General features: G+C 70.2%; 55 protein-coding genes, 2 pseudogenes and 1 riboswitch (2 of these 58 only partly in view). Of the genes and pseudogenes, 25 read left to right on the forward strand and 32 right to left on the reverse strand.

What is annotated here, in order from left to right; translation table 11 throughout:
• The 4 genes from G412_RS0108345 to G412_RS0108360 all read right to left on the reverse strand — a co-directional run.
• Positions 1-219 carry the beginning of an SAV_2336 N-terminal domain-related protein gene (locus tag G412_RS0108345; RefSeq protein ID WP_028811696.1) on the reverse strand. The gene continues 2,961 nt to the left of window position 1, outside the view, so 219 of the gene's 3,180 nt are visible here — the first part of the coding sequence; its start codon is at positions 217-219; its stop codon lies off the left edge, out of view.
• 7 nt (positions 220-226) lie between these two features.
• The gene (locus tag G412_RS0108350) at positions 227-1,258 is read right to left on the reverse strand and encodes an AAA family ATPase (RefSeq protein ID WP_028811697.1); all 1,032 of its coding nucleotides are present in this window, start codon (positions 1,256-1,258) and stop codon (positions 227-229) included.
• A gap of 136 nt (positions 1,259-1,394) precedes the next feature.
• A complete protein-coding gene (locus tag G412_RS0108355) occupies positions 1,395-3,488 on the reverse strand; it encodes a VMAP-C domain-containing protein (protein WP_028811698.1) in 2,094 nt (697 codons plus the stop codon).
• Positions 3,475-3,897 carry a CU044_2847 family protein gene (locus G412_RS0108360; RefSeq protein WP_028811699.1) on the reverse strand — a complete coding sequence of 141 codons (423 nt, stop codon included), beginning with the start codon at positions 3,895-3,897 and terminating at the stop codon, positions 3,475-3,477. The genes G412_RS0108355 and G412_RS0108360 overlap by 14 nt, the downstream gene beginning before the upstream one ends.
• Positions 3,898-4,049: 152 nt before the next feature.
• Here G412_RS0108360 and G412_RS0108365 point away from each other — a divergent pair, with 152 nt between their 5' ends.
• Positions 4,050-4,232: a DUF6104 family protein gene (locus G412_RS0108365; RefSeq protein ID WP_005312030.1), complete on the forward strand. Its 183-nt coding sequence runs from the start codon at positions 4,050-4,052 to the stop codon at positions 4,230-4,232.
• A 142-nt stretch (positions 4,233-4,374) separates the two neighbouring features.
• Here the strand turns inward: G412_RS0108365 and G412_RS0108370 are convergent, their stop codons facing one another.
• On the reverse strand, positions 4,375-5,244 hold the full coding sequence (locus G412_RS0108370) for a hypothetical protein (protein ID WP_028811700.1): 870 nt from the start codon (positions 5,242-5,244) through the stop codon (positions 4,375-4,377).
• 153 nt (positions 5,245-5,397) lie between these two features.
• On the opposite strand from G412_RS0108370, the gene G412_RS33655 reads away from it, so the two are divergent.
• Positions 5,398-6,321, forward strand: coding sequence for a DUF4097 family beta strand repeat-containing protein (locus G412_RS33655; protein ID WP_078606877.1), 924 nt, complete (start codon positions 5,398-5,400; stop codon positions 6,319-6,321).
• A gap of 1 nt (position 6,322) precedes the next feature.
• Entirely contained in the window at positions 6,323-7,342 is a 1,020-nt protein-coding gene (locus tag G412_RS0108380) for a PadR family transcriptional regulator (protein WP_028811701.1), read from the forward strand.
• Between the two features lie 43 nt (positions 7,343-7,385).
• On the opposite strand, the pseudogene G412_RS33660 reads toward G412_RS0108380, so the two are convergent.
• The 4 genes and pseudogenes from G412_RS33660 to G412_RS0108400 all read right to left on the reverse strand — a co-directional run.
• Positions 7,386-7,580, reverse strand: a pseudogene (locus G412_RS33660) (VapC toxin family PIN domain ribonuclease); the annotation flags it as partial.
• A gap of 30 nt (positions 7,581-7,610) precedes the next feature.
• Entirely contained in the window at positions 7,611-9,011 is a 1,401-nt protein-coding gene (locus tag G412_RS0108390; protein WP_051338208.1) for a cellulase family glycosylhydrolase, read from the reverse strand.
• Between the two features lie 60 nt (positions 9,012-9,071).
• A complete protein-coding gene (locus tag G412_RS0108395; RefSeq protein ID WP_028811703.1) occupies positions 9,072-10,037 on the reverse strand; it encodes a zinc-binding dehydrogenase in 966 nt (321 codons plus the stop codon).
• A 237-nt stretch (positions 10,038-10,274) separates the two neighbouring features.
• The gene (locus G412_RS0108400; RefSeq protein WP_028811704.1) at positions 10,275-11,498 is read right to left on the reverse strand and encodes an NAD(P)-dependent malic enzyme; all 1,224 of its coding nucleotides are present in this window, start codon (positions 11,496-11,498) and stop codon (positions 10,275-10,277) included.
• 524 nt (positions 11,499-12,022) lie between these two features.
• On the opposite strand from G412_RS0108400, the gene G412_RS0108405 reads away from it, so the two are divergent.
• Genes G412_RS0108405 through G412_RS0108415 form a run of 3 tightly spaced genes read left to right on the forward strand, consistent with a single transcriptional unit; the run spans position 12,023 to position 14,717 of the window.
• Positions 12,023-12,985 (forward strand): ABC transporter substrate-binding protein, encoded by a 963-nt coding sequence (locus G412_RS0108405; RefSeq protein ID WP_028811705.1) that lies wholly within the window; start codon positions 12,023-12,025, stop codon positions 12,983-12,985.
• Between the two features lie 29 nt (positions 12,986-13,014).
• Positions 13,015-13,959, forward strand: a complete 945-nt coding sequence (locus tag G412_RS0108410; RefSeq protein WP_028811706.1) for an amino acid ABC transporter permease — start codon at positions 13,015-13,017, stop codon at positions 13,957-13,959.
• Positions 13,956-14,717 (forward strand): amino acid ABC transporter ATP-binding protein, encoded by a 762-nt coding sequence (locus G412_RS0108415; RefSeq protein ID WP_028811707.1) that lies wholly within the window; start codon positions 13,956-13,958, stop codon positions 14,715-14,717. The genes G412_RS0108410 and G412_RS0108415 overlap by 4 nt, the downstream gene beginning before the upstream one ends.
• Positions 14,718-14,800: 83 nt before the next feature.
• Here the strand turns inward: G412_RS0108415 and G412_RS0108420 are convergent, their stop codons facing one another.
• Positions 14,801-15,577, reverse strand: coding sequence for a class I SAM-dependent methyltransferase (locus G412_RS0108420; RefSeq protein ID WP_028811708.1), 777 nt, complete (start codon positions 15,575-15,577; stop codon positions 14,801-14,803).
• A 96-nt stretch (positions 15,578-15,673) separates the two neighbouring features.
• Here G412_RS0108420 and G412_RS0108425 point away from each other — a divergent pair, with 96 nt between their 5' ends.
• Positions 15,674-16,303 (forward strand): CGNR zinc finger domain-containing protein, encoded by a 630-nt coding sequence (locus tag G412_RS0108425; RefSeq protein WP_028811709.1) that lies wholly within the window; start codon positions 15,674-15,676, stop codon positions 16,301-16,303.
• Here the strand turns inward: G412_RS0108425 and sodX are convergent.
• A complete protein-coding gene (sodX, locus tag G412_RS37805) occupies positions 16,207-16,632 on the reverse strand; it encodes a nickel-type superoxide dismutase maturation protease (RefSeq protein ID WP_078606858.1) in 426 nt (141 codons plus the stop codon). The genes G412_RS0108425 and sodX overlap by 97 nt on opposite strands.
• A 143-nt stretch (positions 16,633-16,775) precedes the next feature.
• Here sodX and sodN point away from each other — a divergent pair, with 143 nt between their 5' ends.
• The 3 genes from sodN to G412_RS0108445 all read left to right on the forward strand — a co-directional run bounded on the left by sodN (position 16,776) and on the right by G412_RS0108445 (position 18,772).
• The gene (gene sodN, locus G412_RS0108435) at positions 16,776-17,171 is read left to right on the forward strand and encodes a superoxide dismutase, Ni (RefSeq protein ID WP_028811711.1); all 396 of its coding nucleotides are present in this window, start codon (positions 16,776-16,778) and stop codon (positions 17,169-17,171) included.
• A 155-nt stretch (positions 17,172-17,326) separates the two neighbouring features.
• A complete protein-coding gene (locus tag G412_RS0108440; protein WP_028811712.1) occupies positions 17,327-17,968 on the forward strand; it encodes a class I SAM-dependent methyltransferase in 642 nt (213 codons plus the stop codon).
• A gap of 138 nt (positions 17,969-18,106) precedes the next feature.
• Complete coding sequence (locus tag G412_RS0108445; protein WP_028811713.1) at positions 18,107-18,772, forward strand: GmrSD restriction endonuclease domain-containing protein; 666 nt, start codon at positions 18,107-18,109, stop codon at positions 18,770-18,772.
• An 11-nt stretch (positions 18,773-18,783) separates the two neighbouring features.
• Here the strand turns inward: G412_RS0108445 and G412_RS0108450 are convergent, their stop codons facing one another.
• Both G412_RS0108450 and G412_RS33665 read right to left on the reverse strand, forming a co-directional pair.
• Positions 18,784-19,683, reverse strand: coding sequence for an NAD(P)H-binding protein (locus G412_RS0108450; protein ID WP_028811714.1), 900 nt, complete (start codon positions 19,681-19,683; stop codon positions 18,784-18,786).
• Positions 19,684-19,751: 68 nt separating this feature from the next.
• Positions 19,752-20,657, reverse strand: a complete 906-nt coding sequence (locus G412_RS33665) for a DMT family transporter (protein WP_051338209.1) — start codon at positions 20,655-20,657, stop codon at positions 19,752-19,754.
• Between the two features lie 78 nt (positions 20,658-20,735).
• Here G412_RS33665 and G412_RS33670 point away from each other — a divergent pair, with 78 nt between their 5' ends.
• Positions 20,736-21,458 carry a TetR/AcrR family transcriptional regulator gene (locus G412_RS33670; RefSeq protein ID WP_244282885.1) on the forward strand — a complete coding sequence of 241 codons (723 nt, stop codon included), beginning with the start codon at positions 20,736-20,738 and terminating at the stop codon, positions 21,456-21,458.
• A gap of 15 nt (positions 21,459-21,473) precedes the next feature.
• Here the strand turns inward: G412_RS33670 and G412_RS37810 are convergent.
• From G412_RS37810 to G412_RS0108490, 5 genes and pseudogenes are all read right to left on the reverse strand, one after another.
• Positions 21,474-21,666 (reverse strand): annotated as a pseudogene (locus tag G412_RS37810) (LysR family transcriptional regulator); the annotation flags it as partial.
• Positions 21,667-21,670: 4 nt separating this feature from the next.
• Positions 21,671-22,402: a DUF6304 family protein gene (locus tag G412_RS33675; RefSeq protein ID WP_051338210.1), complete on the reverse strand. Its 732-nt coding sequence runs from the start codon at positions 22,400-22,402 to the stop codon at positions 21,671-21,673.
• 158 nt (positions 22,403-22,560) lie between these two features.
• The gene (locus tag G412_RS0108480) at positions 22,561-23,151 is read right to left on the reverse strand and encodes a GNAT family N-acetyltransferase (protein ID WP_028811715.1); all 591 of its coding nucleotides are present in this window, start codon (positions 23,149-23,151) and stop codon (positions 22,561-22,563) included.
• A gap of 124 nt (positions 23,152-23,275) precedes the next feature.
• Positions 23,276-24,325, reverse strand: coding sequence for a family 2 encapsulin nanocompartment cargo protein polyprenyl transferase (locus tag G412_RS0108485; protein WP_028811716.1), 1,050 nt, complete (start codon positions 24,323-24,325; stop codon positions 23,276-23,278).
• Between the two features lie 72 nt (positions 24,326-24,397).
• Complete coding sequence (locus tag G412_RS0108490) at positions 24,398-25,810, reverse strand: family 2B encapsulin nanocompartment shell protein (RefSeq protein ID WP_028811717.1); 1,413 nt, start codon at positions 25,808-25,810, stop codon at positions 24,398-24,400.
• A 251-nt stretch (positions 25,811-26,061) separates the two neighbouring features.
• Between G412_RS0108490 and G412_RS0108495 the strand changes: the two genes are divergently transcribed.
• Positions 26,062-26,652 carry an N-acetylmuramoyl-L-alanine amidase gene (locus G412_RS0108495; protein WP_028811718.1) on the forward strand — a complete coding sequence of 197 codons (591 nt, stop codon included), beginning with the start codon at positions 26,062-26,064 and terminating at the stop codon, positions 26,650-26,652.
• 66 nt (positions 26,653-26,718) lie between these two features.
• Complete coding sequence (locus G412_RS0108500; RefSeq protein WP_028811719.1) at positions 26,719-27,750, forward strand: 1-aminocyclopropane-1-carboxylate deaminase/D-cysteine desulfhydrase; 1,032 nt, start codon at positions 26,719-26,721, stop codon at positions 27,748-27,750.
• Here the strand turns inward: G412_RS0108500 and G412_RS0108505 are convergent.
• Positions 27,729-29,327: a Na+/H+ antiporter gene (locus tag G412_RS0108505; RefSeq protein WP_028811720.1), complete on the reverse strand. Its 1,599-nt coding sequence runs from the start codon at positions 29,325-29,327 to the stop codon at positions 27,729-27,731. The genes G412_RS0108500 and G412_RS0108505 overlap by 22 nt on opposite strands.
• Positions 29,328-29,374: 47 nt before the next feature.
• On the opposite strand from G412_RS0108505, the gene G412_RS0108510 reads away from it, so the two are divergent.
• The 3 genes from G412_RS0108510 (at position 29,375) to G412_RS0108520 (ending at position 31,366) form a co-directional block, all read left to right on the forward strand.
• On the forward strand, positions 29,375-29,635 hold the full coding sequence (locus G412_RS0108510; RefSeq protein ID WP_028811721.1) for a UBP-type zinc finger domain-containing protein: 261 nt from the start codon (positions 29,375-29,377) through the stop codon (positions 29,633-29,635).
• Positions 29,636-29,870: 235 nt separating this feature from the next.
• Positions 29,871-30,284 (forward strand): ATP-binding protein, encoded by a 414-nt coding sequence (locus tag G412_RS0108515; protein WP_028811722.1) that lies wholly within the window; start codon positions 29,871-29,873, stop codon positions 30,282-30,284.
• Positions 30,173-31,366, forward strand: coding sequence for an RNA polymerase sigma factor SigF (locus G412_RS0108520; RefSeq protein ID WP_425274456.1), 1,194 nt, complete (start codon positions 30,173-30,175; stop codon positions 31,364-31,366). Before G412_RS0108515 ends, G412_RS0108520 begins: the two co-directional genes overlap by 112 nt.
• Positions 31,367-31,444: 78 nt before the next feature.
• On the opposite strand, the gene G412_RS0108525 is transcribed toward G412_RS0108520, so the two are convergent.
• A complete protein-coding gene (locus tag G412_RS0108525) occupies positions 31,445-31,876 on the reverse strand; it encodes a hypothetical protein (protein WP_028811724.1) in 432 nt (143 codons plus the stop codon).
• Between the two features lie 73 nt (positions 31,877-31,949).
• Here G412_RS0108525 and G412_RS0108530 point away from each other — a divergent pair, with 73 nt between their 5' ends.
• Both G412_RS0108530 and G412_RS0108535 read left to right on the forward strand, forming a co-directional pair.
• Positions 31,950-32,918 carry a diacylglycerol/lipid kinase family protein gene (locus G412_RS0108530; RefSeq protein ID WP_028811725.1) on the forward strand — a complete coding sequence of 323 codons (969 nt, stop codon included), beginning with the start codon at positions 31,950-31,952 and terminating at the stop codon, positions 32,916-32,918.
• Between the two features lie 317 nt (positions 32,919-33,235).
• The gene (locus G412_RS0108535; protein ID WP_004937597.1) at positions 33,236-33,493 is read left to right on the forward strand and encodes a WhiB family transcriptional regulator; all 258 of its coding nucleotides are present in this window, start codon (positions 33,236-33,238) and stop codon (positions 33,491-33,493) included.
• Positions 33,494-33,690: 197 nt separating this feature from the next.
• Here G412_RS0108535 and G412_RS0108540 read toward each other — a convergent pair whose 3' ends face one another.
• Positions 33,691-35,157, reverse strand: coding sequence for a sensor histidine kinase (locus G412_RS0108540; protein ID WP_028811726.1), 1,467 nt, complete (start codon positions 35,155-35,157; stop codon positions 33,691-33,693).
• Positions 35,158-35,681: 524 nt separating this feature from the next.
• Here G412_RS0108540 and nagB point away from each other — a divergent pair.
• Positions 35,682-36,467 (forward strand): glucosamine-6-phosphate deaminase, encoded by a 786-nt coding sequence (nagB, locus tag G412_RS0108545; protein WP_028811727.1) that lies wholly within the window; start codon positions 35,682-35,684, stop codon positions 36,465-36,467.
• 69 nt (positions 36,468-36,536) lie between these two features.
• On the opposite strand, the gene G412_RS0108550 is transcribed toward nagB, so the two are convergent.
• The 4 genes from G412_RS0108550 to G412_RS0108565 form a co-directional block, all read right to left on the reverse strand.
• On the reverse strand, positions 36,537-38,075 hold the full coding sequence (locus tag G412_RS0108550; RefSeq protein WP_028811728.1) for a glycoside hydrolase family 3 protein: 1,539 nt from the start codon (positions 38,073-38,075) through the stop codon (positions 36,537-36,539).
• Between the two features lie 7 nt (positions 38,076-38,082).
• Positions 38,083-38,961, reverse strand: a complete 879-nt coding sequence (locus G412_RS0108555) for a carbohydrate ABC transporter permease (protein ID WP_028811729.1) — start codon at positions 38,959-38,961, stop codon at positions 38,083-38,085.
• Positions 38,958-39,953 (reverse strand): carbohydrate ABC transporter permease, encoded by a 996-nt coding sequence (locus tag G412_RS0108560; protein WP_028811730.1) that lies wholly within the window; start codon positions 39,951-39,953, stop codon positions 38,958-38,960. The genes G412_RS0108555 and G412_RS0108560 overlap by 4 nt, the downstream gene beginning before the upstream one ends.
• A gap of 79 nt (positions 39,954-40,032) precedes the next feature.
• Positions 40,033-41,313, reverse strand: coding sequence for an extracellular solute-binding protein (locus G412_RS0108565; protein WP_028811731.1), 1,281 nt, complete (start codon positions 41,311-41,313; stop codon positions 40,033-40,035).
• A 284-nt stretch (positions 41,314-41,597) separates the two neighbouring features.
• Here G412_RS0108565 and G412_RS0108570 point away from each other — a divergent pair, with 284 nt between their 5' ends.
• From G412_RS0108570 to G412_RS0108580, 3 genes are all read left to right on the forward strand, one after another.
• Positions 41,598-42,365, forward strand: coding sequence for a GntR family transcriptional regulator (locus G412_RS0108570; protein ID WP_028811732.1), 768 nt, complete (start codon positions 41,598-41,600; stop codon positions 42,363-42,365).
• A 253-nt stretch (positions 42,366-42,618) separates the two neighbouring features.
• Positions 42,619-44,838 (forward strand): carbon starvation CstA family protein, encoded by a 2,220-nt coding sequence (locus G412_RS0108575; RefSeq protein ID WP_078606860.1) that lies wholly within the window; start codon positions 42,619-42,621, stop codon positions 44,836-44,838.
• Entirely contained in the window at positions 44,835-45,038 is a 204-nt protein-coding gene (locus tag G412_RS0108580; RefSeq protein WP_028811734.1) for a YbdD/YjiX family protein, read from the forward strand. The genes G412_RS0108575 and G412_RS0108580 overlap by 4 nt, the downstream gene beginning before the upstream one ends.
• 54 nt (positions 45,039-45,092) lie before the next feature.
• Here G412_RS0108580 and G412_RS0108585 read toward each other — a convergent pair whose 3' ends face one another.
• Positions 45,093-45,677: a Uma2 family endonuclease gene (locus tag G412_RS0108585; RefSeq protein WP_028811735.1), complete on the reverse strand. Its 585-nt coding sequence runs from the start codon at positions 45,675-45,677 to the stop codon at positions 45,093-45,095.
• Positions 45,678-45,789: 112 nt separating this feature from the next.
• Positions 45,790-45,913: riboswitch (cobalamin riboswitch) on the forward strand.
• Between the two features lie 147 nt (positions 45,914-46,060).
• On the opposite strand from G412_RS0108585, the gene G412_RS0108590 reads away from it, so the two are divergent.
• Both G412_RS0108590 and G412_RS0108595 read left to right on the forward strand, forming a co-directional pair.
• Entirely contained in the window at positions 46,061-48,472 is a 2,412-nt protein-coding gene (locus G412_RS0108590; RefSeq protein WP_028811736.1) for a ribonucleoside-diphosphate reductase subunit alpha, read from the forward strand.
• Between the two features lie 2 nt (positions 48,473-48,474).
• Positions 48,475-49,497, forward strand: a complete 1,023-nt coding sequence (locus G412_RS0108595; protein ID WP_028811737.1) for a ribonucleotide-diphosphate reductase subunit beta — start codon at positions 48,475-48,477, stop codon at positions 49,495-49,497.
• Between the two features lie 75 nt (positions 49,498-49,572).
• On the opposite strand, the gene G412_RS39580 is transcribed toward G412_RS0108595, so the two are convergent.
• Positions 49,573-49,791: a hypothetical protein gene (locus tag G412_RS39580; RefSeq protein WP_028811738.1), complete on the reverse strand. Its 219-nt coding sequence runs from the start codon at positions 49,789-49,791 to the stop codon at positions 49,573-49,575.
• Between the two features lie 82 nt (positions 49,792-49,873).
• Here G412_RS39580 and G412_RS0108605 point away from each other — a divergent pair, with 82 nt between their 5' ends.
• Complete coding sequence (locus G412_RS0108605; RefSeq protein WP_028811739.1) at positions 49,874-50,842, forward strand: helix-turn-helix domain-containing protein; 969 nt, start codon at positions 49,874-49,876, stop codon at positions 50,840-50,842.
• Positions 50,843-50,896: 54 nt separating this feature from the next.
• Here the strand turns inward: G412_RS0108605 and def are convergent, their stop codons facing one another.
• From def to rsrA, 5 genes are all read right to left on the reverse strand, one after another.
• Positions 50,897-51,529 (reverse strand): peptide deformylase, encoded by a 633-nt coding sequence (def, locus tag G412_RS0108610; protein ID WP_028811740.1) that lies wholly within the window; start codon positions 51,527-51,529, stop codon positions 50,897-50,899.
• 96 nt (positions 51,530-51,625) lie between these two features.
• The gene (locus tag G412_RS0108615) at positions 51,626-52,612 is read right to left on the reverse strand and encodes a tetratricopeptide repeat protein (protein WP_028811741.1); all 987 of its coding nucleotides are present in this window, start codon (positions 52,610-52,612) and stop codon (positions 51,626-51,628) included.
• Positions 52,613-52,727: 115 nt separating this feature from the next.
• Positions 52,728-54,002, reverse strand: coding sequence for an HD-GYP domain-containing protein (locus tag G412_RS0108620; RefSeq protein WP_028811742.1), 1,275 nt, complete (start codon positions 54,000-54,002; stop codon positions 52,728-52,730).
• 88 nt (positions 54,003-54,090) lie between these two features.
• Positions 54,091-55,515 (reverse strand): HD-GYP domain-containing protein, encoded by a 1,425-nt coding sequence (locus tag G412_RS0108625; RefSeq protein ID WP_028811743.1) that lies wholly within the window; start codon positions 55,513-55,515, stop codon positions 54,091-54,093.
• A gap of 164 nt (positions 55,516-55,679) precedes the next feature.
• On the reverse strand, positions 55,680-55,980 hold the 3' portion of the coding sequence (gene rsrA, locus G412_RS0108630; protein WP_028811744.1) for a mycothiol system anti-sigma-R factor. 26 nt of this gene lie beyond the right edge of the window; 301 of the gene's 327 nt are visible here — the last part of the coding sequence; its start codon lies off the right edge, out of view; its stop codon occupies positions 55,680-55,682.

The raw sequence follows: 55,980 nt of genomic DNA on the forward strand, positions 1-55,980 counted from the left end.
GGAGTCCGGGCCGGGCGTCGCGGGCGGGGCCGCCCGTCCGCCTCGGCCGGTCCGGCTGTGGCCGGTGTCCTCGCCCGGCTCCGGGGGGTCGCCGGAGGCGCCCGTCGGCTTACGGCCCGGCGGAAGCCACTGAGCCAGCCAGACGGCGTCCGCGACGTCCTCGGCCGTGGGGTCGAGGCCGCCGCTCCTCAGCCTGCCGACGAGTTCCCCCAGGTCCATCCGGCACTCACCTCGGGCGGTCGAGTGGTCGCATGAGCATTTCGGCGATGCGCTCCCGCGTGACGCGCTCCGCGCTCGGGGCGTGCTGGGTGAGGTAGAGGGCGTTGAGCAACTGGTCGGCGGCGATGATCTCGCCGGGTTCGCGGCCGAGGAACCGCTCGATCAGGTCCCGCCCCTCGGTCGCCGCGTCGCTGCCGAGGTGCGCCTCGACCATGGCGGTGAGCTGCTCCTCGCCGGGCGGTTCCAGCTCGAGCTGGATGCACCGGCGCAGCAGCGCGGCGGGGAAGTCCCGCTCGCCGTTGGAGGTGAGGACGATGAACGGGAAGGTGGTGCAGCGGACCCGGCCGCCGCGTACCGCCACCTTGCGGCCGTCGTCGGTCAGGACGTCGACGACCGGCTCGCGGTCAGCGATGCGCTCCAGCTCGGGGATGGCGAACTCGCCTTCCTCCAGGGCGTTCAGCAGGTCGTTGGGCAGGTCGAGGTCGCTCTTGTCGAGTTCGTCGACGAGCAGTACGCGCGGCTGGTCGGACGGCAGCAGCGCGGTGCCGAGCGGTCCGAGGCGTACGTACGAGCCGATACTGGACGCCGCGGAGGGCGCTGCCGTCGCCGTGCCGCCCTGTGCCCGCTCCAGCTGTACGTCCTGAAGGCGGCCGATGGCGTCGTAACGGTAGAGCCCGTCCTGGAGGACGGAGCGGCTGACGATCGGCCAGCGCAGGACACGTCCGAGGCCGAGTTCGTGGGCAACGGCCTGAGCGAGGGTTGATTTCCCGGTTCCCGGATTACCCGTCACCAGCAGCGGGCGGCGCAGATACAGGGCCGCGTTGACCGCGTCGACCTCGGCGGGCCTGGGGTGGTGGTTCTCCACCAGCCGGCGCTGGACGCCGAGCCTGCGGGCGGCGCTCGGGTCGGTGGCTCCGGGGGCGGCGGGGTCGGCGTCGGAGCCGACGGCGGCGAAATCACGCCAGGGGGGCGGTCCGGGTAACCGCTGCACTCCGTCGTGCGGCAGTCCCGCGCCGCGGTAGATCCGCCAGTCTGTCACTGAGTTTCACCTCGCGGGTAGCTGGGGACGGAGCCCGGACCGGCGGTCGCACGGCTGCCGGGGATGCTGACGTTACCGTTCAGGGCCTGCCCTGCCGACACCGATTCAGGTCCGGTTCCCCTGATTTGACGACTCATCACGTACCGTTCCCGTCAATCCTGGGCGGCACCTGGAGTGGCACGCCGTCGTACGGTGGACGGTCCGGCGGATCGAAGAGTACGGCGACGGACCCGGCCCAGGCCGCTTCCGTCACCGTGTCGGGTGTCGCCTCGGGGTCCATGGAGATGATCCGCAGGGCGCGTATGTGCCGGTGCAGCCCGTCTGCGCCGTCGGCCCGCCCCAGCAGTTCCTGGGCGCGTACGTGGAACTCGCGGCAGTCGCTGTGCTCCTGGCCGCACCTGCGCCACAGCGCGAGGGGGTGCCCGGCGGCGAGCGCGGCGGCCATCGCGTCGAGCCCGTCGCCGCTGCCGACCGGCCCGCAGTACACCGGTACCGTGCCATCCTCGGCGTCGGACAGTCTCGCGTACGCCGCCCGGCGGGTCTCCCTGCGGGAGCCGGGGCCGTGCCCGGACGCGGGGACCTCCCCGCGCAGCGGTACGACGGCGAGCGGACCTCGGACGGCGGCCTTCCAGCGGCGGCGCCATTCGGGGCTGGCGGGGCGGTCGAGGCGCTTGCGGTCGCGTATGACGACGATGCGGCGCTCCCCCAGCGCCATGCTGTGCTCGTCGAAGTCGTCGCCGTCCGCGTCGTCGGGCGCAAGCCGCCAGGTGTCGAGCGGTTCGTCGAACAGCTCGCGCGGCAGGAGTGCCTCCACCGACGCGAGGTGTTCGCCGGCGTCGCCGAGGCGCAGGGCGCGGGCGAGAGGTTCGCGAAGGGTCTCGCGGAGGTGGCGGCGGGGCACGCCGCGGTCGTCGCCGCACACCGGCTCGACGCCCCGTCCGTCGAAGAGGAGTTTGACGCGCCACGGGTAGCGGTCGCCGTAGTGCACCGGGTCGACCTCGACGAGCACGTCGGCGCGGGCGTGCCCGGCCGGTCTTTCCCGCGCGGACTCGAACCCGGCGACAGGGGCGGGCACTTCGCCGAGGTCCAGGACTTCGGCGATCTCCTCGCGGATCGCGAGGTGCGCGGATTCGGCCTGCGTGGGGATCCACTCGGCGAGTCCGGTGAGGGCGGCGGCGTCGGGGCGTTCGGCGCCGCCCCTTCCCGCGAGGTGCCTGACGACCTTGGCGGCGTACAGCAGCACCGACTCGACGTCCCGGTCGCGCCCGGTCTCGTGACGGGGCAGGTCGTGCAGCAGGCCGACTCCGTCGCGCCAGGTGCGCGGGTCGTGTTCGACAGGCGACTGGTACTCGCTGTGCAGGACACGGCGCTTGACCTCGTCCACGAGGGCCATGACCTCGCCGGGCCCGGCGGGCGGGGGCAGCTCGGCGAACCGGCCGAAGAGGTGGGCGCGCGCGGCGGGCAGGAAACCCGGAGCGCCTTTGCGCAGGTCGGCCTGGGCTCTGGTCCAGCCGCCGCGGGCGGCCGAGGTGCTGCGAAAGCGCCGCAGGTGGTGGCGGTCGTGCTCGCGCAGGACGGTGTGGATGATCTCGCCGCCCCTCAGGTCGTGCAGTTCGCGCAGCGCGGTGATGGGTACGGCGGCTCCCTCGTGCTCCCCGCGCCCCTTGTTCATCCCGATGACGGCGCCGTGCTTCAGGTCGACGACGGGGCCGCCCGAGCAGCCCTCCACGGGCAGACTGCCCCGCAGCAGCAGCGCCTTGCCGTCGGTGGCGTGCGCCGTGCCGACGCCGTGCCGTATGCCGAGGTCGCCGGTCTGTCTGGACCAGCCGTGGAGGCTTACGTCGGCGGGGATCGCCGGGGGACGCTCGCTGAGCCAGACGCAGGCGGCGTCCAGCGCGTCCGGCACGTGGACCAGGGCGATGTCGGGGAACTCCCAGCGGTACGGCGGCTCTTCGGGGTCGGCGGGGCGGGGCTTGGCGAGGACCACCTCTCCCGTGGTCTGCCCGCCCTGCCAGGTGATGCCGAGCGCACGCTCACCCCTCCACACGGCGGCCTCCCCCTTTCCCACGACATGGGCGCAGGTGAGCACCCAGCCGGGGGCGATGAAGAATCCGCTGCCCCAGTAGTGGGTGCCGTGCGGGTCATACCCGTCTCCGGGCGCGGCAATGCGTACGAGCGAGGGGCGCACGATCTCGTCGAAGACGTTCACGGCGTGCTCATGCTCCGCCACGGGCCGGCGAACCGGGTCCTGCCCCCGGCCCTGCGGCGGGGTCCGTGACCGGTTGCGCCCCCGGTGCGGCGGGCGGCTCCGCCACCGGTTCCGTCCACGTCAGGCAGACGGTGACGGACGCCTTTCCACCGCCGTCGGCGAGGACCGAGATCACCTTGCCGGACTGGGCGGACAGCTCGATGCCGAAGGTCACGGCGACCTCGACGGGGGCGGAGGGGCGCAGTCCGGCGCGCAGCGACCGCACCACACCCTGTACGACATCGGTCAGTCCGCCCGCCATGGAGACGACCCGGTCGCCGATCCCGGTGTCCCGGTAACCGCTGCCCCGGTCGAGCTCCTGCGCCTCGCTGACACGGGCCCAGACGACGGTTCCGTCGTCGAGCCGAACCTGTGCGATCCCATTGGCCACAGCGTCCCCCGCTCCCCCATGCGATGAACAGTGAAGGTTAATCGCTGCAGGGTACGAGCGCGAGGGACTGGGGGATCAGTGCCTATCCTGGCTTGGAACAACCGCTGTCCGACACCCGTCCGACCCTCTGTCCCACCCCACGGAGCAACACCTTGTACTTCACCGATCGCGGCATCGAGGAGCTGGAGAAGCGGCGCGGCGAGGAGGAAGTCACCTTCGAGTGGCTCGCCGAGCAGCTACGTACGTTCGTCGACCTCAACCCGGACTTCGAGGTTCCGGTCGAGCGCCTCGCGACCTGGCTGGCCCGCCTCGACGACGAGGACGACGAGGAGTAGCACCGGCGACGGCGCACCGCGGGCGCACGGTCGCGGCGACGGGCGCGGCGCGGCGGCACGTCAGTCCCGGACGTGGGCCGGCGCCACGTCCGGCGCGGGCGCGGCTCGGCGGGCGCGGGCGCGGGCGCGGATCGGCGGCGTGTCAGGCGCGGGCGCGCAGCCGGTCGTACGCCAGTCCCAGCGCCCCCTGCGCCACCAGTACGCCGCCCGCGAACGCCCAGCCGCCACTGCGCCGGCGCAGGCCCCACAAGGCGAGCGAGACACCGGCCGCAAGCTGGGCCGCGTTCAGCAGGCGGGCCCTGGGGCCGCGCACCCAGGGCCCGACGGGGCCGTTCTCGACCACGTCGAGTTCCGCGCGTACGGCGTCGCGCCAGCCGGACCACTCGACCGACTCCGCACCCGGCTGGGCCCGCGCCGCCTCCCGCAACCGGTCGGCCGGTTCGCCGGGGGCCAGGCCTGCGGGAAGCGTGAGGCCGAGGCGGGACAGTACGGCGATCAGGCCGAGCAGCCGGGCCCTGCCGTCCGCGTCGGCATCCGGCCGGGTGAGCGCCGCAAGGGACTCCATGTCGAGTACGGGGTCGAGCCCGAGCCGCGCCGCGAACGTACGCATCGCCTCGTCCTCCCCCACCGGTGTCCCGTCCGCCAGCCACTCGTAACCGACCTGGCGCCGGAAGCCCGAGGCGAGCGTGAAGCCGGCCCGGTCGGCGTCCCACCAGAGGGCGAGAACCGGCCAGGTGACGCCGACGGCGAGCGCCGTGGCCCAGCCCGCCAGCACCCGGTCGACCGGTTCGCCGCCGTCCAGCCATGGTTTGCCCTCGGGTACGACGACGCTCCAGCGTTCCGGGGAACGGGAAGCGGCGCCCGAGCCGGCGCCGGAGCCGGAACCGGTGGCGTCGGCCGGTGCCAGCAGCAGCCGTTCGCGCAGCAGATGGGCCGCGGGCCGTACCGCCTCGGGCTCGGCGGCGCACAGCAGCAGCGCCCCCACGGACCCGGATCCGGATGTCGCGTTCATGCCCTCACGCTAGGGCACTTTGCCCCGATACGGCGTATACAAGTGGGCCGCCCGCGCCGACACTTCCCCCTTGACTTACCACTCCCGCGATATATCGTGATTATCCATAGACGCGATATGTTGCGTCAGACCGGCCAGATCGGGGAGGACAGCATGACGGAGCCGACATGGGCGGTCACCGAGCCGCGGAAACTCACCTTCGAGGACCCGGTGACGGCGCTCAACGTGCGCATCGTCAACGGAACGGTGAACGTCGTCGGCATCGAGGAGGGCCCCGCCCGCCTCGAAGTCTCCGCGATCGACGGCCCACCGCTGACGGTCACCCACCAGGACGGCACACTCACCGTCACGTACGAGGACCTGCCCTGGAAGGGCTTCCTCAAGTGGCTCGAGCGCAAGGGCCCGCGCCGCAGCGCGGTCGTGTCACTCGCCGTGCCCGCCGGATCCTCCGTCGCCCTCGGCGTGATCGGCGCGGGCGCCGTCGTCTCTGGGATCAGCGGACGTACGGACGTACGCGGCATCACCGGTGACACCACCCTCGTCGGCCTCTCCGGCGCCGTCCGCGCCGACACCGTCGCGGGCAGCGTGGAGGCCCAGGGCGTCACGGGCGACCTCAGCTTCCACTCCGTCTCCGGGGACCTGACGGTCGTGGACGGCTCGGGATCGTCCGTACGGGCCGACTCGGTCAGCGGCGCGATGGTCGTCGACGTGGACCCCGCCGGGAAGCCCACCGACATCTCCCTCACCTCGGTCTCGGGCGAGGTCGCCATCCGCCTGCCGCACCCGGCCGACGCGACGGTCGAGGCCAATACGGCGAGCGGCTCCGTCTCCAACGCCTTCGAGGACCTGCGGGTCGGCGGCCAGTGGGGGGCGAAGAGGATCACGGGCACGCTCGGGGCCGGCAACGGCCGGCTGCGCGCGACGACCGTCTCCGGCTCCATCGCACTGCTGCGCCGCCCGCCGGCCGGCGAGGACCCGTACGACGTGGACCGCAACGCCGGGGCCGCCGACACCTCGGCCTCCTCCGCCGAGGCCGACCCCGACGCCGGCGCCGACGCCGGGAAGAAGGTGCTCTGACATGCCCCCCGTCTTCGCCCACGGCCGTCTGCGCCTCTACCTCCTCAAGCTGCTCGACGAGGCTCCGCGCCACGGTTACGAAGTGATCCGCCTCCTGAAGGAGCGCTTCGAGGGCCTGTACGCCCCGTCCGCCGGCACCGTCTACCCGCGCCTCGCCAAGCTGGAGGCCGAGGGCCTGGTCACGCACGCCACCGAGGGCGGCCGCAAGGTCTACTCGATCACCGACGCGGGCCGCGCCGAACTGGCGGGCCGCGGCGGCGAACTGGCCGACCTGGAGCTGGAGATCCGCGAGTCGGTCTCCGAACTGGCCGCCGAGATCCGCGACGACGTACGCGGCGCGGCGGGCGACCTCCGCCGCGAGATGCGGGCCGCGGCGAGCGAGACCCGCCACAAGGCCGCGCCGTCGCACGCCAGGGCCGACGACTGGGAGGGGGCGTTCGGCGACAACGAGGCGTGGCAGGCGGCGAAGGAGGAACTCCGCAAGGCCAAGCAGGAGTGGAAGGAGCAGGCGCGCCGCGCGAAGGACGAGAGCCGCCGCGCCCGCGAGGACGCGCAGGAGGCGCGCCGCCAGGCCAAGGAGGCCCAGGAGAGGGCGCAGGAGAAGGCGCGCGAGCAGATGCAGCGGATCGCGCAGCAGGTACAGGAGCAGGTGCAGGACCAGTTCGCGCGGGGCGACTGGCCGAAGGGGGTACGGGAGGGCCTCGCCGAGATCACCAAACAGTTCGGCTTCTCCGGCCGCCAGCCCCAGCCGCCACAGGCGCCCGCCGAGGAACCGGCCGAGGCCGGGGCCGAGCGTACGGACGCGTCCCCGGAGCCCGAGTGGGCCCGCGAACCCCTGCCCGGCGAGCCGTCCGGCGACCCGGCACGCGACCTGGACCGCCTGCTGGACCGCTTCCGCGACGACATCCGCGACACGGCCCGCGACCACGGCGTGACGGAGGACCAACTCCGCGAGGCCCGCCGCCACCTGTCCACAGCGGCCGCCCACATCGCAGCACTCCTGCGCACCCCGAGGCCCTGACCCATGCCCGACGGCCTGCGGCACACCCGGCGTACCGGGCGTCTCAGGCCATGTCGCCGGGCAGAATCCTGAAGTGGTCGTATCTGCTGCCGAGCGGGCGCACTGTCCTGAAGTCGCGGATGTCCCGCGTCAGCACGGCATCGGTGTCGTACTCGGCGGCCAGGCAGACGTTCACGGCGTCCACGAGGTCCAGGTCGAGACTCCCGTACCGGGCACGTACGGCAAGCGCCGTGTCCAGCAGTTCCGAACATTGACACTTAGACGATCGTCAACCTTGGTTGACAGGGGTGACCGTCACGGAGATCCGCGCGCCCGGCCGGGCAAGGACCCGCCCGTCCAGCACCCACGCCGCCCCTTCCACCCGCACCCGCCAGTCACGCGCACGCGAAGGCAGCGACAGCTCGGTGACCCCGCGCCGGGAGGCGACGTACGACAGGCGGTAGGTCCGGGTCGCGGGGTCGTACGACTCGGTTCGCACCCGGCCTGCGACAGCCGGGGCGTACGGCGACGCCGTCTGCTCCTTGTTCGTACGGAACGCCCCCGCCTCGTCCACCGCGCAGTAGCCACCGCCGTAGCACCACACATAGCCCGCCCAGCCGGAGCTGTAGCGGTTCATGGACGCGAGGGCCTCCCGGTAGAAGCGCCCCATGTTGGGGAGGGAGTTGTTCAGCGGCCCCCACTCCCCCACGACCACCGGCACGCGGTGCTGCTTCGGGTACGCCGTGACGGCGGTCTCGTACGACTCGATCCAGCCGGCCGCCGGGTCGTAGTCGGCGCCCGCCTCCATGGCGGTGTTGTAGAAGTGCGGGGCGTACACGACCTTCGGGTCCTTGATCTTCCCGAGTCCGGTGGGGACACCCTCGCCCACGATCGGCGTCGGCTCCACGAACACCCAGTTGTCGCGGTCCACCGAACGGACGGCGTCCGCCAGGCGGTTGTGCATCGGGGTGATCTGGTCGCGCTCGATGCGGCGGGCCGCCGTGGGCAGGTCCTCGCCCTCCCTCAGCTCACCCATCGGCTCATTGATCAGGTCGTAGCCGAGAACGGCCGGATGGTCCCCGAACCGGCCGGCCAGGACCCGCCACATGGCGGCCTGGGCGCGCCGCAGATCCGGGTCCTCGTAGAGGTGGGTGAAGGCGCGCTGCACGGCCGGCTGGAAGTACTCCGAGAACCAGTCGTCGGGATTCGGCGTGAACGCCAGCCCGTCGGTGCGCGTCGCCCACTGCGGGATGCCCCGATGCCCGAAGGCAGGGCCGAAGACGTCCTGGTGGGCGTCGATCAGCACGTGGATGTCGTACTTGTCGGCCCAGTCCAGAACGCGCTCGATCTTGCGGAGGTACGCCGCGCTGTACTGCCCGCGCCTGGGCTCCAGGTCGTCCCAGAAGACGAGCAGCCGGGCGAAGTTGAAGCCGCGGGCGTTCAGGTCGCGGAAGTGGCGCTCGGTGATGGCGGACAGCGCCTTGTCGCCGCGGTTCGTCTTGTCCTCGACGTTCCAGCCGCGCAGCGTGAGGACGCGGCCGCGGTCGTCGGTCAGCCGGGGGACCGCGTCACCGCCGCCGGCTTCCCGCGCCCCCGCGGCCGGGGTCAGGACCCCGGCCGCCAGCGCGACCGTACACACAACAGCGGCGATTCCACGGACAGTTCGAGTTCGGACAGACACCACGGACATCCCTCCAGCAGCACGTCGTCGTCGCGTGCCGGAGAGCACATCAGCAGAACTGACGATCCATCAAGAGGTCGTCAGCACGATCTTTCCGAAGAGGTCCCCGCCCGCCATCCGCTCGAAGCCCTCGCGGGCCCGGTCCAGCGGCAGCACTTCGTCGATGACCGGGCGTACGCCCGTCGCCGCGCAGAAGGACAGCAGGTCCTCCAGCTCGTCCTTGGAACCCATCGTCGAACCGACGACCCTGAGCTCCAGGAAGAAGATCCGGTTCAGTTCGGCGGACGGCGGGTTCGGGCCGCTCGTCGCGCCCGAGATGACCAGCGTGCCGCCGGGCCGCAGCGACTTCACCGAGTGCGACCAGGTGGCGGCGCCGACCGTCTCGATCACCGCGTCCACGCGCTGCGGCAGCCGCGCACCCGGCTCGTACGCCTCCACCGCGCCCAGCTCGACGGCCCGCTTGCGCTTCGCCTCGTCGCGGCTGGTGGCGTACACCCGCAGCCCCGCCGCCTTGCCGAGCACGATCGCGGCGGTCGCGACACCGCCGCCAGCGCCCTGGACGAGGACCGCGTCACCGGGGCGCACGCCGGCGTTGGTGAAGAGCATCCGGTACGCCGTGAGCCAGGCGGTCGGCAGGCAGGCGGCCTCGGCGAACGACAGCTCCTTGGGCTTCGGCAGCACGTTCCAGGCCGGGACGGTGACCTGCTCGGCGAAGGTTCCCTGGTACTTCTCCGTGAGGATCGACCGCTTCTCGCGCGGCCCGACGCCGTGGCCGGTCTCGCCGATGACGGAGTGCACGACGACCTCGTTGCCGTCCGCGTCGATCCCGGCCGCGTCGCAACCGAGGATCATCGGCAGAGCCTCCTCACCGAGACCGACGCCGCGCAGCGACCACAGGTCGTGGTGGTTGAGGGAGGCGGCCTTGACGGTGACGGTGGTCCAGCCGGGCTTCACCTCGGGCGCGGGCCGATCGCCCAGCTCAAGGCCGTTCAGGGGCTGGTCACGGTCGATGCGGGCGGCGTAGGCAGCGAACATGACCATGACGATAGGGCGGACGAGTGCGGGAAGGAACCATGCACCGGTGTGACACGCGTCCCTCATGTGAGCGGCAGCGGAGATCTCAGCCCGTCCGGCGCTGGAGGACACGCCCGTAGGGCGTCCGGGGCCTGGGGCTTGCCCCCACGCGGCGGAGCCGCACATGTCACCAAACGCAAGGGCCGTGCCGCACCCTCGCCAGGGGTGCGGCACGGCCCGTACAGGCGAAGCCCACGCCTACCGGCGTGCGACACCCTCCGCGCGCGCCGCCGCGGCGACCGCCGCCGTGACAGCCGGGGCGACCCGCTCGTCGAACGGGGACGGGATCACGTAGTCCGCGGCCAGCGCGTCACCGACGACATCGGCCAGCGCGTTCGCCGCCGCGATCTTCATGCCCTCGGTGATACGGGAGGCCCGCACCTGGAGCGCACCCGCGAAGATCCCCGGAAAGGCCAGAACGTTGTTGATCTGGTTCGGGTAGTCGCTGCGCCCGGTCGCGACGACCGCCGCGTACTTGTGCGCGACGTCCGGGTGGACCTCGGGGTTCGGGTTGGCCATGGCGAACACGAACGCCTGCGGCGCCATCGAGGCCACCGCCGCCTCCGGCACCGTACCGCCGGAGACGCCGATGAAGACGTCGGCGCCGGCCAGCGCCGTCTCCAGCGAGCCGCTGAGCCCCGCCCGGTTCGTGATCTCGGCCAGCTCGCGCTTGACGTCCGTCAGGTCCTCGCGGTCCCGGCTGACGATGCCCTTGCGGTCGGCCACCGCCACGTCGCCGAGCCCGGCCGCCAGCAGGAACTTCGCGATGGCGACCCCGGCCGCACCCGCGCCCGAGATCACGGCGCGCAGGTCGCCGAGCGTACGGCCGGTGAGCCTGGCGGCATTGCGCAGCGCGGCCAGGGTGACCACGGCCGTGCCGTGCTGGTCGTCGTGGAAGACCGGAATGTCCAGCGCTTCCTGAAGCCGGCGCTCGATCTCGAAGCAGCGCGGCGCCGAGATGTCCTCCAGGTTCACACCACCGAAGGACGGGGCGAGCCGCACGACGGTCTCGATGATCTCGTCCGTGTCGGTCGTCGCGAGCGCGATCGGCACCGCGTCGACGCCGCCGAACTGCTTGAAGAGGATCGCCTTGCCCTCCATGACGGGGAGCGAGGCCTCGGGGCCGATGTCGCCGAGCCCGAGGACCGCCGTGCCGTCCGTCACGACGGCCACGACGTTCGATTTCCAGGTGTAGTCGTTCACGAGATCCGGCTGCTCCGCGATCGCGCTGCACACCTTGGCGACGCCCGGCGTGTACGCGAGGGACAGGTCGTCCTTGTCGCGCACCGGCACGGTCGCCTGAATGGCCATCTTGCCGCCCCGGTGCAGGGCGAAGGCCGGATCGAAGGGCTCCTCGGGAGCCCCTGTCGCACTGTTCTCCGTAGTGCTGTCGCTGCGAGGATTGACGATCTCCGCTGCCATTTGTTTTACCCCTTAAGTCTTCATCAGTTGAGGGTGGCCGCTCCTGGTTGAGGAGGGATGGGCGGGCACCGCGTCCGTTCCCTGCGCTGGGCGGTTGGCCCGCCCTGACAGAGAGGAGGTACGTACGCGCGGGCGCGCCGCACACGCGCCCTGAGCCCCGGATGAGGGGTGTAACCGTCTTTTCTACCTGATCGGCGGCATCGACGACGAGCCCGTATCACCTCGGTGACACGACTCATGCGCGGATGTGGTGACAAGTCCGTTTCGTGGCATGAATCGGTTCCAAATGGCGAGACGCGCCGGAGATTTTCCGGCCGAAATGGCAGTGCTCAACAGATGGTCCGGCCTTGATGTACCGGCCTGTTGAGATTCGGGGGTCACCCGTTACCCGATTTTGACATGACTGGAGCCCTGAATGGGCTAGTCCGAATGGCAAGATGCCGTAATCACACGAGGTCGCGATACTCGAAGTAGTGTGCCCGACCTCCCAGGCCACTCCCCTTTTCCCGCCGGAGGAACCAACCATGACCGCACGCACCACCCGTCGCACGACCGCCATCAAGTCCAGGACAGCTGCGGTCGGCGCTATCGCGGTCGCCGGTGCTCTGCTGCTCGCCGGCTGCGGCGACCAGACCGGCTCCGGCAAGAAGGACGGCCCAGCCAAGGTCACGTCTGCGCCGCTCGCCGACAAGCTGCCTCAGGCCATCCAGGACAAGGGCGTCATCAAGGTCGGTTCGGACATCGCGTACCCGCCGGTCGAGTTCAAGGACAAGACGGGCAAGACGGTCGGTATCGACCCGGACATCGCCGCAGCACTCGGCAAGCAGCTCGGCGTGACGTTCCAGTTCGAGAACGGCACCTTCGACACCCTCCTCACCGGCCTGCGCTCGAAGCGCTACGACATCGCCATGTCGGCCATGACGGACTCGAAGGCCCGCCAGGAGGGCATCGACCCCGAGACCGGCAAGAAGGTCGGCGAGGGCGTCGACTTCGTCGACTACTTCACCGCGGGCGTCTCGTTCTACACCCCTAAGGGCAAGACCCAGGGCATCAAGACCTGGTCCGACCTCTGCGGCAAGAAGGTCGTCCTCCAGCGCGGCACCGTCTCGCACGACATGGCCAAGGCCGAGTCCAAGAAGTGCGAGAAGGCCAAGAAGGGCAAGATCGCGATCGAGTCCTTCGACAACGACCAGCAGGCCCAGACCCGTCTGCGCGGCGGTGGCGGCGACGCCGGTTCCTCCGACTTCCCGGTCGCGGCGTACGCCGTGAAGACGTCCGGCGGCGGCAAGGACTTCGAGCTCGTCGGCGAGCAGGTCGAGGCCGCCCCGTACGGCATCGCCGTCGCCAAGGGCAACAAGGAGCTCGCCGAAGCGCTGCGGCTCGCCCTTGACGCGATCATCAAGAACGGCGAGTACAACAAGATCCTCTCGAAGTGGGGCGTCGAGGCCGGCGCTGTCAAGGAAGCCAAGATCAACGGCGGCTCCTGAAACCGGCCAGGCTCTGAAAGGCACTACCCGTGACTGCTGACGTCAACAAGACGGACGAACCCGACGAGGCTCCAACCCCCGCGGCTGGACCGGAGGCCATCAAGGCCATCCCGGTCCGGCACTACGGGCGGTACGTGTCCGCGGTCATCGCCGTCGCCCTGCTCGCCTCGATCATCTATGCCTTCTCCCAAGGCAAGATCAACTGGGACGCCGTCCCCGAGTACTTCTTCGACGACCGGATCATCAACGGTGTGGGCCAGACCCTGCTCCTCACCGTCCTCTCCATGGCGATCGGCGTGGTCGGCGGCATCACCCTGGCCGTGATGCGCCTGTCGAAGAACCCTGTGGTCTCTTCGATCGCGTGGGGGTACATCTGGTTCTTCCGCGGCACGCCGGTCCTGGTCCAGCTCATCGTCTGGTTCAACCTCGGCCTGGTCTTCGAGTACATCAACCTCGGGCCGATCTACAAGGACTACTGGTCCTCGTTCATGACGCCGCTGCTGACGGCGCTGCTCGGTCTCGGCCTCAACGAGGCCGCGTACATGGCGGAAATCTGCCGCGCCGGTCTCCTGTCGGTCGACGAGGGTCAGACCGAGGCCTCCCATGCCCTGGGCATGAGCCACACCAAGACCCTGCGCCGGATCGTCATCCCGCAGGCCATGCGTGTCATCGTGCCGCCCACCGGCAACGAGGTCATCAACATGCTCAAGACCACCTCGCTGGTTTCGGTGGTCCAGTTCTACGAGCTGTTCCGCCAGGCCCAGGACATCGGCCAGACCTCCGGCGCCCCCGTCGAGATGTACTTCCTGGCCGCCGCCTGGTATCTGATCCTCACCTCGGTCCTCAGCATCGGGCAGTACTACCTCGAGCGGTACTACGCCCGCGGCTCCAGCCGTAACCTGCCGCCCACCCCGCTGCAGAAGATCAAGTCCGGTGTCTTTTCGCTGCGCCGCCCGAAGGGAGTGACGGCATGACCGCCATGGTGAAGGCCGAAGGCGTCCACAAGTCCTTCGGCGCCGTCGAGGTCCTCAAGGGCATCGACCTCGAAGTCGCCCCCCGCGAGGTGTTCTGCCTGATCGGCCCCTCGGGCTCCGGCAAGTCGACATTCCTGCGCTGCATCAACCACCTCGACAAGATCAGCGCCGGGCGGCTGTCGGTCGACGGTGAGCTCGTCGGCTACCGCCAGAAGGGCGACAAGCTGTACGAGCTCAAGGACAGCGAGGTCGCCCTCAAGCGACGCGACATCGGCATGGTCTTCCAGCGCTTCAACCTCTTCCCCCACATGACGGCCATAGAAAACGTCATGGAAGCACCGGTCCAGGTGCGCGGCGAGGCCAAGGCTGTCGCCCGGGCCCGCGCCGAGCGCCTGCTCGACCGGGTCGGCCTGGCCGACAAGGCCGGGAACTATCCGTCACAGCTTTCCGGTGGCCAGCAGCAGCGCGTGGCGATCGCCCGCGCGCTGGCCATGGAGCCGAAGCTGATGCTCTTCGACGAGCCGACGTCGGCGCTCGACCCCGAGCTGGTGGGCGACGTACTCGACGTCATGCGCGGTCTCGCCGAGGACGGTATGACGATGATCGTCGTCACGCACGAGATGGGTTTCGCCCGCGAAGTCGGTGACTCCCTCGTCTTCATGGACGGCGGCGTCGTGGTCGAGTCGGGCAACCCGCGCGACGTACTGACGAACCCGCAGCACGACCGCACGAAGGCGTTCCTTTCGAAGGTGCTGTAGTGGTTGGGCGGTTACGAGAGAGGCGGTGCGGACCGGGTCCGCACCGCCTTTCTCGCTTTTCCGCCCTCTTCCGCCTTCTTCGGCTACTTCACCGCCAGCACCAGAGCGTCCGAGGGCGAGCGCCACACGGCCCGCGCCTCGCCGAACCCGCCGGCCTCGCGCAGCGTCCGCGCGTGCCACTCGACGCTGGGGGCGTCGCCGTCGGCGTGCTCACCGTAGATCTCGAAGCGCCTGGCGGTCGGCTCGGCGAGTACGGGGTCCTTGGCGGCCAGGGCCCACCAGTCGGCCCAGTCCAGCGCGCCCCCGGCCTTGGCGCGGTCCATGTGGGCGTGCCGGTGGGCGCGTTCGGCCGCGTTGATGCGCGGGGTGCCCTCGTCCTTCATGTGGTCGGCGTTCATGAAGACGCCGCCGGCGCGCACGAGGCCGCCGAGCTGCCCGTACAAGGTGATGAGGTCGTCACTGTGCAGCCAGTGCAGCGCGGTGGCGGTGAGGACGGCGTCGTACGACGCGTGGGGCAGCGCACGGGTCCAGCCCGGATCCTTCAGATCAGCGGTCACGAAAGTCACCCGCTCGTCCCCGCCGAAGTACCCCCGCGCGATGGCGAGGAGCGCCGGGTCGAGGTCGACGCCCGTACTGGTGGCTTTCGGGAACCGCTTGAGCAGCCGGTCCGTAATACTTCCCGTACCGCATGCCAGATCCAGCACCCGCGGCTCCGGGCCGACCAGTGCCTCGACCATGTCGAGCATGACCCGGAACCGCTCCTCGCGGTCGGGCATGTACCACTCCTGCTGCCGGTCCCAGCTCTCCTGCCAGCCCGCCCAGTCCGTACCCGTCGTCGACTCCATGTCCGTCTCCGCCATCAGCACTCCTCCGCTCCGTTCCGCTCCGTACCGTAATACCCTCGAAGCACGACCAGCCATTACGAAAACTCTAGACCGCCCCCGTAAGGACTACAAGTGGAACTGGCCTATTACTCGGACTACGCCGTGCGCCTGGTCAACAGCGAGGAGCCGGCCCGCAACAAGGACACCCTCACGTCGGTGGACGCGGTCAGGGCGCTGTTCGGCGGCAACGCGTCGGCGGCCCGCCGTGCCACCGACGCGGACGTCACGCGTTTCCGGTCCGTACGGACCCGCCTGCGCGCGGTCTTCGAGGCGGCCGACGGGGGCGACGAGACCCTCGCCGTCGACCTGCTGAACTCACTCCTGATGGAATTCCCGGTCAGCCCGCAGATCTCCGGCCACGGGTCGCGCAAGGAGGACGGCCGCCCGGACTGGCACATGCACCTCGCCGACCACCCGTCCAACGCGACCGCGGGGTACGCCGCCATCGCCTCGATGGGCCTGGCGTTCCACCTCACCGAGCACGGCGCGGACCGCCTCGGCCTGTGCCAGGCCGCGCCGTGCCGCAACGCCTACCTCGACACCTCGACCAACCGCTCGCGCCGCTACTGCTCCGACCGCTGCGCGACCCGCGCCAACGTCGCCGCCTACCGGGCGCGCAAGCGCCTGGAGACGGACCGGTCGGCGAGCACGGGCCGTACGGCGGAAACCAGCCAGGAGAGCACCACCGCGGCCGACCGCTGACGTCCGGCACGGATCGGCCGGTACCGCGCCCTGACCCGCCCCAGCACCAGCTCGGCCGGCACCACCCCGAAGGCCCGGCTGTCCACGACCTCGGCGTCCGGATTGTCACCGAGCACCCACCATCCGGCGTCCCGCCGGTCCACCAGCCGCTTCACGATGAGCAGATCCTGCTGCAGGGGATGCCGCAGTACGGCCACATCCCCCACGCGCAGCCGCCCCCCGTAATGCACGAGAAGCTGATCCTGGTGCAGCAGCGTCGGCACCATGGAAAGACCCGTCACCTCGGCGACCCCGAACGTCGCTGTCGGCTCCCGCCCTTGATCCACCATCCGGCCCTCCCGGTCGGTTCCTCCACCAGTCCCATACTCACCCTGGACTTTTGACCTAAGCCCATGGGGGCACCCGCGAAAACAGGTCTCTCACGGAGTAATGTCCACCCTGAGAAGACGATCACGAGGAAGGAAGCTCTTACATGCTCTCCCGCCTGTTTGCCCCCAAGGTGAAGGTCAGCGCACACTGCGACCTGCCCTGCGGCGTGTACGACCCGGCCCAGGCCCGCATCGAGGCCGAGTCGGTCAAGGCCACGCAGGAAAAGATGCAGGCCAACGACGACGCGCACTTCCAGACGCGCGCCACGGTCATCAAGGAGCAGCGCGCGGAGCTCGCCAAGCACCACGTTTCGGTGCTGTGGAGCGACTACTTCAAGCCCCCGCACTTCGAGAAGTACCCGGAGCTGCACCAGCTCGTCAACGACGCCCTCAAGGCGCTCAGCACCGCGAAGGCCTCGACGGACCCCGCGACGGGCCAGAAGGCGCTGGACTACATCGCCCAGATCGACAAGATCTTCTGGGAGACCAAGAAGGCTTGATCAGGCCTGGGCCGCCTGATCCGCGTCCGCGCGGGTCGCAGCGCCCACCTGTCCGCACCCGGTCCGCGGGCCGCCGTTCACGGCGGCCATGACGGAGCGGGTGCGGTCTTCTTTTTCCCGGACAGCGCGGCAGGGAGGCTCTAGTGTCCTGGCTTGTGACTGAGCCTTCTCCGCACCTCCGTGCGACAGCGAATGCCTACGACGCCGTCGCCGTCCGCTACGCCGCACTCCCCCGCGATGATCTTGACACTCCTACGCTGGATCGCGCGGTGCTCACGGCGTTCGCCGAACTCACGCGGACCACCGATGCCGGGCCCGTCGCCGAGCTCGGATGCGGCCCTGGACGTGTGACCGCGCACCTGCGGGACCTGGGGGTGGATGTCTTCGGCGTCGACCTGTCGCCGGTGATGATCGGTCTCGCCCGCGAGGCATACCCGGACCTGAGGTTCGAGGTCGGTTCCATGGACGCCCTTGACCTGGCCGACGGCAGGCTGCGAGGCATCGTGTCCTGGTATTCGGTCATCCACACCCCACCGCGGGACATGCCCTCGTACTTCGCCGAGTTCCGGCGGGTACTCGCGCCTGACGGCCACCTCCTGCTCGCCTTCTTCGAGTCGGAGGGTGAGCCGGTCACGGCGTTCGACCACAAAGTGGCGAGAGCCTACCGGTGGCCGATCGACGACCTCGCGGGGCTGGCCGGCGAGGCCGGATTCGCCGAAGTCGGCCGGATGCTGCGGGAGCCGCGCGAGGAGGAACGGTACCGCCGGGGTCACCTGCTGATGCGTGCGGGAAAGTGACTCAGCGAGCGGGCGTGGCGTTTCCGGGGAGCCCGGAGGCTGCGCCACCCGTGCGGGTGATCCGTGCGGGCTGCGCGGCGCGTCGAGGTGACAGGTGTCGCTAGTACTGGTCCGTCCCAACGAGATGGAGGGATCCGTATGCGCAAGCTCAGCTTCCTGGTCTCCACGCTCCTTGTCGCCACCACCGTTGTCGTAGGCGCGGCGCCGGGTGCCGGCGCCGACCCCGATGACACGGTCACTGTCACCGTGGAGAAAGCCATCGAGAACCTGCCGGTCGCCGCCGAGGAGAGTTCCGGGTACAGCGCGGGGAAGTTCAGGCACTGGACCGATCCGAACCAGGACGGCTGCGACACGCGGGCCGAGGTGCTCATCGCGGAGGCGACCACTCCGCCCACCGTCGACGGGTGGTGCACCATCACGGGCGGTGCTTGGCACTCGTACTACGACAAGAAGGACCACTCCGGCGCCGGCGCCCTCGGCGTCGACCATCTGGTGCCGGTCGCCGAGGCGTGGCGCAGCGGGGCGTCCGGATGGACCGCCGAGGAGCGGGAGCGGTTCGCGAACGACATGGACGATCCGAGGGCGCTCGTCGCCGTGACCGCCGCCGAGAAGCGCCGCAAGGGCGACAAGGATCCGGCGCGGTGGGAACCGTCCGACGACGGTGCGGACTGCCGGTACCTCGCCGAGTGGGCGGCGGTGAAGGCGCGTTGGAAGCTGGCGGTGGATCCGGGCGAGCTGGCGGCGTTGCGGAACATGGTGGCGGAATGCCCGGCGGAGGAGATCACCTACGAGCTGGCCCTCTGACGCGGACTCGGTCAGGGCGACAGGGCCTGCGGGCCGGTCAAGTGCCGGTAGCTGTCCGGGTTCTCCCTGAGGAAGTCGGCGAAGGCGGTGGCCGGGCGGCCGGTGAGGCGCGGCACCGCGTCGGAGACTTCCGCCAGCTCACCGTTCGCCATGGCCTCGTACGACGACACCCACCCCTGCACCTTCCACGGCTCGGCGTCGTACCGCTCGCGTGAGGCGTACGCCTCCTCGCGCGTCTGCGGTACGTAGCTGATCGCCCGGCCCGTGGCGCGGGTCAGCTCCTCCGCGATCTCGGCGAGCGACAGGGCCTGCGGGCCGGTCAGGTCGTAGGTGGCACCGTCGTGACCGTCGAGGTCCTCCAGCTCGGCGAGGAGTACGGCGGCTGCCGCGTCCGCGATGTCCTCGTGCGCGACGGCCGAGACGCGCCCTTCGCCGGCCGGGCCGCGGATCACACCGTCCTGGCCGGCCATGGCGGGGAACTCGGCCTGGTAGAAGCTGTCGCGCAGGAAGGTGTGGCGCACGCCGGTGGAGCGGATGTACTGCTCGGTGTGCCAGTGGTCGCGGGCGAAGGTGAAGGTCGCGTCCGGCGCCGCGCCCAGGAAGGACACGTACACGATCCGCTCGACGCCGGCCGCGACGGCCGCGTCCACGGCGGTCTTGTGCTCCCGCACCCGGCCGGGGCTCTCGTGCGCGGAGACGAGGAAGAGCGTGCCGGCGCCGTCCACCGCGGCCCGCATCGCCTCCGCGTCACCGTAGGAGGCGGGCGGCGCCTTGACCGCGCCGGGCAGGGCGGGCAGGCGGGCGGGGTCGCGGCCGAGCAGGAGCTGGGAGACGCCGGCGCCGGCGAGGCGGCGTGCGACACGTCCGCCGATCCGGCCGCTCGCTCCGGTGACGGCGATTGCTGGGGTCATGGAGAGTGTCCTTTGCTGCTGCGTCCTGCGTCGCTTTGGGACGGCGGTGGCGACCGCCTCCTACAGCGTCAATGGACCGCGGTCCGGGAGCATTCCTTCGTACGGCCATTGGCACCATCGCTGCGGACGATCAACACGGCGGCCAGGCCCACGGCCAGGCCGATGGCGGTCTGCGCGCCGAAGGGCTCCCCGAACATCAGGGCTCCCCAGACCGCGGTGACCGGCGCCATCAGGAACATGAGCGTGTTGACCGCGGTCACCCCGGAGCGCCGCAGGATGAGCCAGTACAGGCCGTACCCGCCGAAGGTCGCGAGTACGACGAGCCAGCTGATCGCCAGCCAGAACGACGGTTCGGCGGGCGGCAGCGCCGCTCCGGAGGCCGCCGCAGCGGCGGTGAAGACGACGGCGCTGGTGGCGCAATGGACGGTCATCGCGACCGAGGGCGCGACCGGCGTACGGGAGCGGCCCTCCAGGAACGTCGCCGCCACCAGGGACAGCATGCCGAGGAACGGAAGCCCGTACGCCCATGGAGCGACGCTTTCGGCGGCCCCTGCGTCGGCCAGCGTGACGATCGCGACGCCGGTCACTCCCAGGCACAGGCCGAGCCACTGCCGGGCCGAGACGTACTGGTGCAGGAGCGGCCCCGCGACCGCTCCCGCGACGAGTGGCTGGGTGCCGTCGATCAGGGCGGTGGTGCCGCTGGAAACGCCGAGCTGGATCGCGTAGTAGACGGTGAGCAGGTAGCCGCTCTGCGAGAGCGCGCCGATTGCCGCCTGGCGGAGCAGGTCGCGGAGGGTCAGCCCGCGCCACGCGCTTCTGGTGAGGGTGGCGGCGACAACGGCCAGCACGAGTGCCAGGGGCAGGAAGCGCCACATCAGGATCGTCACCGCGTCGGCGCTCCCCGCACCGAGCTTCGCTCCGATGAAACCGGAACTCCAGCAGAGTACGAACGCGGCGGACAGCAGGACGTTCATGCGGCCACCCACCTCGCCGGGTATACCGATCGGTCTACCTCCACTCCCGCAACTATACAGATCGGTATAGTGGTACGCATGAGCAGCAGCACCGGCACGAGCACCGTGGAGCCCCGCCGCATCTCCATGACCCCCGGCGCTCAGCGCGCCCTGGACGCCGCCTCGCGGCTCTTCTACGAGCACGGCATCCACGCCGTGGGGGTGGACCTCATCGCCGCCGAGGCGGGTGTCACGAAGAAGACGCTCTACGACCGCTTCGGCTCCAAGGAACAGATCGTCGTGGAGTACCTGGCCGCCCGCGACGAGCGCTGGCGCGCCTTCCTCGCCGAACGGCTGAAGACCGAACAGGGGGCGGCGGAAAGGATCCTGGCCGTGTTCGACGCCTCGCGCGCGTGGGCGGACGAGAACAGCCCCAGGGGGTGCAGCATGGTCAACGCCCACGCCGAGATCAGCGACCCCTCCCACCCGGCGTACGCGATCATCACCGGCCAGAAGAAGTGGATGCTCGCCCTCTTCACCGACCTCGCCAGGGGCATCGACCGGGGCCGGGACCGACAGCGGGGCCGACAGCAGGGCCGAGAGCGGGGCGGCGGCAGCGCCGCTCAGCTCGGGCGCACGCTGATGCTGCTCCATGAAGGGGCGCTCGTCGCGCGGGGCCTCGGCATCTTCAAGGACCCGGTCGCCCAAGCCCGCGAGGAGGCGAGCCGCCTCATCGGGGCAAGCGGGGCAGGCAGCGCAGGTGGGGCGGGCACAGCAGGCGGGGCAAACCGGGAAAGCGCGACGGGGAGCACGTCCGCGTAGGCCCGCCCCCGCACGTCACGCCACCGCGCCTCCCGCCGGCAGCGGGCTCTCGTTGCGCAGCAGCCACTGCCGGTATCCGGGCGCCCGTATCGCCGCGTCGTGGTACGCGGCCTCCAGATCGGCGTACACCGCCGCAGCCGGACCGCGGCCGGATCGCCATGTCGTCGCGCGGCCCCGACGTCGGCCGGCAGGGTGCGACAGCCTCGCCGCGTCTAGCCCGCCGCCTCCGCGGCCACCGGCTCCGGCGGCGTCGGCGTGTCCCCCCGCACCTGCGGAAACGCGCCGCGGTACCCCGTCCCCGGCCCCTGCGCCGGCCTGCGCTCGAAATCCGGGCACGCCCACGTCTCCTGTACGAAGCCGGACCGCAGATCCCACAGCTCGATCAGCCCGCGCCTGCCTTCGACGGCCCGGTACGCGTCCTTGGTCCGCCGGAAGCAAGCCAGGTTCCCGAACAGACCGCTCCCCGCGGGGTGGTAGTCGGAGAAGGCGCAAGAAATGCAGGCCCGCAGATACGCACCGGCCGGCAGCCGCCGCTGGATCACCGTCAACGCGTGCTCGAAATCGGTCTCCGCACGCTCCGATTCGTACGCCGCACCGTCGAAGTGCAGGGTCAGCGCCAGGTGCTGCCGGTCGATGCCACCCCCAGCAAGCGGCTTCCCCAGCGTGAGCAGGCAACTGAGCGTGGCCCGGTGGACCCGCCCATCGGCGTACACCGGTATCGGGATGTCCCATTCGAGTATGCAGTCGCACAGCGAACCGCCCGCCGGCGCGGACCCCGCGCCGGCGGGCTGCGGGCCGGCCACGGGTTCCAGCGCGTCAAAGCTGTCGCCTTCGAAGTCGACTCCCCTGATGCGGGTGCGCAGCCGCTGTCCGTCCGCCGCGAAGGTGACGGCGACGGCACCCTCGCGGTCGCGGTACCAGCCGGGCCATGGCTCTCCTGTCATGATCGGGACTTTAGCCCGTACGGACTTGAGCCCCCCAACAGCCCTGGGTTCAGCGGCTCTTGCTGTACATCAGGACGACGGTGCCGTTGTCAAAGGTCCGGGTCGACAGGAAAGGCCGGGCGGCGGGGTCACCGAACCGCGCCAACCGGGGGCCGCGCTCAGCGCACCGGGTCGCGCCACATGGGCCACATGGGCGGGCCGTCGGGCAGCTCGACCGTACGGCCGGTGAAGGCGAACCCGAGCCGCTCGTACAGCTTGCTGCTGCGCGCGCTGCTCGCCTCCAGATAGGCCGGTACGCCGTCCCGGTCGCAGCGGTCGAGGACCGGCTGAATCAGCGCCGTGCCGAGCCCCTCCCCCTGGCGGTCGGGCGAGACTCCGATGAGGAGCAGATACTCGTGCGCCCGGTCGTGCGGATGCACCTCGCCCATGAGCCGGCCGACGAGCTCCGCGCGTTCGTTGTCCGGGTCGGCGGTCTCCCTCATCCGTACGGGAGTGTCGTCCTCCTCCGGCACTCCGGCGGGCACCTGAAGCCAGAGGGCCGCCGCCGATCCGTCCTCCGTTACGTCGACCCGCCCCTCGCTCAGGGCCACATCGAGGAAGACGCCGAGGAACGCGCCGTGCACGCGGCCGCGGTACGCCCGGTCGGGGAAGACCCAGCAGCTCACCGGGTCGTCCATGAAGGCAGCGTCCAGCAGTCGCACGAGCGCCTCACGGTCGCTCTTCCCCGCCTGTCGTATCTCCACGCCCACGGTCCGGCCTCTTCTCTCCAGGATCGGGATGATCCGTCATCTGAACTGACGTATCCGATCCTAGAGTTGAGGGCGGCGGGCGCCCCGGTCCCCCCCGGACGCCCGCCGCCGTCCATGCCCCCGGTCAGCGTGTTCTGCGGGTGACGAACTCGGCGAGCGAGAGCAGGTCGCCCGCCGCCCCCAGGTCCGGCACCGCGCGCGCCAGATGTTGCACGGCCGTGGCCATCCGGTCCGCCGCGTGCCCCTGCGCCCAGTCCCTGCCGCCCGCCCGGTCGACCGCGTCGGCCGCGCGCCGGACAGCCGCCCCGTCCAGCGGCCCCGCATACAGGGCGGCGAGCTCGGCGGCGGCCTCGGTGCCCGAGGTCAGCGCCGCCACGACCGGGAGGGACTTCTTGTGGGCCACCAGATCGGCGCCCGCCGGTTTGCCGGTGTGGGAAGGGTCGCCCCAGATGCCGATCAGGTCGTCGATGAGCTGAAAGGCCAGGCCCGCCTCCCTGCCGAACGCATCCATGGCCGCGACCTCGTCCTCCTCCGCGCCCGCGTAGAGCGCGCCGAGAGCGCACGCGCAGCCGAGCAGAGCTCCGGTCTTCGCCTCGGCCATGGCGAGGCACTCTTCGAGCGACACGTCCAGAGGTCCGCGCCGCTCGAATTCGCAGTCGGACTGCTGGCCCGCGCACAGCTCGACGACGCAGGCGGCCAGCCGCGCCGACGCCCTGGCCGCCGCCGGGTGCGGATCCTCGGCGAGCATCCGCAGCGCGAGGGCGCACATCGCGTCCCCGGTGACGATGGCGGCCGGTACGCCGAAGACCGTCCAGGCGGTGGGCCGGTTCCGGCGCGTCGGGTCCTCGTCGATGACGTCGTCGTGGAGCAGCGTGAAATTGTGCGCGAGCTCCACGGCCGCCGCCGCCCGTACGGCCCGGCCGGGGTCCCCGCCGAGCGCCTGGGCGGCGGCGAGGACGAGGGCCGGCCTGATCGCTTTGCCCGCCTGTCCCGTGGCCGGTGTGCCGTCGGCCCGCTCCCAGCCGAAGTGGTACAGCGCGATCCGCCGTAATGACCCGGGCAGACTCTCCACGCAGGTGCGCAGTTGGGGATCGACGGTGCTGCGGGTCCGTTCCAGGAGGGCTGCCGCCTCGCGCCCCTCGGTGGCGGCAGCTTCCGCTCTGGTCGTGGTCACGGTGACTCCTCCAGCAGTGCTCGTACGGTGCCCTCCGGCCGGGGGCAAGGACCGCCTGTGCGAGAGCCGGGCTCAGTGCCACCTGCCGATCTCGACGTTCTCCAGGACACCGAGCGCGTCCGGCACCAGCACCGCCGCCGAGTAGTACGCCGTGACCAGGTACCGGATGATCGCCTGCTCGTCGATGCCCATGAAGCGCACCGACAGGCTCGGCTCGATCTCGTCCGGGATGCCGCTCTGCTGGAGTCCGACGACGCCCTGCTCGGCCTCCCCCGTACGCATGCAGATGATCGAAGTCGTGCGCGCGTCACTCACCGGGATCTTGTTGCAGGGGAAGATGGGCACACCACGCCAGGTGGGCACCCTGCTGCCGCCGATCTCGATGCTCTCCGGGTTCAGACCGCGCTTGTTGCACTCGCGGCCGAAGGCGGCGATGGCGCGGGGGTGGGCCAGGAAGAGCTTCGAGCCCCGGCGCCGCGACAGCAGCTCGTCCATGTCGTCCGGGCTGGGCACGCCGTCGTGCGGCTGGAGGCGCTGCCCGTAGTCGCAGTTGTGGAGCAGTCCGAACTCACGGTGGTTGATGAGCTCGTCCTCCTGGCGCTCGCGCAGCGCCTCCACGGTGAGCCGCAACTGCTGCTCCGTCTGGTTCATCGGCTGGTTGTAGAGATCCGCGACCCGGCTGTGGACCTTGAGGACGGTCTGCGCGACGCTCAGTTCGTACTCGCGCGGCGCCGCGTCGTAGTCGACGTACGTGTGCGGGACGACGGGCTCACCGACGTGGCCCGCGGACAGGTCGATGGGCGCCTCGCCGTACTTGTTGGTGCGCTGGCGGGGCAGTGTCCGTACGCGCGTGAGGTGATCGCGCAACGTTTCAGCACGGTCGGCCAGCGTCATGACGGACTGGCGGGACAGCGTCAGCACCGTGCACGCGGTCGCGGCGCGAACCGTGCACGACCAGGTGCCTTCCTCCTCGACGAGCGCCTGGTCACCGAAGTACGCCCCGTCGGCGAGGACACCGAGCACCGCTTCGGCGTCGTACGCGCCGTCCGCGACCTTTTCCACCCGGCCGTGGGCCAGCAGGTAGACCGTGTCCGCGGCACCTCCCGCCGCCGCGATCACGTCTCCCGCCGCGAACTCCCGCTGCTCGCACCGCTGCGCCAGCTCGGCCAGCACCTCCTCGTCACCGTACGTACGCAGCGCCGGCAGTTCCTTCAGCTCGCCCGGAATGACCTCTACGCGCTCCCCGGTCTGTACGAAGGTCACTCGCCCGTCGCCCACGGCGTAACTGAGCCGGCGGTTCACCCTGTACGTACCGCCCTGGACCTGGACCCATGGCAGCATCCGCAGCAGCCACCGCGAGGTGATCTCCTGCATCTGCGGTGCGGACTTGGTGGTGGTGGCCAAATTCCGCGCTGCGGCCGTGCCGAGACTCTGCTGCGGCTGTGTCTGCTGTTCGCGGATCTCGGAACCTGCCTCGACCGACATCTGACTCCCTCTTGATCACGAGCTGACCGGCTGCAACAAGCCTTCCAGCACGGGGAGTCATGGCGCCATTACACAAAAGTGTGTGACTGGATCACCGGACGGCGGGGCACGCCGCACGGCTGCGAGACGAAGGGACCCGTGCGGGGGATGTCCGAATCAGCTCGCACGTAGTCCGAACGTATGGCCATCGCAAGGGAGTTCGGATACAAGCAGCGTACGAGATGGTGCGCGACTCACCTAAGGAGGCGGTCATGGCCTCACCCATGTCCGCGAGCAGATTCCTCGACGTACTCAGAGACGAGGGCATCAACGTCGTCCAGGTCGGCGACTGGCGTACGCACAACCGCAACCACATGGGCCCCTGGGGGCCTGTGCACGGCGTGATGATCCACCACACCGTCACCTCCGGCACCTCCAAGACCGTCCGCATCTGTCGTGACGGCTATCCGGGACTCCCCGGTCCGCTCTGCCACGGCGTTATCGCCAGGAACGGCTCCATCCATCTGGTCGGGTACGGCCGCGCCAACCACGCGGGGCTGGGCGACGACGACGTACTGCGCGCGGTCATCGCCGAGAGGGCCCTGCCGCCCGACAACGAGTCCAACACCGACGGAAACCGGCACTTCTACGGCTTCGAGTGCGAGAACCTCGGCGACGGCGAGGACCCCTGGTCCGAGGCGCAGCTCGAAGCCATAGAGCGGGCGGCGGCCGCGGTCTGCCGGCACCACGGGTGGAACTCCCGGTCGGTGATCGGCCACCTGGAATGGCAGCCGGGCAAGATAGACCCCCGCGGATTCTCCATGAACACGATGCGCGCGCGGATCCAGGGCCGCCTCGCGTGACGCTCGTGCGATGACCGTGACGCGCGTGACGACCCGCGTGGTGACGCGCGTGGCGACAATGGGTGCGTGACCCACGAAGCGCTCGACCTCTCCCGCCTGCGGCCGCGGCTGCCGTCGCCGCTGCGGGAGGCGGAGGACGAGCGCTTCAGCCGTCGCGGCGTACGGCTGCTGCTCAAGCGTGACGATCTGATCCACCCGGACCTGCCGGGCAACAAATGGCGCAAGCTGGAGCTGAACCTGCGGGCGGCGGCGGGCCGGACGGTGCTGACATTCGGCGGCGCGTACTCGAACCACCTGCGGGCGACGGCTGCTGCCGGGCGGCTGCTGGGCTTTGCGACGATCGGTGTGGTACGGGGCGACGAGCTGGCCGGGCGGCCCCTGAACCCCTCCCTGGCCCGGTGCGCGGCGGACGGCATGCGGTTGCACTTCGTGGACCGGGCGACGTATCGGGCGAAGGCGGAGCCCAAGGTGCTGGCCGCCATCGTGGCCGAGGCGAGTGCCGCCGCCGCGCAAGGTCTTCTCCCCACCCCGCCCCTTCCCGAACCGGGGCCCCGCCCCGCACACGCCGGAGGGGCTGAGACTTGCCGCGAGTGGCAAAGCGGGGCAGGGAATCTCTACGTCGTCCCCGAGGGCGGCAGCAACGCCCTCGCCGTGCAGGGGTGTGTCGCGCTGGGGACGGAGTTGCGCGGCCTCGCCGATGTCACCGGGGTCGCCTGCGGCACCGGCGGCACCGTCGCCGGGCTCGCGGCGGGGTTGGGGCCCGCGCAGCGCGCCATCGGATTCCCGGTACTCAAGGGCGGCTTCCTCGGCGACGAGATACGCGCGCTCCAGGACGCCGCCTTCGGCGCCCCCGCCGGCGACTGGACGCTGGACGACCGCTTCCACTGCGGCGGATACGCCCGCACCACTCCCGAACTCGAAGCGTTCGCCGCCGACTTCGAAGAACGGCACGGGCTGCCCATGGAGCGGCTCTACGTCGCCAAGATGCTGCACGGACTGACCACTCTCGCCACCGAGGGAGCCTTTCCGCCGGGCACCACCGTCGCGGCCGTGATCACGGGCCGGCCGGACGCCGCTCAGCCGGGCTCCGCGCGGTAGGCCGCCGCCTCCTCCAGATCGAGCCTGCGCATCAGAGTGCGCAGCATCTCGTCGTCGATGCGCCGCCGGTCCCGCAATTCCACGAAGACCGCCCGTTCCGCGGCGATCATCTCCCCGGCGAGGCGCCTGTACGTGTCGTCCGCCGATTCGCCGGTCTCCTCGTTGACCGCGCCGAGCCGTTCCCAGACGGCGTTGCGACGCCTCTCCAGAACGGTCCGCAGCCGGTCCGCGAGCGGCTGCGGCAGTGCGTTGCGCGGATCGGCGAGCAGCTCCTCCAGCCGCGCCTCGGCGGCCGCCGATGCCTCGCTCTGCGCCTGCGCCTCGGCGAGCGTCTCGGCGTACACATCGCGTCTGGGCATCTTCAGCAGGCGGATCAGCGGCGCGAGAGTGAGCCCTTGTACGACCAGCGTGGCGATCACAGTCGTGAAGGTGAGGAAGAGGACCAGGTTCCGCGCGGGGAACGGCTCGCCGTGCTCGACGGTCAGCGGAATGGAGAACGCGATGGCGAGGGAGACGACACCCCGCATCCCGGCCCATCCGACGATCACGGGTGAGGTCCAGGTGACGCCCGGTTCACGTTCACGGATGCGCCGCGACAGGATGCGCGGCAGATACGTCGCCGGGAACACCCAGACGAAGCGCACCACCACGACCGCCACGAACACCGCGAAGGCGTACCAGGCGGCCTGAGCGCCCCCATAGGGACCGAGTGCGCCCAGGACGTACGGAAGCTGGAGCCCGATCAGCGCGAAGACGACCGATTCGAGGATGAAGGACACCATCCTCCACACGGCGTGTTCCTGGATCCGGGTCGCGAAGTCGACCTGCCAGGAGCGATGCCCCAGATAGAGGGCGACGACCACGACGGCGAGCACCCCGGAGGCGTGGACGTGCTCGGCCGCGGCGTACGCCACGAAGGGGATCAGCAGGGAGAGGGTGTTCTGGAGCAGGGGCTCCTTCAGGTGCGTACGGAGCCAGTGCAGCGGCACCATCAGCAGCAGGCCGACCCCCACCCCGCCCACCGCGGCGACGGCGAATTCCGCGATGCCGCCGACCCAGGTGGCGCCCTCACCCGCGGCGGCCGCCAGGGCGACCTTGAACGCGGTGATGGCGGTGGCGTCGTTCACCAGGGACTCGCCCTGGAGGATCGCGGTGATGCGCGGGGGCAGCCCGAGCCGGCGGGCGATGGCGGTCGCGGCGACCGCGTCGGGCGGCGCGATCACCGCACCGAGGACCAGCGCGGACGTCAGCGTGAGCCCGGGAACCACGAGATACGCGAAGTAGCCGACGGTCACTGTCGCGAACAGCACATAGCCGACGGAGAGGAAGGCCACCGGCCTGATGTTCGCCCGCAGATCGAGGTACGAGCTGTCCACGGCGGCCGTATACAGGAGCGGCGGCAACAGCAGCGGCAGCACGATGTCCGGACTGAGCGTGTAATCCGGCACGCCCGGGATGTACGTCGCCACGAGTCCCGCCGCGACCAGCAGCAACGGCGCCGGTACGGGCGTCCTGCGGGCCGCTCCCGCGACCACCGCACTCCCCGCGATCAGGATCAGCAGTGGCAATGCGTCCATCGTTTCCGGCCCGCCCTTATCCGCTTGTACGTCGTAACCTGGCCATCATGTACGAGTGCCCTCACGTTGCCGGACTGCCGCACCCCGAGCCGGACCCACTGAGCGACACCTGCCCGGAGTGCCTGGCGGTCGGCAGTCATCCCGTGCAACTGCGGCTGTGCCTGGAATGCGGGCACGTGGGGTGCTGCGACTCGTCGCCGTTCCGGCACGCGTCCGGGCACGCCAAGGAAACGGGCCATCCGGTGATGCGCAGCTTCGAGCTTGGGGACAACTGGCGCTGGTGCTACGAGGACGGTTCGATCGTCTGACGTGTGGGTACGTCAACCCGGCGCCGGTTGTTTCCAATTGGGTGCCGCAGACCCCTAGCCACTGTGCGTGCTCATGTGCTTACCATGAGTGACAGCCTGGGGTAGGGCCCCGGCGACAGGGCAGAATGGATCGCGATAGCGTCACCGGCGAACGACGTAACGACGTACCGCGCGGCTTCGGGGGGCACTGCCTCCCGGACCCCCCGAAAGAGCTTGTGCCACCTTGGAGGTGAGGGTGTCCCAGATCGCAGGCGAGCCCGGGACCCAGGACTTCGTTGAAGTCCGGCTGCCCGCTGCAGGTGCCTATCTGTCCGTGCTGCGTACGGCCACGGCCGGACTCGCGGCGCGCTTGGACTTCACCCTCGACGAGATCGAGGATCTGCGCATCGCGGTCGACGAGGCCTGCGCGATCCTGCTTCAGCAGGCCGTGCCCGGGTCCGTCCTCAGCTGTGTCTTCCGGCTCGTCGAAGACTCACTCGACGTCACGGTCTCGGCCCCCACCACGGACGGACGCGCACCGGAGCGCGACACCTTCGCCTGGACGGTGCTCTCGGCACTGGCGGGCAAGGTCGATTCCACGGTCGCGGAGGACCGTACGGTCACCATCAGCCTGTACAAACAGCGCGGCGCGGGACCCGGGCCGGCGTGAGGAACGGGGACGGGCCGGTGCGCAACGAGGAGCTCAGCCCACAGGCGCCGACGGGACGGCGCGCGGTTCCGGCCGGGGAGGCCAGGCCGACGCCCGCACCCGCGGGCTTCCCTGAGCAGCAGGCCCGGCCCCATCCGGTCGACGGACCGACGGCCGACGGGCCGGTGGCCGAGGGACCGGTGGCCGAGGGACCGGTGGCCGAGGGACCGGTGGACGGCCTGGTGGGCACGGTGGCGGCGGAGCAGGCAGATCGGGCGGGCCATATGAGCGAGCACGGACAGCACTCCACGGAGACGGAGACGGAGCGCGAGCACGGGCGCCACGATCCGCACGACCGCAGTGGAGCACGCGCGCTGTTCATCGAGCTGCGCAAGCTGCCGGACGGATCGCCGGAGAAGGCGGAGCTGCGCAACCGGCTGGTGCGCATGCACCTGCCGCTGGTCGAGCACCTGGCGCGCCGCTTCCGCAACCGCGGGGAGCCGCTCGACGACCTCACGCAGGTCGCCACGATCGGCCTGATCAAGTCCGTGGACCGGTTCGATCCGGAGCGCGGCGTCGAGTTCTCGACGTACGCGACGCCGACCGTCGTCGGTGAGATCAAGCGGCACTTCCGTGACAAGGGCTGGGCGGTCCGGGTCCCCCGCCGTCTCCAGGAGCTGCGTCTGTCCCTGACGACGGCCACCGCCGAGCTCTCCCAGCAGCACGGCCGCTCCCCGACCGTGCACGAGCTGGCCGAGCGCCTGGGCATCTCCGAGGAGGAGGTCCTGGAGGGCCTGGAGTCCGCCAACGCGTACAGCACGCTGTCGCTGGACGTGCCGGACACCGACGACGAGTCCCCGGCGGTCGCGGACACGCTGGGCTCCGAGGACGAGGCGCTGGAAGGCGTGGAGTACCGGGAGTCACTGAAGCCGCTCCTCGAAGATCTTCCACCGCGCGAGAAGCGCATTCTGCTGCTGCGTTTCTTCGGCAACATGACGCAGTCGCAGATCGCACAGGAGGTGGGCATCTCCCAGATGCACGTCTCCCGGCTGCTGGCGCGCACACTGGCCCAGCTCCGCGAAAAGCTTCTGGTCGAGGAGTAACGAGGAGTAAGAGGAGCAAGCGCTAGGCCGTACGGCATCTGCGGTGAACCGCCCCGCCCCCGCCCCGCGCCGCTGTCGCTATGCGTCGCGGGGACCGCGGATGCCCAGCGCCCGGTTCGTCTCGGGGTTGACCAGCAGGACCAGCGACGCCACAGCCACCGCCGCGAGCACGACGCCGGCGGGGATCAGCAGGGAGCCCTCGGAGCGCAGCAGCGTCCAGGCCACCGGCAGCGCCATGATCTGCGTGATGATCGCGGGCCCCCGGCTCCACGCGCGGCACTTGAGCAGCCCCCGCGCGGCCAGCAGCGGCAGCAGCGCCAGAACGATCAGCGTCAGGCCGCCCATCTCCGCCTGCTCGGGCTTGTCGGGGCTGCCGAGCAGCCCCATCACGAGCATGTACGCGCCACCGGCCACCAGGGCCAGGCCCTCCAGCGCGGCGAGGCCCGCGGCGGCGGTCAGCCGGTGGGGGCGGGGGGCGGCGGCGGGTCCGGGAGTCTGCTCATTGCTCACCCCAGCAGCGTAACCGCCCGGCCCGGCGGACCAGGTCTGGGTCACGTACGCCCTACTGGGTAGTCTGGCGCTCATGCGTGCACTCCTCGTGGTCAATCCGGCAGCTACCACCACCAGCGCACGCACCCGTGACGTCCTGATCCACGCTCTCGCCAGCGAGATGAAGCTGGAAGTGGTGACGACCGAGTACCGGGGGCACGCCCGCGATCTGGGTCGGCGGGCGGCACAGAGCAAGGACATAGAGCTGGTCGTGGCGCTCGGCGGCGACGGCACGGTCAACGAGGTCGTCAACGGTCTCCTCCACGAGGGCCCGGACCCGGAGAGGCTGCCGCGCCTCGCCGTCGTACCGGGCGGTTCCACGAACGTCTTCGCGCGCGCCCTGGGCATCCCCAATGACGCGGTCGAGGCGACCGGCGCCATCCTGGACGCGCTGAGCACGCGCAGTGAGCGCACGGTCGGTCTCGGCCTGGCAGCGGGTACCCCGGGTACGGAGGACGAATCAGTCGCGGCCCGCTGGTTCACGTTCTGCGCGGGATTCGGCTTCGACGCGGGAGTGATCGGCAGAGTCGAGCAGCAGCGGGAGCGCGGAAAGCGTTCGACGCACGCCCTCTATGTGCGCCAGGTGGTACGCCAGTTCCTGACCGAACCGCACCGCCTACAGGGTCTGATCACCCTGGAGCGCCCCGGTCACGACCCGGTCGAAGATCTTGTGCTGTCCATAATCTGCAACACCTCTCCCTGGACCTACCTGGGCAATCGTCCGATGTACGCGTCCCCCGAGGCCTCCTTCGACAAGGCCCTGGACGTGCTCGGTCTGAGTAAGTTGTCCACTCCCGCGGTCGCCCGTTACGCGACCCAGCTACTGACCTCGACGCCCGAGCGCGGGCCGCACGGTAAACATGCGGTGACATTGCACGACCTGACCGACTTCACCTTGCATTCCAAGGCCCCGCTCCCCTTCCAGATGGACGGTGACCACCTAGGACTGCGTACGAGCGTGACGTTCACAGGCGTACGCCGTGCACTGCGTGTGATTGTGTGAGCGGAAGGCGCAAAAGTCCTTTAACTCGAACGTACGGGCTGGGTTACACCCCATAGAAGTACGGCTGTGACCTACCCGACACCGAGGAATCAAAAAAAACTTTCCGGAAGGGGTTGTATCCGCTGCCGAGGTTTGCGAATCTCTACATGGCGATCGGGACGGCCCGCAACACCAGCCTCCACTGAAAGCCAGAACCCCTCCTCCACACAGGACCCACACCAGGTAACTGGCAGTCGGCCCTTCACTTGCGGGGGGATTCGTGAAAGCGTTCACATTCACAAGCAACGTGCTTGTAATACCAAGGAGAGGTAGCAGCCATGGACTGGCGTCACAACGCCGTTTGTCGTGAGGAAGACCCGGAGCTGTTCTTCCCCATCGGCAACACCGGTCCTGCGCTGCTGCAGATCGAGGAAGCCAAGGCCGTCTGCCGCCGCTGCCCCGTCATGGAGCAGTGCCTGCAGTGGGCGCTCGAGTCCGGCCAGGACTCCGGCGTCTGGGGTGGCCTCAGCGAGGACGAGCGCCGCGCGATGAAGCGCCGCGCCGCCCGCAACCGGGCGCGTAACGCGACCGCCTGAACCACCACCCCGCACGAGCCTGAGCTTGGCGGCGCGTACAGCGCGTACGCACCACCCGCCCCCGAGCCGCAGCGCGCAGTACCCCCGATGCGCTTAGCAACGTGAGCTTTGAGCCCCGGACCGTACCCTCGGTCCGGGGCTCGCCGCTTTTCCGCCCCGGACCGGGGCTGCCTGTCGGCGCGTTTTTTGTCTGCGCGTTACTTGTCGGCGCGTACGGGAACGTCGAGTACGACCCGCGTGCCGCCCTCGGGACCGGGGACCATGTCGAAGGTCCCGCCCAATTCGCCTTCCACCAGCGTCCGTACGATCTGCAGCCCGAGGTTGCCGGTCCGCTTCGGGTCGAAGCCCTCGGGCAGTCCGCGGCCGTCGTCCTGGACGGTGATCAGCAGCCGGGCGTCCTTGCGGTCGCCGCCGCGCACGGCCGCCACCTCGACCGAACCGTGCTCCGCCGGCGCGAAGGCGTGCTCCAGCGCGTTCTGCAGAACCTCGGTGAGGACCATCGCCAGGGGCGTCGCGACCTCGGCGTCGAGTATGCCGAAGCGGCCCGTACGGCGGCAGGCGACCTTGCCCGGCGAGATCTCGGCGACCATCGCGATCACCCGGTCGGCGATCTCGTCGAACTCGACCCGCTCGTCGAGGTTCTGCGAGAGCGTCTCGTGGACGATCGCGATCGAGCCGACCCGGCGCACCGCCTCGTTGAGCGCCTCCCGGCCCTGCTCCGAGTCCATCCGGCGGGACTGGAGCCGCAACAGTGCCGCCACCGTCTGGAGGTTGTTCTTCACCCGGTGGTGGATTTCCCGGATGGTCGCGTCCTTCGTGATCAACTCGCGCTCGCGGCGGCGCAGTTCCGTGACGTCACGGCACAGTACGAGCGAGCCGATCCGGGTCCCCTTGGGCTTGAGCGGGATCGCGCGCAACTGGATGACCCCGCTGTTCCCCTCGACCTCGGTCTCGCGCGGGGCGTAACCGCTGGCCAGTTTGACCAGGGCTTCGTCCACCGGGCCGCGGGACGGGGCGAGTTCGGCGGTGGCCTGGCCGAGGTGGTGTCCGACGAGGTCGGAGGCGAGGCCGAGGCGGTGGTACGCGGAGAGGGCGTTCGGCGACGCGTACTGGACGATGCCGTCCGCGTCGAGCCGGATCAGCCCGTCGCCGGCCCGCGGCGAGGCGTCCATGTCGACCTGCTGGGCCGGGAAGGGGAAGGACCCGGCGGCGATCATCTGCGCCAGGTCGGAGGCGCTCTGGAGGTACGTCAGCTCCAGGCGGCTGGGGGTGCGTACGGTCAGCAGGTTCGTGTTGCGGGCGATGACGCCCAGTACGCGGCCTTCGCGGCGTACGGGAATCGACTCGACCCGGACCGGGACCTCCTCCCGCCACTCGGGGTCGCCCTCGCGCACGATCCGGCCCTCGTCGAGGGCCGCGTCGAGGAGGGGGCGGCGGCCGCGCGGGACGAGGTGACCGACCATGTCGTCCTGGTAGGAGGTGGGGCCGGTGTTGGGCCGCATCTGCGCGACGGACACGTAACGCGTCCCGTCGAGGGTGGGGACCCACAGAACGAGGTCGGCGAAGGAGAGGTCGGAGAGCAGCTGCCACTCCGAGACCAGCAGATGGAGCCACTCGAGGTCGGTTTCACTCAGAGCGGTGTGCTGGCGGACGAGGTCGTTCATGGAGGGCACGTGTGCGAGCGTACCGCCGCTCGGGCGACCCCATGGCCGCGGCGCCTGGGAGGGACCCTCAGCCCTCCTGGCACCGCAGCCCGGAGCTTTCCCCAAGCTCTTGAGGAGCAGGGGGGCACCCCATCGACCGGGCGGGTGTGCGGTCCCGCGCGGCCGTGTGAGGCCACGGCGCAGTCAGGGTAGAGAGCGCCGGTGCCTCGATCCACCCTCCTGTGCGGGGAGGGAGGAGGCTTTACCTGTTCATTGTGGACTAGACCATCATCCCGTGTCTATGGCCGCGCCGTGCGGCCAAATTACCCGATCAGGCGATCAGGTGCTCGCGTGCGGCCAGGACGCTCGGCACGCGGCCGTCCCGTCTTGCCCGGCTGGTCCAAAAAGGTGACGGCCGGCGCGTCCCGGCCGACCATGGAAATACGGGTGCCCGTACGGCGAAGACCACCTGGCGTGCGGCGCCCCCTCTGCTAGATTGGTCTATACCACAACCGGCTCCCCACTCTCAGATCGGCAGGCTCAGCGTGGAAGTTGTCATCGTTCCGGACGCCAAAGCGGGCGGCGAGCTCATCGCGGCGGCCATCGGCCGGCTGCTGAGCCGCAAGCCCGGCGCGCTCCTCGGCGTGGCCACCGGTTCGTCCCCGCTGCCCATCTACGAGGCGCTGACAGCCAAGGTCCGCGCGGGCGAGGTCGACGCCTCGCGCGCCCGGATCTGCCAGCTCGACGAGTACGTCGGCCTGCCCGCCGGGCACCCCGAGTCGTACCGCTCCGTCGTGCTGCGCGAGGTCGTCGAGCCGCTCGGTCTGACCGAGGCGTCCTTCATGGGCCCCGACGGGTCCGCCGAGGACATCCAGGCCGCGTGCGAGGCGTACGACCGCGCTCTCGGCGAGGCCGGCGGCGTGGACCTCCAACTGCTCGGGATCGGCACCGACGGGCACATAGGCTTCAACGAGCCGTGCTCCTCGCTCGCCTCCCGCACCCGCATCAAGACGCTGACGGAGCGGACCCGCCTCGACAACGCGCGCTTCTTCGATAACGACATCGACCAGGTGCCCCACCACGTCATCACGCAGGGCATCGGCACCATCCTGGAGGCCCGCCACCTGGTGCTGCTCGCCACCGGCGAGGGCAAGGCCGACGCCGTGGCACAGACCGTCGAGGGTCCGGTGGCCGCGCTGGTTCCGGCCTCCGCGCTCCAGCTCCACCCGCACGCAACGGTCGTCGTCGACGAGGCGGCGGCGTCGAAACTGAAGCTCGCCGACTACTTCCGCGCCACGTACGCGGCCAAGCCTTCCTGGCAGGGCCTGTAGAGACCTGGCGGGGCCGGTGAAGAAAGGTGCCGGGGTCCCCCCAGTGGACCCCGGCACCTGCTTCGTGGGTCAGACACCGGCGATGACCTCGGCGGCGGCCTGACCGCACACCCGGGCGGCGCCGTGCGTCGCGATGTACAGGGCTCCGCGCGACTGCGCCTGCGGCACGCCCATCTCCACCACGATCGTGTCCGGCCGGGCGGCGGTCAGCGTCTCCAGCGCGACCGCCATCCACGGGTGGCGGTGGGCGTCGCGTACGACCGCGACGATGCGGCGGCCCCCGGCGGCCCCGGTCACCTGCTCCGGCGTGGAGTTCTCGCTGCTGTACGTGCCCGTCGCGGTGCCCGGCAGCAGGCGCGCCAGTTCGGCGGCCACACCCCAGGGCGTCTCGTCGCCGACGGCGATGTTCGCGGCAGCGGAGAAGGAAGCGACGTACGGGGCGGAAGTGACGGGCTCGAAGCCGGCGCTCCGCGTGATCCGCAGTGCCCGCCGCGCGGCCACCAGTCCGACCTCGCCGCGGGGGCCCGCGCCGGTGCCGGGCGCGGTCCCCTCCTGTGAAGCCGCGCCCGGCCCGGAGGCCCCCCGGGCCCCCCTGGTCCGCTGCGTCCAGCCCGCGAGCGCGCGCACCCGCGCGGCCGCGTCGGCCAGCCGTTCCTCCGGCAGTACGCCGTCTCGAACCGCCGCGACCAGCGCGTCGCGCAGCCGCAGGACGGTCTCGTCGTCCGCCAGCCCGCCACCGACACAGATCGCGTCGGCGCCCGCGGCGATCGCCAGGACACTGCCGCGCTCGATGCCGTACGTCGCGGAGATCGCCTGCATCTCCATGCCGTCGGTAATGATCAGCCCGTCGTAACCGAGCTCCTCGCGCAGCAGACCGGTGAGGACCTGCGGGCTCAGAGTGGCCGGACGGGACGGGTCGAGCGCAGGAAGCAGGATATGCGCGCTCATGACAGATTTGGAGCCCGCCGCGATCGCGGCCCGGAAAGGCACCAGCTCACGGGCGTGCAGTGTGTCCAAGTCCACGTCGATGCGGGGCAGCGCGTGGTGCGAGTCGACGGCGGTGTCGCCGTGGCCCGGGAAGTGCTTGGTGCAGGCGGCGACGCCGGAGGCCTGGAGGCCCTGGACGTACGCCGCGGTGTGCCGGGCCACAAGCTGGGGATCGGCACCGAAGGAACGTACGCCGATGACCGGATTGCCCGGATTGGAGTTGACGTCCGCGGACGGGGCCCAGTTGAGGTTGACGCCGCATTCGGCCAGTCTGCGGCCGAGTTCGCGGGCGACCTCCCTGGTCAGGTCGGTGTCGTTGACGGCGCCGAGCGCGAGGTTGCCGGGGAACGAGGAGCCGCTGCGGACCTCCAGGCGGGTGACGTCACCGCCCTCCTCGTCGATCGCGACGAGCACGTCGTCCCGCTCGGCCCGCAAGCGCGCCGTGAGCGCGGCCAGTTGCGCCGGGGAGGCGATGTTGCGGCCGAACAGGCCGACGGAGGTCAGGCCCTCGCCGACGCGGCGCAGCAGCCAGTCGGGGGCGGTGGCGCCCTCGAAGCCGGGCTGGAGGACCGCCAGGGCGTCGCGGGTCAGTGTGTCCGTACGGCTTACGAGTGTCGTCATGGCGGCGTTATCCCTTCACTGCGCCGGCCGTCAGACCTGCGGCCATCTTGCGCTGGACGAGGAGGAAGAGGATCACGATGGGGACGGCCATCATCGTGGCGCCGGCCATCATCGGGGCGTACTCGGTTCCGTGCTTGGTGGTGAAGTTGCCGAGCCAGACGGTGGCGGTCTGGTTCTGCTGGCTCATCAGCATCAGCGCGTACAGGTACTCGTTCCACGCCTGGATGAATCCGTAGACGGAGGTGGCGACCATTCCGGGGGCGAGCAGCGGGAAGACGACCCGGAGGAACGCCCCGGAGCGCGTGCAGCCGTCGACCATGGCCGCCTCCTCCAGCTCCTTGGGGATGTTCACGATGAAACCGCGCAGCGTCCACACGGTGAAGGGAAGGATGAAGGTCAGGTACGTGACGATCAAACCGGTGATCTTGTCGTACTGGCCGAACTCGTTCAGGAGCAGGAAGACCGGGATGATCATGGCGACCAGCGGGACCATCTGGACCGCGAGGATGCCGACGATCACGATCTTGCGGCCCCGGAAGGCGAACCGCGAGATGGCGAGCGCGGCGAGCATGCCGACCACGATGCCGATGACGACCACGACGGAGGAGACGGCCAGGCTGCGCCCGACCGGTCCCCAGAAGTCCGCGACGTCGAACGCCCGCCTGAAGTTCTCCAGCGCGAACGGGCTGGGGAAGAACTGCGGGTTGGGGTCGATCGCGTCCTTGGCGGGCTTGAACGCCGTGTTGAGCATCCAGTAGACCGGGAAGCCCATGACGACGAAGACCAGGAGGCCGACGGCGTTCCAGCCGGTCTTGCCCCTCCTGCCCTTGCGGGGGCGGCTTTTGAGGCTGTGGACGCCGGCGGGAGCCGCGGTGGTCGAGGTCACTCCACCTCTCCGATCTTGAGCATCTGACGCATGTAGACGGCCACCACACCCAGCAGCAGCAACACGGTGACCAGGGCGATCGCGGAGCCGCCGGAGTAGTCGTTGACGACGAACGCCTTCTGGTACGAGTACGTGGTGAGCAGCTGGAACTCGGCTTCGGGGTTGCCGCCCCGCATCACGAAGACCTGCGGGAAGACGCCCATGTCCCAGATCACCGAGAGAGTGGTCAGCATGACGAGGATGGGCTTGAGGATCGGCAGGGTGACCCAGCGGAAGACACCCCAGGCACCGGCTCCGTCGAGGCGGGCGGCCTCTTCCATCTCCTTGGGGACCTGAGTGAGTCCGGCGCTGAGTGTGATCACGACGAAGGGCACGGCGCCCCATACGACCAGCAGCGTGATGACGGCGAGGCCCTGCGGGCCGCTGGCAAACCAGTTGTGGCCCACCATCTCGACTCCGGGCAGCTTGCTCAGCAGCCAGTTGAGTACGCCGTAATCAGTGTCGAAGATCCACTTGAAAATGGCGGTGGCGACGATGATGGGCATGCCCCAGCTCGCCACCAGGGCGATGCTGATGAGTGCCTTGACCCAGCCGGACACCCGCTGCATGAGCAGGGCGATCAGCATGCCGAGCACCATGGTGAGGATGACGGCGCCGGCCGTGAAGACGACGGTCCGTACGACGACCGCCCAGAACTCGCCGTCTCCCAGGATGGCGTTGAAGTTCTTCAGGCCGACCCACTCGGCGTCCTTGAAGCCCCACAGCTCCGATTTGCCGAAGCTCTGGAAGGAGAGCGTCACCAGCCGTACCAGCGGATAGCCCATGACGAGCACGATGACCAGCAGGCAGGGCGCGAGCAGCGCCCACGGCACAGCGGCCCCGCCGGTGGACGGTTTCCTGGCGGGTTTTCCCGGCACTTCCGGCCCGGTGCGCGGCGTTGGCGACGGCCGCGTCGGCGGCACCTCGGCGGTGGTTGTCTCTGCGGCACTCATCGCGCGCTCCTCACAGCTCCCTCTCCTACTGCGGGCGGGCAGGGCCCCGCCGACCCGGCGAAACCCTGCCCGCTGAAGGTCACTTGGTGTTGATGACCTTGTCGATCTCGGCGTCGGCGGCCTTCGCGGCGGCCTCGACCGACTTCTTGCCGGTGCCGATCTCCTTGAGCATGGTCTGGAGGATCTTGGCCTTCTCGACCTGGCCCCATCCGGGAGCGGTGGGGACGAACCAGCTCGACGCGGCGGCGGTGGCCGGGACAGCGGTGGCCGGGTCCGACTTCAGAGGCTCCAGGTCCGTCTTGTTGTTGGGGAGGTTGCCCTTGGCGATGAGGCCCTTCTGGCCCTTGGCGCCGGTGAACGCGTTGATCCACTCACCCGCGACGGCCTGGGCGTCGGACTTGACCGGGATGGCCAGGTCGGAGCCGCCGAGGAAGACCGGGAGGTTCTTGCCGGACGGGCCGGGCATCACGAAGCTCTCGATCTTGTCGGCCAGTTTGCCGACCTTGTCGTTCTTCGGGTCGGCGGCGGTCCCGCCCTCCCACGCGGCGGCGAACATCGTCGCGGCCTTGCCCTGGCCGAAGACGATCGGGCGGTCGGCCTCGTCCTTGGTCTTGTCGGCGTGCATGTACGTGTCGAGGATCTTCTTGTACTCGGCCAGGCCCTTGAGGGACTCCGGCGAGGACAGGTTGGACTTCCACTGGTCGCCGTCCTGCTCGGCGATGGAGCCGCCGGCGTCGTAGACGAACGACATGGCCGCGTACCAGTCGGGCGACGGCTGGTACCAGGCGCTGAACTTGTCGCCCTTCTTCTCCTGGATCTTGTCCAGGGCGGAAGTGAGCTCCTTGTACGTCCTGGGCACGGCCTTCACGCCCGCGTCGGCGGCGATGTCCTTGCGCCAGGTGCCCACGCGGCCACCGGCGTAGTACGGCACACCGTAGGTCTTGCCCTCATAGGTGACGGACAGCTTGAGGCCGTCCAGCCAGTCGGCCGACTTGTCGAACTTCGACGGGTCGACCTCGGCGAAGGCGCCGGTGGCCATGTAGCCGACCATCTCCGAGTTGCCCATCTCGACGACGTCAGGAGCCTTGTCCGTGGCGAGTACGGCGTCGAGCTTGGCGTTCTTGTCCGGCCAGCCGTAGTACTCGTGCTTGATCTTGATGCCCGGGTACTTCTTGGCGATCGTGTCGTCCGCCGCCTCGACCAGCTCGGGCCAGTTGTTCTGCGCGTCGACCGTGAGCCAGACCGTGAGCTCCTTGGGCTTCGCCTCGTCGCCACCGCCCGTGCTGCCCGAGTCGCCACACGCGGCGATGCCGACCATCATGCCCGCGACGCCTATCGCCGCGATGAGCTTGCGCTTCACGCCACCCTCCTCAGGGATGCCTGCAACCCCCCTGCCCACCGCGAAGACTTACGACAAGTACTGCCCGGGGGTGGGACCTTGGCCTTTAATGGTTTAGACCAGTACCGGGAGCTTGGCCTAGACCTTTAGGGGTGTCAAGGGTGTATAAGAAGGGCTCTCGCGTCCGTTATCGGACCGACACCTGAGCAAGGGCGACGACCTGTGACGAGGCCGTGCCACCATGTGAGCCGCGACAGTCGGAGGAGCCGGTGACGGCAGCAGCACAGAAGTCGGGAAGGCGGGTCATGGCCACGGACGGGGGCGGCACGGAGGCCGAGGGCACGGCGGCGGCGACACGCACCGCGCGCGTGCCCAAGTATTACCGGCTCAAGCGGCATTTGCTGGACATGACGGAAACGCTGCCTCCTGGGACGCCCGTACCGCCTGAGCGGACGCTGGCCGCCGAGTTCGACACCTCTCGTACGACGGTGCGCCAGGCGCTTCAGGAGCTGGTCGTCGAGGGGCGCCTGGAGCGGATCCAGGGCAAGGGCACGTTCGTCGCCAAGCCGAAGGTCTCGCAGGCGCTGCAACTCACGTCGTACACCGAGGACATGCGGGCGCAGGGCCTGGAGCCCACCTCCCAGCTCCTGGACATCGGTTACGTCACCGCCGACGACACGCTCGCCGGCCTGCTCGACATCTCGCCGGGCGGCCGGGTCCTGCGGATCGAGCGGCTGCGGCTGGCGAGCGGCGAGCCGATGGCGATCGAGACGACGCACCTGTCGGCGAAGCGCTTCCCGGCGCTGCGCCGCTCGCTCGTGAAGTACACCTCGCTCTACACGGCACTGGCCGAGGTGTACGGCGTACGCCTGGCGGAGGCCGAGGAGACGATCGAGACGTCGCTGGCGACCCCGCGCGAGGCGGGACTGCTCGGTACGGACGTGGGTCTGCCGATGCTGATGCTGTCCCGGCACTCGATCGACGGGAACGGCGAGCCGGTGGAGTGGGTGCGCTCGGTCTACCGAGGCGACCGCTACAAGTTCGTGGCGAATCTCAAGCGGCCCACGGACTGACGCGGCCGACTGACTGATGCGGCCGGCTGACTGGCGTGGCCGGCTGACTGGCGTGGCCGGCTGACTGATGCGGCCGGCTGACTGGCGTGGGCTGCGGACTGATGGCCGGACAGGTGGTGTTCTGGTACGGCCCTGACCTGCAATGGTCGGGCCGTGTCCGTACCGATATGCGGACAGGGGGTTACGGACGACGGTCACAGGACCTAGATTTCGCGCACGTTACGAGAAAGATCGCGCGAGGGGACGGATCGTCATGCCGGAGTCGCAGTCGACAACGCCAGCCCAGAGACAACGGGCGCTGTCCCCGAAGTCCATCGCCGTATGGAGCGCGGTGGCGCTCGTCGGCGCCATCGCCTGGGCCGTACTCGCCCTCTCGCGCGGTGAAGAGGTCTCCGCCGCCTGGATGCTGGCGGCGGCCCTCGGCTCGTACGCCATCGCGTACCGCTTCTACTCACGGTTCATCGCCAACCGCGTCCTGAAGGTCGACAAGAACCGGGCCACCCCCGCCGAGCGGCTCGACAACGGAGTGGACTTCCACCCCACCGACCGCCGCGTCCTGTTCGGGCACCACTTCGCCGCCATCGCGGGCGCGGGCCCGCTGGTCGGCCCCGTACTCGCCGCGCAGATGGGCTACCTGCCCGGCACGATATGGATCATCGTCGGCGTCATCCTCGCCGGCGCCGTCCAGGACATGGTGACGCTCTTCTTCTCCACCCGCCGCGACGGCCGTTCGCTCGGCCAGATGGCGCGTGACGAGATCGGGCCGTTCGGCGGCGCCGCCGCGCTGGTCGCGGTCTTCGCCATCATGATCATCCTGCTGGCGGTACTGGCCCTGGTCATCGTGAACGCGCTCGCGCACTCCCCGTGGGGCGTCTTCTCCATCGGCATGACCATCCCGATCGCTCTCTTCATGGGCGTCTACCTGCGCGTACTGCGTCCCGGCCGGGTCAGCGAGGTCTCCCTCATCGGCGTCGCGCTGCTCCTGCTCGCGATCGTCTCGGGCGGCTGGGTGGCGGAGTCCTCCTGGGCGGACACCTTCACGCTGGAGCCGGGCACGCTCGTCGTCTGGATGATCATCTACGGCTTCCTCGCCTCGGTCCTCCCGGTCTGGCTGCTGCTGGCTCCGCGCGACTACCTCTCCACCTTCATGAAGGTCGGCACGATCGCGCTGCTCGCGCTCGGCGTCTTCATCGCCCTGCCGACGATGAAGATGCCGGCGGTCACCGACTTCGCGACCAGCGGCACGGGCCCTGTCTTCGCCGGGTCGATGTTCCCGTTCGTCTTCATCACCATCGCCTGCGGTGCGCTGTCCGGCTTCCACTCCCTGGTCTCTTCCGGCACCACGCCGAAGATGGTCCAGAAGGAGACGCAGATCCGGATGATCGGTTACGGCGCGATGCTGACCGAGTCGTTCGTCGCGGTCATGGCGATGATCACGGCGTGCATCATCGATCCCGGTCTGTACTTCGCCATCAACTCGCCGGCCGGCGTGATCGGGGACACTGTCCAGTCCGCGTCACAGGCGGTGGGCAACCTCGGCTTCTCCATCTCCCCCGAGGCGCTGGCCCAGGCGGCGAAGGACGTCGAGGAGCAGAGCCTCCTGTCGCGCACCGGTGGCGCGCCGACCTTCGCGCTCGGCATGTCGGAGATCTTCTCCGCCGTCGTCGGCGGCACCGCGATGAAGGCGTTCTGGTATCACTTCGCGATCATGTTCGAGGCACTGTTCATCCTCACCACGGTGGACGCCGGCACCCGCGTCGGGCGTTTCATGCTCCAGGACATGCTGGGCAACGTCTACAAGCCGTTCCGCCAGGTCAGCTGGAAGCCGGGCGTCTGGTTCGCCAGCGCGGTCGTCGTGGGCGGCTGGGGCTACTTCCTGTGGGTCGGCGTGCACGACCCGCTGGGCGGCATCAACCAGCTCTTCCCGCTGTTCGGCATCGCCAACCAACTGCTGGCCGCCGTCGCCCTCGCCGTCTGCACCACGCTCCTCGTCAAGTCCGGCCGCCTGAAGTGGGCCTGGGTCACGGCGGTTCCGCTCGCCTGGGACGTGGCGGTCACGCTCACCGCGAGCTGGCAGAAGATCTTCTCGGACGACGTGAAGGTCGGCTTCTTCGCCCAGCGCGACAAGTACCAGGCGGGCATCGACGCGGGACAGGTCCTGCCGCCCGCCAAAAACATGGACCAGATGCACACCGTCGTCACCAACTCCACGGTCGACGGCGTGCTGTGCGCGCTCTTCGCGGTCCTCATCGTGGTGGTACTCGCGGACGCCGGCCGGGTCTGCCTCAAGGCGATCCGCGACCCCGAGAGCGTCAAGCTCCACGAGGCGCCGTACGTCGAGTCCAAGCTCGTCGCCCCCGCGTCGATCATCGCGACGAAGGAGGAGAAGGCGGAGCTGGTCGCGGCAGGTGTCGGCCCGGAGGGCGGCAACCGCAAGGAGGCCGCGCCGGTCGGGTCGGGGACGCCCGAATGACTCTGACGGACGTGCGGCGCGCGGCAGGCCGTATCCGCTGGTACGTCCGCGAGCTGACCGGCGAGTCGGCGTACGACCGGTACGTGGCGCACGCGAGGTCCTGCGACCCCGGAGCGCCGGTCATGACCCGCCGCGCGTTCGAACGCAGCCGCACGGACGCCCGCGAGGCGGACCCCCGCGAGGGCTTCCGCTGCTGCTGAGCGGTTCATACGGGCCGCCGCGACCCCTTCGGGGGATGCGGCGGCCCGTCGCCGTCAGCGCACCCACTCCTTCAGGGCTTCGGTCTCCAGGGTGATTTCCACCGGGCCCGGCAGCGCCACAGGCTTACCGAACGGAACGGTGTGCGCGTTCTCGTACCGGACGCCGTCGGGCTCGCTGTAGACCGTCACCTCGCAGGTGTCCCGGTCGATCAGCAGGTAGACCGGAATGCCGGTCTCGGCGTAGGCGCGCGGCTTCTCCACCCGGTCGCGCTGGTCGGTGTCGGTGTCGTACGAGGTGACCTCGACGACCATCAGCACGGAATCGGGATCGGCCCACTCGCCCTGGCCGACGAAGGCGCCGCTGGGCGCGAGCGAACCGTCGGGCCGGGCGCGGCCCTTCCGGTACGCCTGCACCTTCAGTCCCTGGCCGGGGTAGAGCCACAACTCGGGGCGAGACTGCAGGCAAATGCGCGTCAGCCACTGAATGGTCCGCCCGTGGTCCCCGTCCGGCCCAACCCTGCTCCTCAGCCTCCCGTCGATGAGTTCCAGCCGCACGCCCTCGGTCGCGCGGGCCAGTATGCGCGCGGCCTCGTCGAACTCTTCGGGGAACAGGTGGGGCCGGTCGTCGATCGCTGACATGGGGCGTACCTCCTTGTGCTCACGACGATAGCGGAGCGCTGTGACAGCCGCCTTCACTCTTCCCGAGTGACACAACATCTGGGGGGTGCAACTCCCAACCGCCCCCACATGTATGCTCATGCTCGCTGTCGCCGCAGGGGAATCCGGTGCGAATCCGGAACTGTCCCGCAACGGTGTGATCGGTGCGCTTTTGTGCACCCGGAAGTCCGAAGACCTGCCGACGGCGTATCCGGCTCGACCGAACCGGATACCGACACGTCCGGGCCTCGCGGTTGGGCCTGTGGATGCTACGCGGCGCGCCGCCGCCCCTCAGGGGTTACGTGCGCCCGTACGCCCCCACTCCTCCCCCCGCCGGCCCCGAGCCGAGCGAGGGAGAGCACCCCGTGACCATCGCGCCAGCCGATCCGGCAACTGCCACGGAATCGACGGAGCCGACGGAATCGTCCGACGGGACCGAGGGAGCCGGAACCGCGCTCCTGCGGACCCTCACCGACCTCACCGCCGACCTCACCGACACCGACCCGGGCAGAGTCGCCGCGGCCGCCCTCCGCGGCCGCAACGCGGCGTCGGACGCGGCCGAGCTGCGGGGACTCGCCACCGACGCCGCCGCCGGGCTGATCTCCGAGGACCCGGCGTACTCCCGCCTCGCGGCCCGCCTGCTGACCCGCACGATCCGGGACGAGGCGGCGACGCAGGGCGTCCGTACCTTCTCGGAGTCGGTTGCCGTCGGGCACCGCGAGGGCCTGATCGCCGACCGTACGGCCGAGTTCGTAACCGCCCACGCGGCGAGCCTCGACGCGCTGATCGACCCAGCCGCAGACGACCGCTTCGGTTACTTCGGCCTGCGCACGGTCTACAGCCGCTACCTCCTGCGCCACCCGATCACCCGTCAGGTGATCGAGACCCCGCAGCACTTCATGCTGCGCGTGGCGTCCGGCCTGGCGAAGGACAACTCACCCTCGGCCGCCGACGAGGTCGCCGCGCTGTACCGCCTGATGAGCCGCCTCGACTACCTCCCGTCCTCGCCGACGCTCTTCAACTCCGGTACGCGCCACCCGCAGATGTCGTCCTGCTACCTGCTGGACTCGCCGCTCGACGAGCTCGACTCGATCTACGGCCGCTACCACGAGGTCGCGCGCCTCTCCAAGCACGCGGGCGGCATCGGCCTCTCGTACTCCCGCATCCGCGCCCGTGGCTCCCTGATCCGCGGCACGAACGGCCACTCCAACGGCATCGTCCCCTTCCTGCGCACCCTCGACTCCTCGGTCGCCGCCGTCAACCAGGGCGGCCGCCGCAAGGGCGCCGCCTGCGTCTACCTGGAGACGTGGCACGCGGACATCGAGGAGTTCCTTGAGCTGCGCGACAACACGGGCGAGGAGGCGCGGCGTACGCACAACCTGAACCTCGCGCACTGGATCCCCGACGAGTTCATGCGCCGTGTCGAGGCCGACGCCGACTGGTCGCTGTTCTCGCCGTCCGACGTTCCCGAGCTGGTCGACCTGTGGGGCGACGCGTTCGACGCGGCGTACCGCAAGGCAGAGGCGGACGGTCTGGCCCGTACGACGATTCCCGCGCGCCAGCTCTACGGCCGGATGATGCGCACCCTGGCGCAGACCGGCAACGGCTGGATGACGTTCAAGGACGCGTCGAACCGTACGGCGAACCAGACGGCCGAGCCCGGCTCCGTCGTCCACTCCTCGAACCTCTGCACCGAGATCCTGGAGGTGACGGACGACGGCGAGACGGCCGTCTGCAACCTCGGCTCGGTCAACCTCGGTTCGTTCGTGTCGCAGAACGGCGAGATCGACTGGGAGCGGCTGGACGAGACCGTTCGTACGGCCGTCACCTTCCTCGACCGCGTCGTGGACATCAACTTCTACCCGACCGAGCAGGCCGGCCGCTCCAACGCCAAGTGGCGCCCGGTGGGCCTGGGCGCGATGGGCCTTCAGGACGTCTTCTTCAAGCTGCGCCTGCCCTTCGACTCCCCCGAGGCGCTCGCCCTCTCCACAAAGATCGCCGAGCGGATCATGCTCGCCGCGTACGAGGCGTCCTGCGACCTCGCCGAGGTCAGCGGCCCGCTCCCGGCCTGGGAGAAGACCCGCGCGGCGCGCGGCGTCCTGCACCCCGACCACTACGGCGTCGAGGTCACCTGGCCGGAGCGGTGGGACGCGCTGCGCGCCCGTATCGCCAAGACCGGAATGCGCAACTCCCTGCTCCTCGCGATCGCGCCGACCGCGACCATCGCGTCTATCGCGGGCGTGTACGAGTGCATCGAGCCGCAGGTCTCCAACCTTTTCAAGCGCGAGACGCTCAGCGGTGAATTCCTCCAGGTCAACGCCTACTTGGTGGAGGACCTGAAGAAGCTCGGCGTCTGGGACGCCCAGTCGCGGGAGGCGCTGCGCGAGTCCAGCGGCTCGGTGCAGGGCTTCAGCTGGATCCCCGAGGAGGTACGAGCCCTCTACCGCACCGCGTGGGAGATCCCGCAGCGCGGCCTGATCGACATGGCGGCGGCCCGTACGCCGTACCTCGACCAGTCGCAGTCGCTGAACCTCTTCCTGGAGACGCCGACCATCGGGAAGCTCTCCTCGATGTACGCGTACGCCTGGAAGAAGGGGCTGAAGACGACGTACTACCTGCGCTCGCGCCCGGCGACCCGCATCGCCCGCGCGGCCGGCTCCGGCGCGGCCGCTGCCGCCGCCCCCACCGCCACCATCCCCGTGCAGCAGGCCGCCCCCGACGCGGACGCGATCGCCTGCTCCCTTGAGAACCCCGAGTCCTGCGAGGCGTGCCAGTAATCATGAGTGACAAGGCTGCAATCTCTAAAAACCTTCTCGACCCGGGCTTCGAGCTGACCCTTCGCCCCATGCGCTACCCGGACTTCTACGAGCGCTACCGGGACGCGATCAAGAACACGTGGACGGTGGAGGAGGTCGACCTCCACTCGGACGTCGCCGACCTCGCGAAGCTCTCGCCCGGTGAGCAGCACATGATCGGCCGGCTGGTCGCGTTCTTCGCGACGGGCGACTCGATCGTCTCCAACAACCTGGTGCTGACCCTCTACAAGCACATCAACTCCCCCGAGGCGCGCCTCTACCTCTCGCGCCAGCTCTTCGAGGAGGCCGTGCACGTCCAGTTCTACTTGACGCTGCTCGACACCTACCTCCCCGACCCGGACGACCGCGCCGCCGCGTTCGACGCGGTGGAGGAGATCCCGTCGATCCGCGAGAAGGCGCAGTTCTGCTTCAAGTGGATGGACTCGGTCGAGAAGATCGACCGCCTGGAGTCGCAGGCCGACCGCCGCCGCTTCCTGCTGAACCTGATCTGCTTCGCGGCGTGCATCGAGGGCCTGTTCTTCTACGGCGCGTTCGCGTACGTCTACTGGTTCCGCTCGCGGGGCCTGCTGCACGGCCTGGCGACCGGCACCAACTGGGTGTTCCGCGACGAGACCATGCACATGAACTTCGCCTTCGAGGTCGTCGACACCGTCCGCAAGGAGGAGCCGGAGCTCTTCGACGACGCCCTCCAGCAGCAGGTCACGGACATGCTCAAGGAAGCCGTCGAGGCGGAGCTCCAGTTCGGCCGCGACCTGTGCGGCGAGGGCCTGCCCGGCATGAACACCGAGTCGATGCGCGAGTACCTCCAGTGCGTCGCGGACCAGCGCCTGGAGCGCCTCGGTTTCCCGCCGGTGTACGGCTCCCAGAACCCGTTCTCCTTCATGGAGCTCCAGGGCGTGCAGGAGCTGACGAACTTCTTCGAGCGCCGCCCGTCGGCGTACCAGGTCGCGGTCGAGGGCTCGGTCGCCTTCGACGACGACTTCTAGTCGAAGATCTGGCGGAGCTGCGGCTGGCGTACGAGACGCTCGAACGCCAGCCGGCGACGACCAGCGGCTGATCGTTCACCTGCCGGCCGACGACAGCACGTCCGCCGCGATGGACCGCCTCACCGGCCGCCGGCCGGGCGTGCTGCGGGCCGTTTCGGGCTGGCGCGGTCGGGGGTTCTCGGCCTGCCTGAGCTGCCGGTCGATGCGGCGTTCCCGGGCGTGGCCGATGAACGACGGGAGGGTGAGGAGTACGAAGAGGACGGTGACCGCGAGGTAGTTCAAGAAGGTTTCCATGACGTCCACTCTGGTCTTCGCGGTGAAGAAAAGTCAGTGGCAGGACTGTCATGGAACCTCGAATTACTGCCACACTGCTCGCATGCTGAAAAACGTGGCCGTGGCGCTCGTCGACGGAGTCAGCCCCTTCGAACTCGGCGTGATATGCGAGGTCTTCGGAATGGACCGGAGCGATCAGGGGCTGCCGGTCTACGACTTCGCGGTCTGCGCCGCCGAACCGGGACCCCTCGCCGCCCGCTCCGCCGCCTTCTCCATCGCCGTACCGCACGGACTCGACCGGCTGGAGAGCGCCGATCTCATCGCTGTCCCCGCCGACCAGCACTGCGAGGCCCGCACCTACCCCGAGCCGCTCCTCGACGCCCTGCGCCGGGCCGTCGACCGTGGGGCGCGGGTGCTCAGCGTCTGCTCGGGCGCGTTCGTACTCGGGGCCGCGGGGCTGCTGGACGGACGCCGGTGCACGACCCACTGGCGGCACTCCGACGAGCTGGCCCGCCGCCATCCGCGCGCGATAGTGGAGCCCGATGTGCTGTACGTCGACGACGGTCCGGTCATCACGTCGGCCGGGACCGCCGCCGGGATCGACGCCTGCCTGCATCTCGTCCGGCAGGAGCACGGCTCGGAGGTCGCCAACACCATCGCCCGCCGCATGGTCGTACCGCCGCACCGCGACGGCGGCCAGGCGCAGTACATCCAACGTCCGCTGACGCACGTGCGCTGCGACACGGTGGGCGGGGTGCTGGCCTGGATGGAGCGGCACCTGGACCAGGAGATGACCGTGGAGCAGCTTGCGGACCGGGCCCACATGTCGCCCCGTACGTTCGCCCGGCGCTTCCTCCAGGAGACGGGCACGACGCCGTACCGCTGGCTTCTGCGCCAGCGGGTGCTGCTGGCGCAGGAGTTGCTGGAGGCGACCGACGACACGGTGGACGCGATCGCGGGCCGCGCGGGCTTCGGGAACGCGGCGGCGCTGCGCCATCAGTTCGTACGGTCACTGGGGACGACCCCGAACGCGTACCGCCGCACCTTCCGGGGGCCGGCGATGGCCGCATAGGGCCTGGCGCCGGCCGCGTGCGAGCGGTAGCCGCTGGTGACAACGGCGGGGAAATCAGTCGTTCGGGACGGTCTCGTAGCGCGGCGTGCCCTCGGCCATCTGCTTCAGCGCGTCCTTGCGGTCGCGCTTCGACAGGCGGTCGATGTACAGGTAGCCGTACAGGTGGTCCGTCTCGTGCTGGAGGCACCGCGCGAAGTAGCCGGTGCCGCGCACCTTGATCGGGTTGCCCTCGGCGTCCTGGCCGTGCACCACCGCGTAGTCGGGGCGGCCCAGTTCGGCGTACGCCGTCGGAACGGACAGGCAGCCCTCATTGGCCTCGTCGAGGTTGCGCTGCTCCTGCGGAAGCTCCTGGAGGACCGGGTTGCAGACCACGCCGACGTGGCGTACGCCGTCGTCGTCCGGGCAGTCGTAGACGAAGACCTTGAGGTCGACACCGATCTGGTTGGCGGCCAGGCCGACACCCTCGGCCGCGCGCTGGCTGGCGAACATGTCGTCGATCAGCGCGGCGAGCTTGTCGTCGAACTCCGTGACGTCCTTGCACTCCTTGTGGAGGACCGGATTCCCGACGACGGTGATGGGGCGGGCGGTGCCGCGCTCGCGGTACGCCCGCTCGCGCTCCTCGGTGTTCTCCGTGTCCACGACGAACCCGTCGTTGATGACCTGCTGGTCCGTCTCCTGCTGCGCCATGTCCGCCGTACGCCTTCCTCAAACCCAGAAACCCAAGAAACCCAGAAATACCGATCCGGTGCCCGTACAGCCTACGGGCAGGCTCCGGCGGACTTCTCAGCAGACTTCTTCGAGATCCCGCCACTCGCGGCTGTCGGGGTTGTCGGCGACCCACCCGTCGAGCAGCCCGCGCACCAGTCCGGCGGGCGCCGCGATGCCGCACTCGCGCTCCGGCAGCCACAGCTCACCGGCGCCGGCCGTGCGGTGCCCGAGCGGACCGGGGTGGCCCGGTTCGCTGTGGTCGTGCGGGTCGAGGTGCTCACCGTCGCCCTCGTCGCTGGGCATCTGCGACTCGGAGCAGGAGCGGCAGAGCAGCCGTACGGACGACGACCAGTCCTCGGCGGCGAACCCCGCGTCGGCCGCCAGCCGCTCCAGGGCGTCCCGGTCCGCCTCGGTGGCCGCCTCCAGCAGGACCACCCAGGTCGGCACGGGCGACGGCGCCCACAGCTCGATCTCGTCGAACACGGGGAAGGACGGGCCCGCGGCGGTGACGCGCTCACCGTGCGGTACGCCGTCGTGCAGGACGACCTCGCCCCAGCGCCGCCCGGAGGACGGCAGCGGGATCGACAGCACCTCGATCCGGGCCGGGTCGAGCCTGCGGCCCCACACCACCTCGGCCTCGCCCTCGGGCGAGAGGCGGACGGCGGCGCTGCCCAGCTCCATGCCGTGGGGCTCGCCGCTCTCGGTGGGCTCGCCGGGGACCTTCAGGCCGTACGCCTGCCAGGCGCGGCGGGCCAGCGGCCAGTCCTGGAGGGCGGTGGCCGCGATGCCGACGTTCCACCAGTCGGGAGCGCCCGTCTCACGGTCGAGGAGCGCGACGGCGCGCAGGCCGGCGGAGCGCGCCTGCTCCCAGTCGTGCCGGAACTTGTGCAGCAGCGCGAGGTTGAACCAGGACTCCGACAACCAGGGTTCGAGGTCCGCCGCGCGTGTCAGCAGCGCTCCCGCGTCCTCGTACCGACCGTCACCGATCAGCGTGAACGCGCGGTCGGTGGCCTGCCGCCACGAGGCGGATGGCCGATGCCGTACCTTCCCGAAGATCTTCACGATTCCCGCCTGTCCCGCCTGCCGGTCGCTGAAGGTCAGTCCCCCCGGACGCCCTCTTGTTCCTCTTCTTCGCATCCAACCATGCCGGGTCGGAGGGCCGCTCATTACCCATGGGTTACCCAGGTGGGGACGGGGTCAGACCGCCCCGTGACAGGACACGCGCCAGGGATTCCACGACCTCGGGCTGATAGTCGCGGCCGGTGCCCAGACGTAGCTGTTCCAGGGCGCTGAGCGGCCCGCCCAGTCCACCTCCGCTTTCCCCCGACAGATCGTCGTATGCATTGACGGCGCGGACGATACGTGCGGAAAGCGGCTGCTCCCGGTAGGGGTCCGCCTGCCGCTCCACGACCACCGCGACCTCGGCGGGGACTCCGGTCTGGCGTACGACCGCTCCCCCCAGCAGGGCGATACGCCGCTGTTCGGCGGGCGGGAGCGAGGCGGTGGCCCCGGCGGGGACGGGGTCGAGGAGTGAGAGCTGTCCGATGTCGTGCATCAGCGCCGCGTACTCCAGGACGGTGAGGTCGGGCTCGGAGAGCCCCAGCTCACGCCCGACGGCGCGGCTGAGCAGCGCGACGCGTCGGGCGTGGCCGTGGGGGGTGTACCCGGCGATCTCGGTGGCGCGGGCGAGTGAGGTGATGGTCTGGCGGTACGTCGTACGGACGGCGGCGTACCGGCGGAAGGACAGCTGCGTCAGCAGCAGGGGCACGCAGAAGACGGGCAGGGCCCACAGCCCGGCGACGGCGACGCCGAGCGCCATGACGGCGCCGGTGGCACAGACGGCGGAGCCGATGCCGAGCAGCGCCCGCAGCTCGTCGCGCAGGAGCGGTCCGTACGGGTAGCCGGTGCGGGCGCGGGCCATGGTGGCGGCGAGAACGGCGTCGCACAGGGCGGTGAGGACGAGGAGAAGCAGGAGTAGGAGCGCGTGGTACGGCCCGTGGCCGATCCACTTCCCCCAGAGCCCGGAGTTGTAGAGCGGCTGAAAACAGACGGCGGCGAACGCGACGGTGAGGACGCGGCGGACGACGTGGTCGAGGGCGGGCCCGTGCCCGGCGGCGATGTGCGGCACGGCGCCGGCGAGGGCGGCCGCGACGACGACGGCGACGACCTGGAGGGCGCCGTGGGTGGTGGGCTGCCCGGCTATCTGGCCGAGCAGGGCGTACGCGAGTGCCCCGGCCGCGCCGAGCGGCGCGGGCTCGCGCTCGGCGGGCAGGGCGGAGGGGGCCCCCGGCACGCCCCACCGGGAAAGCTCACCGAGGACGATGAGCGCCCCGAAGGCGAGCGCGATACCGGGTGCGGTTATCCCGTACCAGAGGGTGTCGCCGAGGGCATAGACGGTGAGGACGACGGCGGCGCCGTACACGAGCAGGAGGGCGAGCACCGGCCCCCTCACGTGCCACGCTCCGCGGACGGAGGGGTTTTTCCTCTACGCGGGAAAGACTCCGCGGGACACCCCTTCGGCCCGGACGCCGGAGCGGGGCTCATGCGGGCCGGCCCGGTTCGTGGGACCGCGCCGCGGCGACCGGGGGGACGGCGTCCCCGCCCGGAACAGGGCCGCAGGAGCCGTCGCCCCCACGCAGTGGCGGGACGTTTCCTCTGGGGTCGGACTGTTCGTCCGAAGTGACCCGGTGGTGCCAGCCCTGGCGGGCCAGCGCCCTGGTGAGCGCCTCCACCATCCGCGGATCGAACTGTGTTCCCGCGCACCGCTCAAGTTCGCGCAGCGCCGTCGCCACCGGCCGCGCCCGCCGGTACGACCGCGTCGACGTCATCGCGTCGAACGCGTCCGCCACGGCGACGACCCGCGCGAACTCCGGAATCTGGCCACCCGCCAGCCCGTACGGATAACCGCTCCCGTCGAGCCGCTCGTGATGGTGCAGGATCGCCGCCCGCGCCTCCCCGAGAAAGCCGATGCCCCGGACCATTTCGTGCCCGTACTCGGGATGCAGCTCGATGATCCGCCGCTCCTCGGGGGTCAGCGGCCCGTCCTTGCGGAGCAGCCGCGTGGGGACGCCGAGTTTGCCGACGTCGTGCAGGATGCCGGCGAAGCGCAGGACCTCGACGCGGTCCTCGTCCATGCCGATCTCGCGGGCGATCATCACGGAGGCGCGGCCGACCCGTTCGCTGTGCCCACGGGTGTACTGGTCCTTGATGTCGACCGCCTGCACGAGGGCGCGGATGGTCGCCTGGTGGGCGGCGCGCTCGCGGTGGTACTGCGCGAAGACCCAGCAGGAGATGTACATGGGCAGCAGGACGAAGAGCGCGGCGAGCGCCCCGTACGGACTGCGCCAGAGCACCGCCATCATCAGCCCGGCGAGCCCGTGCACACAGTGCGGCGCCACCGACCGCAGCAGCAGCCCGCGCCACGCCGTACGCACGGGAAGCCGCTCAGCGGTGCAGAGGATGCCGCCGTCGAGGGCGGTCAGGACCAGGCAGAAGGCGAGGACGGCGGCCCCGGCGGGCAGCAGGACGTACGGAAAATCGGGCGCCGCACCGACCGCCCCGCCCCCCAGCGACGCACCGCCGTCCAGGAACGTGCAGACGTGCGCCGCGGCCCACGCGGCGAGCGCGAGCTGCGCCGCCCGCCAGGCCCGCCGTACCGCGCGCGGGCGCCGCTCGACATGGCCGACGAGCGCACCGGGTACGGCGACGAGCGCGGCGGCCGACGGCGGCAGCAGCAGTACGGCGGCGAACAGCACCGGGAAGAAGGAGCCCGCGCCGACCCGCACCGCACTCACGAGGAACGGCCGCCGCCCGAGCAGCTCGCACGCGGTGTAGAGGGCGGCGAGCAGCGCGGTGGTCGCCCAGGGGGTGCCGGCGCCCGGCCGCAGAGCGGGGAGCGCGCAGCAGACGGCCGCGACCAGCGCACACAGAATGTACGCACGCGCCGTCACTGATAGAGCTCTCACCGGCTTCGCTCCTGTTGTCCCGGTACGCCCGCCACAATTCGTGCGCCAGGCTAGCGAGTTGCCCGGAGCCGGAGACGACGAAGCGGCCGATTAGCACCTTCGAGTGATAATCGGCCGACTTCGCGACAAGCGATGAGGGGGAAGGAGCGGGGTGAGCGGGGAGGCTACGCCTCGTTGGCGGCGGCCGGCAGGTCGGCGGCCGTCGTGGCCGTCACGTCCTGCTCGGGCACGGCCTGCCCCGACCGGATCAGGTCGATACGGCCCATGACCTTGGACCGCAGGTCGGCCGGTACGTCGTCACTGCCGCAGCAGCGCTTGACCAGCTTCTTCACAGCCTGTTCGAGGCCGTACTTCTCCAGGCACGGGGAGCACTCCTCGAAGTGCGACTCGAACTTCGAGCAGTCGCTGTCGGGCATCTCGTGGTCGAGGAACTCGTAGAGATGATCCAGGACCTCAGAGCAGTCA

The organism is Streptomyces flavidovirens DSM 40150, from assembly GCF_000429085.1.
GTDB lineage: Bacteria > Actinomycetota > Actinomycetes > Streptomycetales > Streptomycetaceae > Streptomyces > Streptomyces flavidovirens.

What these genes read in the sequence shown, in the direction of transcription:
- G412_RS0108370 (WP_028811700.1), bottom strand. Translation starts at nt 5,244, where the DNA reads ATGAACGCGACATCCGGATCCGGGTCCGTGGGGGCGCTGCTGCTGTGC.
- G412_RS33655 (WP_078606877.1), top strand. Translation starts at nt 5,398, where the DNA reads ATGACGGAGCCGACATGGGCGGTCACCGAGCCGCGGAAACTCACCTTC.
- G412_RS0108380 (WP_028811701.1), top strand. Translation starts at nt 6,323, where the DNA reads ATGCCCCCCGTCTTCGCCCACGGCCGTCTGCGCCTCTACCTCCTCAAG.
- G412_RS0108390 (WP_051338208.1), bottom strand. Translation starts at nt 9,011, where the DNA reads ATGTCCGTGGTGTCTGTCCGAACTCGAACTGTCCGTGGAATCGCCGCT.
- G412_RS0108395 (WP_028811703.1), bottom strand. Translation starts at nt 10,037, where the DNA reads ATGTTCGCTGCCTACGCCGCCCGCATCGACCGTGACCAGCCCCTGAAC.
- G412_RS0108400 (WP_028811704.1), bottom strand. Translation starts at nt 11,498, where the DNA reads ATGGCAGCGGAGATCGTCAATCCTCGCAGCGACAGCACTACGGAGAAC.
- G412_RS0108405 (WP_028811705.1), top strand. Translation starts at nt 12,023, where the DNA reads ATGACCGCACGCACCACCCGTCGCACGACCGCCATCAAGTCCAGGACA.
- G412_RS0108415 (WP_028811707.1), top strand. Translation starts at nt 13,956, where the DNA reads ATGACCGCCATGGTGAAGGCCGAAGGCGTCCACAAGTCCTTCGGCGCC.
- G412_RS0108420 (WP_028811708.1), bottom strand. Translation starts at nt 15,577, where the DNA reads ATGGCGGAGACGGACATGGAGTCGACGACGGGTACGGACTGGGCGGGC.
- sodX (WP_078606858.1), bottom strand. Translation starts at nt 16,632, where the DNA reads ATGGTGGATCAAGGGCGGGAGCCGACAGCGACGTTCGGGGTCGCCGAG.
- sodN (WP_028811711.1), top strand. Translation starts at nt 16,776, where the DNA reads ATGCTCTCCCGCCTGTTTGCCCCCAAGGTGAAGGTCAGCGCACACTGC.
- G412_RS0108445 (WP_028811713.1), top strand. Translation starts at nt 18,107, where the DNA reads ATGCGCAAGCTCAGCTTCCTGGTCTCCACGCTCCTTGTCGCCACCACC.
- G412_RS0108450 (WP_028811714.1), bottom strand. Translation starts at nt 19,683, where the DNA reads ATGACCCCAGCAATCGCCGTCACCGGAGCGAGCGGCCGGATCGGCGGA.
- G412_RS33665 (WP_051338209.1), bottom strand. Translation starts at nt 20,657, where the DNA reads ATGAACGTCCTGCTGTCCGCCGCGTTCGTACTCTGCTGGAGTTCCGGT.
- G412_RS33670 (WP_244282885.1), top strand. Translation starts at nt 20,736, where the DNA reads ATGAGCAGCAGCACCGGCACGAGCACCGTGGAGCCCCGCCGCATCTCC.
- G412_RS33675 (WP_051338210.1), bottom strand. Translation starts at nt 22,402, where the DNA reads ATGACAGGAGAGCCATGGCCCGGCTGGTACCGCGACCGCGAGGGTGCC.
- G412_RS0108490 (WP_028811717.1), bottom strand. Translation starts at nt 25,810, where the DNA reads ATGTCGGTCGAGGCAGGTTCCGAGATCCGCGAACAGCAGACACAGCCG.
- G412_RS0108495 (WP_028811718.1), top strand. Translation starts at nt 26,062, where the DNA reads ATGGCCTCACCCATGTCCGCGAGCAGATTCCTCGACGTACTCAGAGAC.
- G412_RS0108505 (WP_028811720.1), bottom strand. Translation starts at nt 29,327, where the DNA reads ATGGACGCATTGCCACTGCTGATCCTGATCGCGGGGAGTGCGGTGGTC.
- G412_RS0108510 (WP_028811721.1), top strand. Translation starts at nt 29,375, where the DNA reads ATGTACGAGTGCCCTCACGTTGCCGGACTGCCGCACCCCGAGCCGGAC.
- G412_RS0108530 (WP_028811725.1), top strand. Translation starts at nt 31,950, where the DNA reads ATGCGTGCACTCCTCGTGGTCAATCCGGCAGCTACCACCACCAGCGCA.
- G412_RS0108535 (WP_004937597.1), top strand. Translation starts at nt 33,236, where the DNA reads ATGGACTGGCGTCACAACGCCGTTTGTCGTGAGGAAGACCCGGAGCTG.
- G412_RS0108540 (WP_028811726.1), bottom strand. Translation starts at nt 35,157, where the DNA reads ATGAACGACCTCGTCCGCCAGCACACCGCTCTGAGTGAAACCGACCTC.
- G412_RS0108550 (WP_028811728.1), bottom strand. Translation starts at nt 38,075, where the DNA reads ATGACGACACTCGTAAGCCGTACGGACACACTGACCCGCGACGCCCTG.
- G412_RS0108560 (WP_028811730.1), bottom strand. Translation starts at nt 39,953, where the DNA reads ATGAGTGCCGCAGAGACAACCACCGCCGAGGTGCCGCCGACGCGGCCG.
- G412_RS0108570 (WP_028811732.1), top strand. Translation starts at nt 41,598, where the DNA reads ATGGCCACGGACGGGGGCGGCACGGAGGCCGAGGGCACGGCGGCGGCG.
- G412_RS0108575 (WP_078606860.1), top strand. Translation starts at nt 42,619, where the DNA reads ATGCCGGAGTCGCAGTCGACAACGCCAGCCCAGAGACAACGGGCGCTG.
- G412_RS0108580 (WP_028811734.1), top strand. Translation starts at nt 44,835, where the DNA reads ATGACTCTGACGGACGTGCGGCGCGCGGCAGGCCGTATCCGCTGGTAC.
- G412_RS0108585 (WP_028811735.1), bottom strand. Translation starts at nt 45,677, where the DNA reads ATGTCAGCGATCGACGACCGGCCCCACCTGTTCCCCGAAGAGTTCGAC.
- G412_RS0108595 (WP_028811737.1), top strand. Translation starts at nt 48,475, where the DNA reads ATGAGTGACAAGGCTGCAATCTCTAAAAACCTTCTCGACCCGGGCTTC.
- G412_RS39580 (WP_028811738.1), bottom strand. Translation starts at nt 49,791, where the DNA reads ATGGAAACCTTCTTGAACTACCTCGCGGTCACCGTCCTCTTCGTACTC.
- G412_RS0108605 (WP_028811739.1), top strand. Translation starts at nt 49,874, where the DNA reads ATGCTGAAAAACGTGGCCGTGGCGCTCGTCGACGGAGTCAGCCCCTTC.
- def (WP_028811740.1), bottom strand. Translation starts at nt 51,529, where the DNA reads ATGGCGCAGCAGGAGACGGACCAGCAGGTCATCAACGACGGGTTCGTC.